Annotated in this window: 67 protein-coding genes (2 of these 67 running past the window's edge); 40 read left to right on the plus strand and 27 right to left on the minus strand. The window is 59.6% G+C overall.

What is annotated here, in order from left to right; genetic code table 11:
• Positions 1-423: the final stretch of a sensor histidine kinase gene (locus AC1RTP_RS14980; RefSeq protein ID WP_498608420.1), read on the plus strand. Its footprint begins 1419 nt before the window's first position; only the last 423 of its 1842 coding nucleotides appear in the window; the start codon falls outside the window, past its left edge; it ends in the stop codon at positions 421-423.
• Positions 420-1742 carry a sigma-54-dependent transcriptional regulator gene (locus AC1RTP_RS14985; RefSeq protein WP_498608421.1) on the plus strand — a complete coding sequence of 441 codons (1323 nt, stop codon included), beginning with the start codon at positions 420-422 and terminating at the stop codon, positions 1740-1742. The genes AC1RTP_RS14980 and AC1RTP_RS14985 overlap by 4 nt, the downstream gene beginning before the upstream one ends.
• A 1-nt stretch (position 1743) precedes the next feature.
• On the opposite strand, the gene AC1RTP_RS14990 is transcribed toward AC1RTP_RS14985, so the two are convergent.
• A complete protein-coding gene (locus AC1RTP_RS14990; protein WP_498608422.1) occupies positions 1744-2241 on the minus strand; it encodes an FKBP-type peptidyl-prolyl cis-trans isomerase in 498 nt (165 codons plus the stop codon).
• Between the two features lie 33 nt (positions 2242-2274).
• Here AC1RTP_RS14990 and thpR point away from each other — a divergent pair, with 33 nt between their 5' ends.
• Positions 2275-2784, plus strand: coding sequence for an RNA 2',3'-cyclic phosphodiesterase (gene thpR / locus AC1RTP_RS14995; RefSeq protein ID WP_498608423.1), 510 nt, complete (start codon positions 2275-2277; stop codon positions 2782-2784).
• A 54-nt stretch (positions 2785-2838) separates the two neighbouring features.
• Here thpR and tcdA read toward each other — a convergent pair whose 3' ends face one another.
• Positions 2839-3690: a tRNA cyclic N6-threonylcarbamoyladenosine(37) synthase TcdA gene (tcdA, locus tag AC1RTP_RS15000; protein ID WP_498608424.1), complete on the minus strand. Its 852-nt coding sequence runs from the start codon at positions 3688-3690 to the stop codon at positions 2839-2841.
• 63 nt (positions 3691-3753) lie between these two features.
• Between tcdA and pdxH the strand changes: the two genes are divergently transcribed.
• The 18 genes from pdxH to AC1RTP_RS15090 all read left to right on the plus strand — a co-directional run bounded on the left by pdxH (position 3754) and on the right by AC1RTP_RS15090 (position 15440).
• A complete protein-coding gene (pdxH, locus tag AC1RTP_RS15005; protein ID WP_498608425.1) occupies positions 3754-4941 on the plus strand; it encodes a pyridoxamine 5'-phosphate oxidase in 1188 nt (395 codons plus the stop codon).
• A gap of 29 nt (positions 4942-4970) precedes the next feature.
• On the plus strand, positions 4971-6179 hold the full coding sequence (locus tag AC1RTP_RS15010; protein ID WP_498608426.1) for a class I SAM-dependent methyltransferase: 1209 nt from the start codon (positions 4971-4973) through the stop codon (positions 6177-6179).
• Positions 6180-6222: 43 nt separating this feature from the next.
• Entirely contained in the window at positions 6223-6654 is a 432-nt protein-coding gene (locus tag AC1RTP_RS15015; RefSeq protein WP_498608427.1) for a hypothetical protein, read from the plus strand.
• Positions 6630-7148: a GNAT family N-acetyltransferase gene (locus AC1RTP_RS15020; RefSeq protein WP_498608428.1), complete on the plus strand. Its 519-nt coding sequence runs from the start codon at positions 6630-6632 to the stop codon at positions 7146-7148. The genes AC1RTP_RS15015 and AC1RTP_RS15020 overlap by 25 nt, the downstream gene beginning before the upstream one ends.
• A gap of 496 nt (positions 7149-7644) precedes the next feature.
• Complete coding sequence (locus tag AC1RTP_RS15025; protein WP_498608429.1) at positions 7645-7998, plus strand: CPCC family cysteine-rich protein; 354 nt, start codon at positions 7645-7647, stop codon at positions 7996-7998.
• A 75-nt stretch (positions 7999-8073) separates the two neighbouring features.
• The gene (locus tag AC1RTP_RS15030) at positions 8074-8631 is read left to right on the plus strand and encodes a hypothetical protein (RefSeq protein WP_498608430.1); all 558 of its coding nucleotides are present in this window, start codon (positions 8074-8076) and stop codon (positions 8629-8631) included.
• A gap of 160 nt (positions 8632-8791) precedes the next feature.
• Positions 8792-9103 (plus strand): DUF5076 domain-containing protein, encoded by a 312-nt coding sequence (locus AC1RTP_RS15035; protein ID WP_498608431.1) that lies wholly within the window; start codon positions 8792-8794, stop codon positions 9101-9103.
• Positions 9104-9389: 286 nt separating this feature from the next.
• Positions 9390-9821 (plus strand): hypothetical protein, encoded by a 432-nt coding sequence (locus AC1RTP_RS15040; RefSeq protein ID WP_498608432.1) that lies wholly within the window; start codon positions 9390-9392, stop codon positions 9819-9821.
• A complete protein-coding gene (locus AC1RTP_RS15045) occupies positions 9821-10510 on the plus strand; it encodes a hypothetical protein (protein ID WP_498608433.1) in 690 nt (229 codons plus the stop codon). The genes AC1RTP_RS15040 and AC1RTP_RS15045 overlap by 1 nt, the downstream gene beginning before the upstream one ends.
• 64 nt (positions 10511-10574) lie before the next feature.
• Entirely contained in the window at positions 10575-10844 is a 270-nt protein-coding gene (locus tag AC1RTP_RS15050) for a hypothetical protein (protein WP_498608434.1), read from the plus strand.
• A 41-nt stretch (positions 10845-10885) separates the two neighbouring features.
• The gene (locus AC1RTP_RS15055) at positions 10886-11554 is read left to right on the plus strand and encodes a hypothetical protein (protein ID WP_498608435.1); all 669 of its coding nucleotides are present in this window, start codon (positions 10886-10888) and stop codon (positions 11552-11554) included.
• 47 nt (positions 11555-11601) lie between these two features.
• Complete coding sequence (locus tag AC1RTP_RS15060; RefSeq protein WP_498608436.1) at positions 11602-12159, plus strand: hypothetical protein; 558 nt, start codon at positions 11602-11604, stop codon at positions 12157-12159.
• 117 nt (positions 12160-12276) lie between these two features.
• Positions 12277-12861, plus strand: a complete 585-nt coding sequence (locus tag AC1RTP_RS15065) for a YegJ family protein (protein ID WP_498608437.1) — start codon at positions 12277-12279, stop codon at positions 12859-12861.
• Entirely contained in the window at positions 12845-13384 is a 540-nt protein-coding gene (locus AC1RTP_RS15070) for a hypothetical protein (protein ID WP_498608438.1), read from the plus strand. The genes AC1RTP_RS15065 and AC1RTP_RS15070 overlap by 17 nt, the downstream gene beginning before the upstream one ends.
• Positions 13385-13400: 16 nt before the next feature.
• A complete protein-coding gene (locus tag AC1RTP_RS15075; RefSeq protein ID WP_498608439.1) occupies positions 13401-13970 on the plus strand; it encodes a hypothetical protein in 570 nt (189 codons plus the stop codon).
• Entirely contained in the window at positions 13967-14551 is a 585-nt protein-coding gene (locus tag AC1RTP_RS15080; RefSeq protein ID WP_498608440.1) for a M23 family metallopeptidase, read from the plus strand. The genes AC1RTP_RS15075 and AC1RTP_RS15080 overlap by 4 nt, the downstream gene beginning before the upstream one ends.
• Before the next feature lies 1 nt (position 14552).
• Positions 14553-15038, plus strand: a complete 486-nt coding sequence (locus AC1RTP_RS15085) for a hypothetical protein (RefSeq protein WP_498608441.1) — start codon at positions 14553-14555, stop codon at positions 15036-15038.
• 15 nt (positions 15039-15053) lie between these two features.
• Positions 15054-15440: a VOC family protein gene (locus tag AC1RTP_RS15090; protein ID WP_498608442.1), complete on the plus strand. Its 387-nt coding sequence runs from the start codon at positions 15054-15056 to the stop codon at positions 15438-15440.
• Positions 15441-15488: 48 nt separating this feature from the next.
• Here the strand turns inward: AC1RTP_RS15090 and AC1RTP_RS15095 are convergent, their stop codons facing one another.
• Positions 15489-18257, minus strand: coding sequence for a reprolysin-like metallopeptidase (locus AC1RTP_RS15095; RefSeq protein ID WP_498608443.1), 2769 nt, complete (start codon positions 18255-18257; stop codon positions 15489-15491).
• 233 nt (positions 18258-18490) lie between these two features.
• On the opposite strand from AC1RTP_RS15095, the gene AC1RTP_RS15100 reads away from it, so the two are divergent.
• The 7 genes from AC1RTP_RS15100 to AC1RTP_RS15130 all read left to right on the plus strand — a co-directional run bounded on the left by AC1RTP_RS15100 (position 18491) and on the right by AC1RTP_RS15130 (position 21300).
• Entirely contained in the window at positions 18491-18964 is a 474-nt protein-coding gene (locus AC1RTP_RS15100; RefSeq protein WP_498608444.1) for an SRPBCC family protein, read from the plus strand.
• Complete coding sequence (locus AC1RTP_RS15105; protein WP_498608445.1) at positions 18961-19401, plus strand: VOC family protein; 441 nt, start codon at positions 18961-18963, stop codon at positions 19399-19401. Before AC1RTP_RS15100 ends, AC1RTP_RS15105 begins: the two co-directional genes overlap by 4 nt.
• A 10-nt stretch (positions 19402-19411) precedes the next feature.
• Positions 19412-19705 carry a hypothetical protein gene (locus AC1RTP_RS15110; RefSeq protein WP_498608446.1) on the plus strand — a complete coding sequence of 98 codons (294 nt, stop codon included), beginning with the start codon at positions 19412-19414 and terminating at the stop codon, positions 19703-19705.
• Between the two features lie 74 nt (positions 19706-19779).
• Positions 19780-20169, plus strand: a complete 390-nt coding sequence (locus AC1RTP_RS15115) for a hypothetical protein (protein WP_498608447.1) — start codon at positions 19780-19782, stop codon at positions 20167-20169.
• 11 nt (positions 20170-20180) lie between these two features.
• A complete protein-coding gene (locus AC1RTP_RS15120) occupies positions 20181-20504 on the plus strand; it encodes a hypothetical protein (RefSeq protein WP_498608448.1) in 324 nt (107 codons plus the stop codon).
• Between the two features lie 14 nt (positions 20505-20518).
• Positions 20519-20890, plus strand: a complete 372-nt coding sequence (locus tag AC1RTP_RS15125) for a cupin domain-containing protein (RefSeq protein ID WP_498608449.1) — start codon at positions 20519-20521, stop codon at positions 20888-20890.
• Between the two features lie 14 nt (positions 20891-20904).
• Positions 20905-21300, plus strand: a complete 396-nt coding sequence (locus tag AC1RTP_RS15130) for a cupin domain-containing protein (protein WP_498608450.1) — start codon at positions 20905-20907, stop codon at positions 21298-21300.
• Here the strand turns inward: AC1RTP_RS15130 and msrA are convergent.
• On the minus strand, positions 21290-21817 hold the full coding sequence (gene msrA, locus AC1RTP_RS15135) for a peptide-methionine (S)-S-oxide reductase MsrA (RefSeq protein ID WP_498608451.1): 528 nt from the start codon (positions 21815-21817) through the stop codon (positions 21290-21292). The two genes, AC1RTP_RS15130 and msrA, sit on opposite strands and share 11 nt — an antisense overlap.
• Before the next feature lie 151 nt (positions 21818-21968).
• On the opposite strand from msrA, the gene AC1RTP_RS15140 reads away from it, so the two are divergent.
• From AC1RTP_RS15140 to AC1RTP_RS15150, 3 genes are all read left to right on the plus strand, one after another.
• Positions 21969-22475 (plus strand): flavin reductase family protein, encoded by a 507-nt coding sequence (locus tag AC1RTP_RS15140; RefSeq protein ID WP_498608452.1) that lies wholly within the window; start codon positions 21969-21971, stop codon positions 22473-22475.
• 47 nt (positions 22476-22522) lie between these two features.
• Positions 22523-23701 (plus strand): acyl-CoA dehydrogenase, encoded by a 1179-nt coding sequence (locus tag AC1RTP_RS15145; protein WP_498608453.1) that lies wholly within the window; start codon positions 22523-22525, stop codon positions 23699-23701.
• Positions 23702-23800: 99 nt separating this feature from the next.
• On the plus strand, positions 23801-24259 hold the full coding sequence (locus AC1RTP_RS15150) for a group II truncated hemoglobin (RefSeq protein ID WP_498608454.1): 459 nt from the start codon (positions 23801-23803) through the stop codon (positions 24257-24259).
• A 109-nt stretch (positions 24260-24368) separates the two neighbouring features.
• Here AC1RTP_RS15150 and AC1RTP_RS15155 read toward each other — a convergent pair whose 3' ends face one another.
• The 11 genes from AC1RTP_RS15155 to AC1RTP_RS15205 all read right to left on the minus strand — a co-directional run bounded on the left by AC1RTP_RS15155 (position 24369) and on the right by AC1RTP_RS15205 (position 36676).
• Positions 24369-25049: an OmpW/AlkL family protein gene (locus AC1RTP_RS15155; protein WP_498608455.1), complete on the minus strand. Its 681-nt coding sequence runs from the start codon at positions 25047-25049 to the stop codon at positions 24369-24371.
• Positions 25050-25071: 22 nt separating this feature from the next.
• Complete coding sequence (locus AC1RTP_RS15160) at positions 25072-26445, minus strand: SGNH/GDSL hydrolase family protein (protein ID WP_498608456.1); 1374 nt, start codon at positions 26443-26445, stop codon at positions 25072-25074.
• A 198-nt stretch (positions 26446-26643) separates the two neighbouring features.
• Complete coding sequence (locus AC1RTP_RS15165; protein ID WP_498608457.1) at positions 26644-28188, minus strand: alpha/beta hydrolase family protein; 1545 nt, start codon at positions 28186-28188, stop codon at positions 26644-26646.
• A gap of 44 nt (positions 28189-28232) precedes the next feature.
• Complete coding sequence (locus AC1RTP_RS15170) at positions 28233-29246, minus strand: L-threonylcarbamoyladenylate synthase (RefSeq protein WP_498608458.1); 1014 nt, start codon at positions 29244-29246, stop codon at positions 28233-28235.
• Positions 29243-30406 carry a 5-(carboxyamino)imidazole ribonucleotide synthase gene (locus tag AC1RTP_RS15175; protein WP_498608459.1) on the minus strand — a complete coding sequence of 388 codons (1164 nt, stop codon included), beginning with the start codon at positions 30404-30406 and terminating at the stop codon, positions 29243-29245. Before AC1RTP_RS15175 ends, AC1RTP_RS15170 begins: the two co-directional genes overlap by 4 nt.
• Before the next feature lie 5 nt (positions 30407-30411).
• Positions 30412-30900, minus strand: a complete 489-nt coding sequence (gene purE, locus AC1RTP_RS15180) for a 5-(carboxyamino)imidazole ribonucleotide mutase (RefSeq protein WP_090435523.1) — start codon at positions 30898-30900, stop codon at positions 30412-30414.
• 21 nt (positions 30901-30921) lie between these two features.
• Complete coding sequence (locus tag AC1RTP_RS15185) at positions 30922-31818, minus strand: phosphoribosylaminoimidazolesuccinocarboxamide synthase (RefSeq protein WP_498608460.1); 897 nt, start codon at positions 31816-31818, stop codon at positions 30922-30924.
• A gap of 130 nt (positions 31819-31948) precedes the next feature.
• Entirely contained in the window at positions 31949-33013 is a 1065-nt protein-coding gene (gene fba / locus AC1RTP_RS15190) for a class II fructose-bisphosphate aldolase (protein WP_498608461.1), read from the minus strand.
• A 38-nt stretch (positions 33014-33051) separates the two neighbouring features.
• The gene (pyk, locus tag AC1RTP_RS15195) at positions 33052-34521 is read right to left on the minus strand and encodes a pyruvate kinase (protein WP_498608462.1); all 1470 of its coding nucleotides are present in this window, start codon (positions 34519-34521) and stop codon (positions 33052-33054) included.
• A gap of 63 nt (positions 34522-34584) precedes the next feature.
• Positions 34585-35778, minus strand: a complete 1194-nt coding sequence (locus AC1RTP_RS15200; RefSeq protein ID WP_498608463.1) for a phosphoglycerate kinase — start codon at positions 35776-35778, stop codon at positions 34585-34587.
• 106 nt (positions 35779-35884) lie between these two features.
• Positions 35885-36676, minus strand: coding sequence for a helix-turn-helix domain-containing protein (locus AC1RTP_RS15205; RefSeq protein ID WP_498608464.1), 792 nt, complete (start codon positions 36674-36676; stop codon positions 35885-35887).
• A 199-nt stretch (positions 36677-36875) separates the two neighbouring features.
• Here AC1RTP_RS15205 and AC1RTP_RS15210 point away from each other — a divergent pair, with 199 nt between their 5' ends.
• On the plus strand, positions 36876-37838 hold the full coding sequence (locus AC1RTP_RS15210) for an alpha/beta fold hydrolase (RefSeq protein WP_498608465.1): 963 nt from the start codon (positions 36876-36878) through the stop codon (positions 37836-37838).
• Here the strand turns inward: AC1RTP_RS15210 and AC1RTP_RS15215 are convergent.
• On the minus strand, positions 37835-38203 hold the full coding sequence (locus AC1RTP_RS15215; protein WP_498608466.1) for a VOC family protein: 369 nt from the start codon (positions 38201-38203) through the stop codon (positions 37835-37837). The genes AC1RTP_RS15210 and AC1RTP_RS15215 overlap by 4 nt on opposite strands.
• Positions 38204-38508: 305 nt before the next feature.
• Here AC1RTP_RS15215 and AC1RTP_RS15220 point away from each other — a divergent pair, with 305 nt between their 5' ends.
• Positions 38509-38880 (plus strand): hypothetical protein, encoded by a 372-nt coding sequence (locus AC1RTP_RS15220; protein ID WP_498608467.1) that lies wholly within the window; start codon positions 38509-38511, stop codon positions 38878-38880.
• On the opposite strand, the gene AC1RTP_RS15225 is transcribed toward AC1RTP_RS15220, so the two are convergent.
• Together AC1RTP_RS15225 and AC1RTP_RS15230 are read right to left on the minus strand one after the other, a co-directional pair.
• Positions 38852-39181 (minus strand): AzlD domain-containing protein, encoded by a 330-nt coding sequence (locus tag AC1RTP_RS15225; RefSeq protein WP_498608468.1) that lies wholly within the window; start codon positions 39179-39181, stop codon positions 38852-38854. The genes AC1RTP_RS15220 and AC1RTP_RS15225 overlap by 29 nt on opposite strands.
• The gene (locus tag AC1RTP_RS15230) at positions 39174-39911 is read right to left on the minus strand and encodes an AzlC family ABC transporter permease (protein WP_498608469.1); all 738 of its coding nucleotides are present in this window, start codon (positions 39909-39911) and stop codon (positions 39174-39176) included. Before AC1RTP_RS15230 ends, AC1RTP_RS15225 begins: the two co-directional genes overlap by 8 nt.
• Before the next feature lie 122 nt (positions 39912-40033).
• Between AC1RTP_RS15230 and AC1RTP_RS15235 the strand changes: the two genes are divergently transcribed.
• Genes AC1RTP_RS15235 through AC1RTP_RS15250 form a run of 4 tightly spaced genes read left to right on the plus strand, consistent with a single transcriptional unit; the run spans position 40034 to position 42279 of the window.
• Complete coding sequence (locus AC1RTP_RS15235; RefSeq protein ID WP_055933912.1) at positions 40034-40222, plus strand: zinc-finger domain-containing protein; 189 nt, start codon at positions 40034-40036, stop codon at positions 40220-40222.
• Between the two features lie 21 nt (positions 40223-40243).
• Positions 40244-40666 (plus strand): YybH family protein, encoded by a 423-nt coding sequence (locus tag AC1RTP_RS15240; protein WP_498608470.1) that lies wholly within the window; start codon positions 40244-40246, stop codon positions 40664-40666.
• Between the two features lie 41 nt (positions 40667-40707).
• A complete protein-coding gene (locus AC1RTP_RS15245; protein WP_498608471.1) occupies positions 40708-41670 on the plus strand; it encodes a YheT family hydrolase in 963 nt (320 codons plus the stop codon).
• A 3-nt stretch (positions 41671-41673) separates the two neighbouring features.
• The gene (locus AC1RTP_RS15250) at positions 41674-42279 is read left to right on the plus strand and encodes a DUF2946 family protein (protein WP_498608472.1); all 606 of its coding nucleotides are present in this window, start codon (positions 41674-41676) and stop codon (positions 42277-42279) included.
• Here the strand turns inward: AC1RTP_RS15250 and AC1RTP_RS15255 are convergent.
• A complete protein-coding gene (locus tag AC1RTP_RS15255) occupies positions 42276-43853 on the minus strand; it encodes a beta-barrel assembly-enhancing protease (RefSeq protein ID WP_498608473.1) in 1578 nt (525 codons plus the stop codon). The two genes, AC1RTP_RS15250 and AC1RTP_RS15255, sit on opposite strands and share 4 nt — an antisense overlap.
• A 35-nt stretch (positions 43854-43888) precedes the next feature.
• Between AC1RTP_RS15255 and moaC the strand changes: the two genes are divergently transcribed.
• From moaC to AC1RTP_RS15270, 3 genes are read left to right on the plus strand one after another with little or no spacing between them, the layout of a single operon-like run.
• A complete protein-coding gene (gene moaC, locus AC1RTP_RS15260) occupies positions 43889-44365 on the plus strand; it encodes a cyclic pyranopterin monophosphate synthase MoaC (protein ID WP_498608474.1) in 477 nt (158 codons plus the stop codon).
• Complete coding sequence (locus AC1RTP_RS15265) at positions 44362-45591, plus strand: AGE family epimerase/isomerase (protein ID WP_498608475.1); 1230 nt, start codon at positions 44362-44364, stop codon at positions 45589-45591. The genes moaC and AC1RTP_RS15265 overlap by 4 nt, the downstream gene beginning before the upstream one ends.
• Positions 45592-45650: 59 nt before the next feature.
• Positions 45651-46346, plus strand: a complete 696-nt coding sequence (locus AC1RTP_RS15270) for a flagellar brake protein (RefSeq protein ID WP_498608476.1) — start codon at positions 45651-45653, stop codon at positions 46344-46346.
• A gap of 65 nt (positions 46347-46411) precedes the next feature.
• Here the strand turns inward: AC1RTP_RS15270 and AC1RTP_RS15275 are convergent, their stop codons facing one another.
• The 8 genes from AC1RTP_RS15275 to recA all read right to left on the minus strand — a co-directional run.
• Positions 46412-46900, minus strand: a complete 489-nt coding sequence (locus AC1RTP_RS15275) for a pilin (protein WP_498608477.1) — start codon at positions 46898-46900, stop codon at positions 46412-46414.
• Positions 46901-47159: 259 nt separating this feature from the next.
• Positions 47160-47648 carry a pilin gene (locus tag AC1RTP_RS15280; RefSeq protein WP_498608478.1) on the minus strand — a complete coding sequence of 163 codons (489 nt, stop codon included), beginning with the start codon at positions 47646-47648 and terminating at the stop codon, positions 47160-47162.
• Positions 47649-47838: 190 nt separating this feature from the next.
• Positions 47839-48540 (minus strand): FHA domain-containing protein, encoded by a 702-nt coding sequence (locus tag AC1RTP_RS15285; RefSeq protein ID WP_498608479.1) that lies wholly within the window; start codon positions 48538-48540, stop codon positions 47839-47841.
• A gap of 63 nt (positions 48541-48603) precedes the next feature.
• The gene (gene sucD, locus AC1RTP_RS15290) at positions 48604-49485 is read right to left on the minus strand and encodes a succinate--CoA ligase subunit alpha (RefSeq protein ID WP_498608480.1); all 882 of its coding nucleotides are present in this window, start codon (positions 49483-49485) and stop codon (positions 48604-48606) included.
• A 13-nt stretch (positions 49486-49498) separates the two neighbouring features.
• On the minus strand, positions 49499-50665 hold the full coding sequence (gene sucC / locus AC1RTP_RS15295) for an ADP-forming succinate--CoA ligase subunit beta (RefSeq protein WP_498608481.1): 1167 nt from the start codon (positions 50663-50665) through the stop codon (positions 49499-49501).
• 59 nt (positions 50666-50724) lie between these two features.
• Positions 50725-51291: a DUF2889 domain-containing protein gene (locus AC1RTP_RS15300; RefSeq protein WP_498608482.1), complete on the minus strand. Its 567-nt coding sequence runs from the start codon at positions 51289-51291 to the stop codon at positions 50725-50727.
• A gap of 128 nt (positions 51292-51419) precedes the next feature.
• On the minus strand, positions 51420-51878 hold the full coding sequence (gene recX, locus AC1RTP_RS15305; protein ID WP_498608483.1) for a recombination regulator RecX: 459 nt from the start codon (positions 51876-51878) through the stop codon (positions 51420-51422).
• Between the two features lie 120 nt (positions 51879-51998).
• On the minus strand, positions 51999-53034 hold the 3' portion of the coding sequence (recA, locus tag AC1RTP_RS15310; protein WP_498608484.1) for a recombinase RecA. The gene runs 38 nt beyond the window's last position; 1036 of the gene's 1074 nt are visible here — the last part of the coding sequence; its start codon lies off the right edge, out of view — the gene reads right to left on this strand; it ends in the stop codon at positions 51999-52001.

A 53034-nucleotide genomic window follows, 5' to 3' on the forward strand; every position in this document is an offset into this window, starting at 1 on the left:
CTGGTGCTGGTGGAGCGCCGCCTGCAGTTGGAGAAAATCACCTTCCAGCTGCGCATCGACCGGGCCGATATTTACGCCTTGTGCGACAGCAACCGCCTAGAGCAGGTGTTGCTTAACCTGATGACCAACTCCATCGACTCCATGGCCGGCTGCGAAGTGCGCGAGCTGCAACTGGCCGTGTGCAGCAAGGAAGGCCGCGTGCAGATTCGCGTTTCCGACAGCGGCCCCGGCCTGACTGACGAAGCGCGCGAACGCCTGTTCGAGCCCTTCTACACGTCCAAGCCGCAAGGCGAAGGCCTAGGGCTGGGCCTGGCCATTTCAGAACAAATCATCCGCGATTTCGGCGGAAGCTTAAAAGCGGAGCAAGCCAGCGCTGGCGCCTGCTTCGTCATCGAATTAAAAGCAGCGCAGGAGACAACATGAACGACATACAAGTGCTGCTGGTGGAAGACGACCCGACCGTGCGCGCCGGTAGCGCACAGGCCCTGGAACTGGCCGATTTCACGGTAAGCAGCTACGAGAGCGCCGAACCCGTCGCCGAGCTGCTGAAGCCGAACAGCGCAGCCGTGCTGGTGAGCGATGTGCGCCTGCCAGGCATGAGCGGCCTGGATTTGCTGCAAGCTGCGCGCACCATTGACCCCGAGCTGCCCGTGATCCTGGTCACCGGCCACGGCGATATTTCCATGGCGGTGCAGGCAATGCACGACGGCGCCTACGATTTCCTGGAAAAGCCCTACTCCTCCGAGCAACTGGCCGAGGTTGTGCGGCGTGCCGCCGACAAGCGCCGCCTGCAACTTGAAGTGCGCGCCCTGCGCCAGAAGCTGGAGCATAGCGAAGGCATCGACGCCTGCCTGCTGGGCAACACGCCCGCCATGCAAGCCTTGCGCCGCGTCATCCTCGACGTAGCCAGCCAGCCGGCCGACGTGCTGATCTACGGCGAAACCGGCACCGGCAAAGAACTGGTGGCACGCTGCCTTCACCAGTTCAGCAGTCGAAGCAAGCACAACTACGTGCCCTTGAATTGCGGCGCCATTCCCGAAACGATCTTCGAGAGCGAACTGTTTGGCCACGAGCAAGGCGCCTTTACGGGCGCGGCCAAACGCCAGGTTGGCAAGATCGAACACGCCGACCGCGGCACACTGTTCCTGGACGAGATTGAAAGCCTGCCGCTGGCCATGCAGGTCAAGCTGCTGCGCGTGCTGCAGGAACGCTCAATCCAGCGCCTGGGCTCGAATACCCCGGTGCCATTGGATGTGCGCGTAATCGCCGCATCAAAAGAAGACTTGAAGGAATTTTCGGACGAGGGCAAGTTCCGCCCCGACCTGTATTACCGCCTGAACCTGATCGTGCTGCACATTCCCCCGTTGCGCGAGCGCCGCGAAGATATCCCGCTGCTATTCGAACACTTCATGCTGGATGCGGCTGCGCGCTACAAGCGCCCTTGCCCGCTGGTGCCGCCGGCGCAAATGCAGCAGCTGATGGCGCAAGACTGGCCCGGCAACGTGCGCGAATTGCGCAACGCCGCCGACCGCTTCGTGCTGGGATTGTCCGCGAGCGCGGAGAGCGCGGCGCCAGCGACACTGGCGGACCAGGTCGGCGCCTTCGAGCGCATGCTGATCGAGCAGGCGCTGCGCGCTTCCGGCGGCAGTGTGGCCGCGGCCTGCACCGCACTGAGCCTGCCGAAGCAGACCCTGTACCACAAGATGCAGAAATACGGCCTTGCGGCCGAAGACTACCGCTGAATTACTTCACTTCCATCAGCTCGACGTCGAAGATCAGCGCCGAGTTGGCAGGGATGCCTGGCATGGCCTTCGCGCCATAAGCCATGTCCGACGGGATGATCAGGGTGCGCTTGCCGCCCACCTTCATGCCGACGATGCCCTGGTCCCAGCCTTTGATGACGCGGCCGGTACCGATCTGGAAGTCCAGCGGCTCACCACGCGGGATCGAGCTGTCGAACTGGCGGCCGTGCTGGTTCTTCGCCAGCGGGCGGTACAGCCAGCCGGTGTAGTGCATGTAGACGGTGCTACCGACACTGGCTTCAGTGCCCTTGCCAACCTTAGTGTCGATGACGATCAGCTTCTCAGCGGCCGGGCCCGGCTGGGCGGAGCCTGGGACGATCGGGCCTTGCTGCTCGGTCGATGCGGCTGGCTGCGCCTGGGCAGGGGCTTGGGTGTCTTGAGCTTGCGCCACGCCAGCGGCAGCGCACAGGAATGCGAACAGGATCGAAGTGCGGTTCATGTATATTCTTTACGTGGTGTTAAGGCGGCTGACATGATAGCAAAACAACCCGCACACAAACTGTTTTTTGCGCTTTGGCCGGACCCGGAGGCGCGGCAGGGTTTGGTGCGTTTGCAACAAGCAGTGCGGGGGAGGCTGATTCCACCGGATAAATTGCACCTGACGATGGCGTTTCTGGGGATGCAGGGGGCGGATGCGTTGCCGGCTTTGCTAGTGATTCTGGAAGAGATGCCGGCGGCGGATATGCGGCTGACGGTGGATTGTTATGGCTATTTCAAGCGGCCGCAGATTGCATGGGCTGGGCCAAGTGTGGCGCCGGCGGCCCTCATAACGTTACAGGCGAATCTTATGGCGCGCCTGGAGGCCGCGGGCTTTAGCGCGGCAACGCACGGGGAGTTCAAGCCGCATGTCACTCTCGCGCGGGAGGCGAAGGAAGCGCCTGGGGAGTTCTGCGTTGAGCCAGTCGTGTGGAATGTTTCCAGGCTCTCGTTAGTAGAATCGATGCCGGATGGGCGATACGTGCCGATCGCCCAAAACCGGTAAACCAGTGTCAGACACAAGTGTCTGACACTTGCCTGCGGCGGCCGCGTATCAGTGTCAGACACTCGTGTCTGACACTGGTTTACCGGTTTCAACTTGCTCAGCCAACTTCCTCAGCAAATGCCCCGCCGCCACCATCCCAAACGTCGCCGTCACCACCATCGCAGACCCGAAGCCAGCACAATTAATGCCGGTAACCCCAGCCTTCTTCTCATCCCCATCAACAGAACAAGTCTCCCCCGACTCCGGAAATTTCAACGGTTCCATAGAAAACACCGCATCCACCCCCAGCTTATTCTTTGAATTCGGCGGATAGTTAAACTGGCTGCGCAGCCTGCGCCGCACCTTCTTCAGCAACGGCTCCTGCTCCGTCTTCGACAAATCCCGCACCTCAATCCGCGTAGGATCCGTCTGCCCGCCAGCGCTACCGATCACAATCAAAGGAATCTGCTTAGTCCGGCAATAGTGGATCAACGCCGTCTTCGACTGCGCCGAATCAATCGCATCCACCACATAGTCAAACTGATGCGCCCCCACCATCTCATCCAGGTTATCGGGCGTGATGAAATCCTCCACCTGCACCACCTCGCAGAACGGATTGATCTGCTTGATCCGCTCCGCCAGCGCCGTAATCTTGGCCATGCCAATGGTCCCGGAAAGCGCCTGGATCTGCCGATTGATATTCGACTCAGCCACGTTATCCAGGTCAATCAAAGTCAGCTTGCCGATCGCCGATCGCGCCAGCGCCTCCACAATCCACGAGCCGACACCGCCCACGCCAATCACGCAGACATGTGCCCCACGGAAACGTGCCAAGGCTTTTTCGCCGTACAGGCGGGCAATGCCGCCGAAACGGCGGTCAAAATCGATATCTTCCAGAACTGGATCAACTATTTGCGGGGAATTCATCCCGCCATTTTACCGGAGCCGGGCTACAATGTTTTCTCTTGCCAAGTTCACCAGACCCGCACCATGAGCAATTCCTTGATCGATACCGCCCCAGGCTACGACCAGCCGATCGCCGTTTTGAAGCACTGCCACGACAAGATCCGCAAGCAACTGCAGACCTTGCAAAACCTGCTGAGCCACCTGCCCCAGCACGGCGCCGACTCGGCCGCCCAGCAAGCCGCCCAGGCCGTGCAAAAATACTTCAACAAGGCAGCCCACCTGCACCATGCGGACGAGGAAAACGACCTCTTCCCACTGCTGACCGCCGCGGCACAAGGCGAAGACGCCGCCCTGCTGGCACAGCTGGGCCCGCAGATCCTCGCTCAGCACAAGCAGATGGATCAGGACTGGGCTATACTCGATTCGCAACTTGATAAGATTGCCAACGGTTCCAGCGCAGCCCTGGATGCGGCCGAGGTAGAGCGCTTCGTGCAAGCCTATACCTCGCATATGGAAACCGAAGAGGCGCACATCGCGCCCATGGCCAAACGGATACTCAGTCCCGCCCAGATGACGATTCTGGGTGAGGCCATGCAGCAGCGCCGCGGCATCCTGCCGGCGGCCATCGCCGGCGGAATCGCCCTGGCGGACCTGCGCATGGATTACGGCCGAGCCAGCCTGTCGGAAGACGACACCCTGGCCGATCCGATTGCGCAGTTTGCCAAGTGGTTCGATGAAGCCATGAAGGCGCAGGTGAACGAGCCCAACGCGATGAGCGTGGCGACGGTAGGCAATAATGGCCGCCCAAGTTCGCGCATCGTGCTGATCAAACAGTACGACGAGCGCGGCTTCACCTGGTACACCAATTACCAGAGCCAAAAAGGCCAGCAACTTGCGGAAAACCCGCATGCGGCAATCCTCTTCTTCTGGCCAGAACTTGAACGCCAGGTGCGGATCGAAGGCCGTGTGGAAAAGACGTCGGCGGAAGACAGCGACAAATATTTCTATAGCCGGCCGGTGAAAAGCCAGCTCGCGGCTATCGCCTCACAGCAAAGCCGCCCGGTGGCCAGCCGCGAACAGATGGAACAGCAGTATGCCGCCGTGGAGGCGGCCAGCGGCGAGCAGCCGCAAAGGCCCGAGCACTGGGGCGGTTATCGCCTGGTGCCGGAGCGCGTGGAATTCTGGCAGGGGCGCGCCTCGCGTTTCCATGACAGAGTAGTCTATGAACTGCAGGCGGACTCTAGCTGGAAAAAGGAACGCATCCAGCCCTGATCCACCTGTTACAGGGAAGGGGCAGGCGCATGTTTGTACAGAACCGCATCAACAGCTGGATAAGCAGCATTGCCCCGCAAGTCGCCCTGCCCCTGAGGATAGAACTGTGGAACGGCCGCAGTTTCGACTTCTCCCCAGCAGAAGCGCCGCGCGTGACGATACGCGTCCCCAGCCCCGCCGCGGCGCGCTACCTGCTCAAGCCCTCCCTCTCCAGCCTTGGCACCGCTTATGTTGAAGGCGCCATTGAAGTCACCGGCCGCGCGGTCGACATGATCAAGGTAGTCAACGCCCTGGCGCGCAGCTCGCTGAAAGACAGCAGCAGCCTGGCCCGCATTGCACGCACCTTCCACCATAACCGCAAGGGCGATGCGGAAGCGATCCGCTACCACTACGACGTATCCAACGAGTTCTACCAGCAGTTCCTCGACCCGAATATGGTGTATTCCTGCGCCTATTTCGAAAACGGCGACGAGGACTTGGCCACCGCGCAGATCAAAAAGATCGACCACATCCTCGCCAAGATCCAGCTGAAGCAAGGACAGACCCTGCTCGATATCGGCTGCGGCTGGGGCGCGCTGGTGATACGCGCCGCGCAGAAATATGGCGTGCGCTGCGTAGGCATTACGCTAAGCGAGAACCAGCTGTCACTGGCGCAGGAGCGCGTGCGCGAAGCAGGCCTCGGCCACCTCATTGAAATCCGTCTGCAGGATTACCGCGACGTACGCGGCACTTTCGACCGCATCACCAGCGTCGGCATGTTTGAGCACGTGGGTGTGAAACACCTTGTGGAGTACTTCGGAATTATCAACAAGCTTCTGGCGGACGAGGGGCTGGTGATGAACCACGGGATCACATCCACCGATCCCGATAACGGCGAAACGCCATACGGCGGCGGCGAATTCATCGAGAAGTACGTCTTCCCGCACGGCGAGCTGGCCCACATCGGCCAAGTGCTGCACGCGATGCAGGAAGGGCAGCTGGAAGCCTATGACGTGGAAAACCTGCGCCGCCACTACGCCCGCACATGCACCATCTGGACCGAAAATTTCGAAGACCACGAAGAGAAGGTGCGCGAGCTGGCGGGCGACAAGCGCTTCCGCATCTGGCATGTGTACTTGGCCGGTTGCGCCTATGCCTTCGACCAGGACTGGATCAGCCTTTATCAGATTGTATGCGGCAAGGCAGGACGGCATCCTTCTTCGTTACCGTGGTCACGGCAGTACATGTACAAGAAGTAGATAATCCATTAGGATGTAAAAAACATCCTCTTGGCAGACATCGGTGAAAACCCTGCTACTAGCAATCACGTTGTCCTGCCTCGGTACAGCAAATGCGCAGGACTTCTGCCGCTACCAGAGCACAAACCAGCTGATGGCCGACCGGGAGTTCACCAATGAGTTGGCCCGGTTCATCGGCGACGCTCAGGAAAAATACTACTATCCCGGATCGGTACTGCACCAAGTCTACGAAGGCCTGGGCGGACCGCCGGATCCTATCAAGCCGCTCGACTACAATATCCGCTTCGCTTCCGCATGCCGCGTCCACAGCTGCGATGAAAAAGCTGCTGTCGCCATTGCATGCCCAAATCAGATAATCGCTGTCGGCATCATCCACTATCCGAAACGTGCCGCAGTGTTGACAATACTAGGAGACAAACGCCCCCTAGCCATCGACCGCGCATTCAAAGAATGGAAAAAGTCGTACAGCCGTTAAGCACCGAACATGCCGCGCAATACCGCGAACTGATGTTGCACGGCTACCAGCATGAACCAGATGCCTTCACCGCCGAACCAGCCGAACGCGCCAGCCTGCCGCTTTCCTGGTGGGAGCAGCGCATTGGCGGGCCCCGGGAAAACACCATCGCATTCGGCACCTTCGTCGACGGCGAACTGGTGGGAAGCGTCGCACTGGAGTTTTCGACCAGGCCCAAGACCAGCCACAAGGCGCACCTCATAGGCATGTATATGCTTGAAGCCTGGCGCGGCAAGGGACTCGGCAGCAAGCTATTAAAGCTGGCACTTCAATACGCCAGACAGCGACCTGGCATCGAAGTCGTCACCCTCACGGTCACCGAAGGCAATGCAGCGGCCATTGCGCTGTATGAGGCCGCTGGCTTTCGCAGCTTCGGAGTCGAACCAATGGCGATGCGCACTCAAGCAGGTTTCAAGGCCAAGATCCACATGTGGCGCAAATTGAACGAGGAATAGACGGTCTCCCGAGCTCGCTGATGTCGCCCGAAATTGACGCGAGTTTTCTTCGCACACATTAAGCAGTTTTATTACGGTGAGTCGCGAAAAGTCGTTATTACAGCGGCTTCTCTTTGGCATTAGACGTCGTGATAAAATTTGCAAAAACGTCAATTTGACGTCTACTTCTTGTTAGCGATCCAATGCCCACTCCGATTACTTGTCCGCGTTGCGATGGTCAGGGTCACGTGCAACACGTGACTATCCGCGCGCTTGCCTTGGACCTTTGGCTCTGTGATGAGTGCGATGCTACGTGGCGAACCCCAGTTGCGATTTCTAATTCGAACTTCGAGGACTACGAAACCCTCGCAAAGTCCCTGGGCGTATCTGGGCTTCGGGGTGACTTGGAGGTTCATCCGTGAGTCAACGTATTCGCGCTAACAATCAGCTCCAGCGGACGTGCTACAGCGGGCTTTGCCCACTTCCGCACGCCGCTGAGCAACCACGTTAGGAATCCATGTACACCTGCCCATGTTGCGGCTATTACGTCTTTGGTGATCGACCTGGTTCGTACGACATTTGCCCGATTTGTTTTTGGGAAGACGACGTCTTTCAACTTTATTTTCCGAACAAGGCGGGCGGCCCCAATCCGTATTCGCTGATCGAGTCGCAAGTGAATTTTGTGCAGTTCGGCGCCTGTAGTCGTGAGATGATGAAGAATGTCCGTGCCGCTAACGCTGACGATCTGAAGGATCCACTCTGGTTCCCTTTGTGGGAAAAGAAAGTTCAGATTCACGATTTCGAATCTGACACGACGCATCCACGACATGAGCAGAATTGGGCGGCCCTTTGCTATTGGCTAAAATCCTAACCTTTCAATCCACCGGACCCGCGCAAAGAGCCGCGCGGCCCGGTGATCTCGCACGTTCGCCGTCTTTATCCGCGCATGAAATTCCTATCAAAGCTGTTCGGGAGAAAGTCTCCCGTCTCTTCAGCTGTACGCCATGGTGGTGCCGACATGGTCAGCCTTGTGGCGCTACTCCCCGAATGGGGCGAACTACGTCTCGACGACGTACGCGAGGCGCTTGATGCTCTCTTTCCAGGTGAGTTTCTTCCACCTCGCGAGCAAGGCAACTTCGTCATTGACGGCCCGGTCCCCGGCGCCAGCTTTCTAATTCAGTGCAACGTTCCTGAGCACGCTGGCATGTTCCTCATGCACAACGTCCCCGGGCCGTATAGCGAGTGCTCGGATCTTCTCTCGCACCTGGCGAATTCGGAACTGAGGGAGTTGGCAGCCAAGCAACCGTGTTGGATGTCTGTCGACCTCATGCACCTCCATACGACCGATCAAGACGGTTACCGCTTTGTCAGCGCGGCGCTCGCAAAGCTTGCGCCGCCGGAGGCAGCCTTGCTTGTGCACCCGAGCCGCTATCTCGCAGTCCCCTTTACCCCCGAAGTGCGACGCACACTCGCCTCTGGTGGCTCTCTTTATCGCAACGCGTAGCGGCCTACTCACCGAGACGGCTAACCGCTAATCGCCGAATGGACATCTCCCACACAAGATCGAATGGGCTTACAAGGAGGGGGCAAGCGGTGGCCGCTGGCTCATTGAAGCATCCGACGTACAGTTTGATTTTTTAAAGCCAAGCCGCCCAAGGAACCCTATGAAACCATTGATAATACCTCCGGCCGCGCAGCGAGATGAAAACGCCATACAAATGCTCAGTGCATGGATTGCAGAACAAGGTCTCCACTGCACTCTGAACGTTGGGATGTGGGATAGTGCCGGCCATGACGAGCCTAAGGCGTGGGGCATTCTGCTGGCCGACATGGTTCGCCATATTTCGAATGCAATTGGTGAAAGCAAGGGAACGCCGTCGGAGCAAACACTCGTGGAAATTTTCGACAGCCTAAGAAATGAACTGGATGATCCAACGTCACCCGCGAAGGGAGAATTTCATGTTGGCCACTCATAACGCGGCGATACTGTGGAACGATATAAATATCTGAATGACTTCGGTCGCTTCGAACTGGGCTGGAAGTCTATTTTCGCGTTCTTTGCCGCCATTTTCGCAGGCGCCCTACTCGACCATATGCTGCGAGCGCCAAGCGGCAACGAGGCCATCTGGTGCTACTCCGCAGGTGGGATAGCTTTCCTGGGAGCTTTCATCTCTGCTTATATACTTCGCGACGGCGCTCGAATGGAAAGCGTTCGCAGTGGACTAGGGTTGCTTGGAGAAGACTTGTCCATTGGAGATCTTGATGACTAGGTCGAACCGATCACGTCAACGGATCGCAAAATTCATTGCTTTGACCTTGCTCACCACGGTGACCTTGTTCGCTGCCACCTCTGTTGGACCATTGAGTCATCTTCCTTCAGTCAACATAGCCAACGAAGCCTACTTTATTCAGGTGCGGAATCACGAAATCTTGTTAGGGCTTTCCGGTTTTGTTGTGGCACTTATCGCGGGCTCGCTTTTCCGAGTAGGGCTTATAAAGACGATCGTCACCGTGATCTTGGCAGGCGCGTTCTACTATGTCTGGTCGCAGGCGGGAGATGTTGACCAGGTATCGGAACTGCGTGATGGCCTGCTGGGCTTCCTAATCCACTATCTATTGGCAGGTGCTTGCGTTGTAATCGCTCTTCTCGGTGCGAAGAAGTCATTGGGCCTGATAAAGGCAAGGAATAAGTGATGAAAGTACTGGATCACGAGCCTCAAAGTTGGTTCCTATTGGAGGACGATGGCACGCTGTACCTTGATGCGAACTGCAACCACAGCTTCATCGGCTATGACTTTCTGATCCAGCTGGACGCACAGGAAGCCGCCAGATTCCGTAGTGAAGGACGGGCATACCTTTCGCGGCTGGCTCAGGACATCCACTATTCAGCACCTATCGTCGCAGCAAGCAATTCGCCATACAAAGGTCGCGATCGTTCAGCAGAATACTCAGAGCGCGTCATCACTGCAGTTAAAGAGTGGAGACAAACCGAAAATGCCAACCCAACTATCCAGGAGCCTCCCTTGACTGATCGTTACGCCCGTTATTCCCCGCGCCTTATCGCCTTAGTGAAAGAGGCGATCACATGTTCACCTGGGACTTGGGACGCAGGTTACTTGACCATCGACTGTGATGGCTCCTATATGAACTACTCGCTAAAAAATGGCGCAAGCGAAGACAAGGCCGAAATCAGTGGCGACCTTCGGCAACTTTGCGAAGACCTTTACGTCGAAATGCGTCAAGCAGGCGATTGGTGGATCAAGGCGGTGCTCCACTTCTTCCGCGATGACGGCTCGTGGTCGTACAAGGTTGACTTCACCTACGAGGACAAGCCCGCTGCTCAACAAGTTGCAGCTAAGCCTTGGTGGAAATTCTGGAATTAATCGATGGATGCAATCAAGCCAATTGTGGGGAATTGGCCAATGAATTCACGAATCGGCGCGTGAGATGAGCAAACACGAATCGCGCGCGGGAATCTTCACGGCGCCAATTTGCATCGCAATTGGCGCCTATTTTCTATATGGATCGTGGCACGCATTTTTTGATGCGAAATGGCCGATTTACATGCCACCGCAACTTGACGGAATTGCGTTCATAGCGGGACTGTTCTCACCCAGCGTTGGCGCTTACATTGCTGGAGCAATTGCAGGCTTAATCGGCGCATTCCTATGGCTCATCGCTTTTCTAGCTATGTTTAGCCACACCCGTACAGTATGACGTTGATGCATGGGTAAGCCTCTTTACCCTCAACAGAAATTATGACAATCACCATTCTTCCTGCCGGAACAGACGTCGCTGAGATGGCGCTGTTCGATGTTGATGCGCTGCCTCGCCAGCTTCCACGCCGCCTTGAGGACTTCACCCAACTCACCTCACAAGATCAACTCCTTAGATTTCCGACTGGAGCAGACGGCGGCTATTTACTGCATTTGTTCGTGAACGAGGCTATTCCAGTCGATACCATGCAGTACTGCCTGGACGACGACAAGCTAACCGGTGCCTTTTACACATCCGAAGGACGTGTCGCGTTTGGTGGCCTGGAATCCGCATATGCTGAATTCAAACCGAACCCCAACATACGAAGCGACGGCTTGATTGCGCCAGGGCGCTACACATACACAGCATACCAAACAGAATTCCCCGATGAACTTGTAATGCAAGCAGTCCGAGTAGAGCGCACAACTGGTGAGCGTTGGCTAGGGCGTGCTCCCGTGCTTACATCGACGACTATGATCGCGATGGTTATTGCACTCGCTGCGACTCACAGGTTCGCACTTGCAGTCATAGCACTTCTTGCTGGCCTGCTTGCCATCAGGTGGTTGCGGCGCTTGCCAGGCTATCGCGATCTAATCGCTCGTCGTGAACAAGCCCAACTGGCCTTCCCATGCATTGTCGTGGAATTGCGATCCTCGCCTAACGCAATCTAGCGCCGTGCTAATATTTGCGAAAACGATAACTCAACGAAGGTGCCATCTTGAGCAACTCCTACATCGTCGCGCAGCTGAATGCCAGGCTTCAGCCAATGGACCGCGGAGAGTACTTTGAGGATCCGCTGGATGAAGTGCTGCTGGCTGCAGGTCTCGGGGAAGTAAGCGGTGGCGGCACCATGCAAATGAACTCAGGCGAGATCGAATACTGCGATATCGAGATCCAGGTCACTGGTGATCCGTCGGTAGTTGAGCGGATTATCATCGAGAACCTAGTGAAAAGTGGCGCTCCTAAAGGCTCTAAGTTGATCATCGAAGACCAGGGCCGTGAAGTGCCCTTTGGCGACGCTGAGGGATTGGGCGTCCACCTGAATGGCACAGAACTCCCTAAGAATGTCTACGCGGAGTGCGATTCGAACTTTGTCTACTCCGAGTTCAATCGCCTTCTTGAAGGCGTTGGAAGTGTTCTGAGTTTCTGGCAAGGCCCAACAGAGACCGCACTTTATATCTATGGCACTTCATTCCAGGAGATGCAAGCTCGCCTCGCCCCTTTCCTTGAAAGCTATCCGCTGTGTGCCAAGGCGCGCGTCGAGCGCATCGCCTGATGGCGTCGGCATGATTCGGATTCTGATCGCAGCCATTGCGCTACTCGTCGGCACATTGCTCGGCTGGTTCCTGCTCGGTGGATTCTGTAGCATCCCAGGGCTCAAGTACAGCAATGCGTGCGGCCACAACGCCTACATCTGGATTCCAATTTTTATTCCGCTCAGCGTTTATATGTGCTGGCGTACACTCAACTTCCTAATTCATCGGTTCAAAAAGTGACGAAGAAAATACTAAATGGCCTAGCGCTGCTCATGGCCTTTTCAAGCATCGAAGCTTCTGCTGAAAAGATCGACGACAAGGTACAGATGGTGCGCGATCAGGACAAGAACATGAACGCGGCAATCGCAGAGGCCAGGAAAACGCTCGATGACTTCCTAGCCTTGTCTAAGCAACCGCCTACCGGCGCAAGCAACTTCAAGTTGAAGGTCAAGCTGTCGGACGAACACGGTGTTGAGCACATGTGGTTTGTGCCCTTCAAGGAAATCAAAGGTGGCTTCGCGGGTGTCCTCGCCAACGAGCCTTACGTCGTCAAATCCGTCACCGTCGGTAAGGTCTATGCCTTCAAGCGCGAACAAATCAGCGACTGGGGCTACCAGCAGGACGGCAAGCAAATAGGCAGCTTTACAGTTTGCGCGCTGTTCAAGACCATGCCGGCGGACGACGTCGCCCGCTATAAGAAGGATCATGGGTTCGTTTGCTGATCGCGGCAAAATGATCGACCAGAAAAAGGCTTCGAAGCTCGCGAAAGAAGGTTTTGACCTTTGGCAGGCCGGTGATCGTGAACGATCCAGGCGTTTGTATGAAGAGGCCATTCCTTTGGCAGACCCTATGCACTATGGGCTCTCCTCATACTACGGTGAATACGCTTGCGTGCTTAACGAGCTTGGGGAACATGAGCAAGCGACGACGCAACTGGAAAAGGCGCTCGCTGTCGATCTGACGCAAGGCAATGCAGAAGGCTCTTCAGCCCTAATCATTGCTCGCTACTTCCTGGCAAATCAACTGCTGCTTCACGGCTCCGCCGAACAGGCACTTGCAGTGCTGGGTCCATCCATCGTAAATGCGCCAGCCAATTGGCTCACGCGAGTGATGGAAGCGCACGTGCTTTTCGCACTTGACCGAAAGAGTGAAGCCAAAGCCGCAGCAGAATTGGCACAAGCGAATGCACCTTCTCCCGAGAAAGCGGAGGAACTCAAACAAAATCTCGGGATTATCCTCGCATAAGCCTATCAGGTGTGAAATGCCGCAATTCGTCTTTCTACTATTCTTGCTTCTTGCTCGCCCCAGCCTGGCCGATGAATTTGTCGATCGCTTTGTTAGCGGATGGAATGCATCCTGCCAACAGGCGTCTGGCCGGCTTCACGTGGAGTTCAAATCTTCCAGCGGCGATCCGACAAACGATGATATGCGTGTCTATGTGCGCGTTGGCGAGAAACCTGAATTGCAGGTTCCCATCTCACCCGCGTTATTCGTCCAAGGGAAGCTAAAGTCAAACTTCGAAAGCACTTGCGCCGAAGTCACCGGGGTCGAACTGCACAGGGGTCATCTGCTCTTATTGATCCGGAAGGATAATCGCCCTTCGGAAGATCGAATCATCGGCGTATTGATCGACTCCACATCGGGCAAGACGCTCGATGTCGTCTCCGATCTTGGCGCCCTTCGTCATGATAGTGAACTTACACGTGAAGGCAATTCGCTGAGAATTGGCCTTATTCGCTCCAATACCAGCACGCTCTGGATCGCCGAGGTCAACGAGAGAATTGATGTATATTTATCAACTCCTCAACCAGTGAGCTCGAATTCAAGATGAGAACTGTCCTCATACTCTTCGCGGCGATGCATTTTTCGGCCGCTTCCGCTGCAACCGGCGAAATTCCTACCGTCCTGGCGCATCCGATTTTCGGGCAGCCGTTTTCCTGCATCGAGCATTGGCAAGGGAACGTGAAGGAACTTGGCGACGCGCTGGGGACTGACTGCGTGATTCAGCAGTTGGTTAGCGACCATGGCCGCACCTGGATGCGTTCATATAAGCGGGACGGAAGCCGCAATGAGGACTGGTACGTTTGGGACAAACCGGTGCTTTCTCCGTGCTCCTGCGAAGTTGAAAAGGTTGGTGATAATCGAGACATCAATCGACCCGGTGTTCTGGGCAAGCCGCCTGCTGCTTTTGTGCAGCTGAAAAGGGAGGACGGTGTGGTCTTCGTCCTGGCGCACGTTACAAAGCTTTCCGTTAAACCGGGAGAAAAAGTCGAAAGCGGTCAGGTTATCGCTCACGTAGGGAATAACGGCTTCTCACGCCATCCGCACATTCACATGGGTGCGTACAAGGGCGAAGAGCCGATGCAGATACGCTTCGATCAGGCTGCCATGGGCAAACTGTTCGAGAACTGAGATGGCATTTCTCAAATTGCTTGCCGCGCTTCCTTTGGTCCTGGCATCGGCCAATGGCATTTGTCAGGAGGCGTTGGTGCCAAAGGATAGGCTCGCCGAATGCGCGGCATCTGCCGTCGAATTTGCGATGCGGGCGAGTCAAGTGAAGCTGGACTTCTCGCCGCGCAGCCTTGCGTATGTCGACGGCATGATGAACGATTTCCATACTCGGCATTTCCCGCCCGATAAGGTTAAAGGCCACGTCCGCGTCATGGGGTGCTATGCCGCTGAAGTTTTCATTCGTAATCTGGGCGGCAAATGGATTTATCCCGAGCCGGACGTTATTCCAAAGCTGGGGCCTGGTCCCTTCGTTGAACTGCCGGGTGGTGTGGTAATCAATCCACTGGTAAAAGTTCAGAGCATTTATGAGGATGGCCTCGAACATAGTGTCGTAAGATTCTATGCTTTTGTCGAAGCCAGTATGCGCGGCGAAAAGAACAAACCATAACTATCAGGAGATCACATGAAACGAGTTACCGGCATCGGCGGTATTTTCTTCAAGGCCAAGGACGCCCAGGCACTGCGCGCTTGGTACAAGCAGCACTTGGGTGTTGATGTTCAAACTTGGGGTGGCGCTGCGTTTGACTGGACCGACGATGAAGGGAAGCCGGTCGGCGGCACCACCGCATGGTGCATCAACTCGAGCGAAAGCGACCACTTTGCTCCAAGCTCCTCCTCGTTCATGGTGAACTACCGCGTGGCGGACCTCCACGGCTTGGTCAAGGCTCTGCGTGAAGAAGGCTGCAATGTGCTCGAGAAAATTGAAGAATCCGAGTGGGGAAAGTTCGCCTGGGTCATGGATCCGGAGGGGAATAAAGTCGAACTGTGGGAACCACCGGCAGGTCAGTAAGAATAAGCGGGCCTTGGCCAATGGCTCAAGGCCCGCATCCATCGTCAATCAGTTGATGATGAAGTTGGCGTTTGAGACGTCAAAGAACACATTCCCTACCGCCTCCACCTTGATGCGCGCAGTGGTCGTCGTTTCGGCGGGCAGTGTTACGAGCTTGCTGCCGTTGTTCGGCGTGCTGGCTGCGAGCACATAAGGGAAGGTTTGGCCGCCGTCGGTCGATAGGCTGATCTTGACGTTGGCTGTGCTCACCGGTGCGGCCGAGGTGTTGGCGACGTTCCAGGTCACGTTCATCTGCGATCCGTGCGCCACCGTTACCGCCGAATTGGGCGCCGTAACCAGGAACGGGCCTGCGCCTGTTGCCAGCACCAGCGCCGTGGCTGCGCTGCCCACGCCGCCGTGGCCATCGCGTGCGGTGAGGCGGAAGTTCAGCGTGGCGGGACGTGCGTTCACCTTGCTGTAACCGGTGTAGCTGGCCGTCGGCAGGTACTCCGAGAAGCAGGCGATGTTGTCCACCGTTGGCGGCGATGCTGCAGCTGGGCAGGAACCGGTTTCCGCATTGGTGTTGTTGGCCAGGATTTGCGCCATGTCGGGGAAGATGCGCGTTGGGTTGGTGTTCACGGCGTTTTCGCCTGGCGAGCCGTATTGCAAGGCGTCGCTGTCGCTGACCATCGCTTGCTGGCCAAACTGTCGGAACAGCGGGCCATTGGCCTTGCTGTTGCTGATAAGCCCTGTTCCGCCAGTGCCTGCGCGGTCGTTCTGCTCCCACATGTAAGTCATGGCCTCCCCTTCCGCATTGCTTGCGCTGCCTGTCAGCGCGAACGGGGTGCGGATCGGGATGGTGTAGCTCGGCACTACACTGACTACGGGTACGCTGTTGCCGGTCTGCGCGACAGCGCCGCGTTTCTTGGTCGGGCCGCCCGCTACGATCTCGCCGACGCTGCCGCTGCAGCCGCCCGTGCAATTTGCGAGTTGCAGTGTTCCGGCCACTACGCTGCCCAGCGAGCCGCCGAAGGTCACGGTGAAGCCGGCGTCACTGACCGCGCTGACGGAAACGCTGGCGCCGGATGGCCATCCAGGGATCGCTTCGATTGCGCCTTTGATGCCATTGGTTGTGAAGTTGGAGCCGCGCACAATCGGCGCCGATGAACCGCCGTTGTAGGACAGCGTGAATTGTTGGCCGTTTGTGGTGAAGCCACGCAGTACGCCCATCTGCACGGATGTGAGGTTGGATTCGGCGCCGGAAGTATAGGCGGTGATTTCGTCGAAGCTGCGCTGCGACCAATAGGCATCGCTATGCCGCTGCAAATCGTCGGTGCCGCAAATGCCCGCGTAGGCCATGATGGACGATCCGCTTCCCGGCTCCACCGACGTGCCGGCATTGCGGTTGCCGCCGGAGCAGCTGCCGGTAACGCCGTTGAAGGTGTGGTTGCCGGCGAACTGGTGCCCCATTTCGTGAGCCACGTAATCGACTGCGTAGAAATCGCCCACCGGCGTTGGAATGCCGGTGCAGCCTTGCGCCTTGTAATTTCCGCCCACCACGCCCAGGCTGGCGATGCCGCCGCCGTTCAGGCCAAGCGCGATATGGCCCACATCGAAATTGCCAGCGCCAGCCAGCAGGCCAATCACGGTGCGGTTGCGGGTCAGCGTGGCGCCGCTGCACCCGGATGCCTGGTCTGCCGTGTAGCAGGCGGTGGCGCCGCATGGGCCGTTGGCGCCGGTCATTTGCGCGTCGGTGTCCAGGTTCAGCGCATCGGTGTTGTTGATCAGGATCAGGCGGATCGAGGTTTCGTCCTCGTAGACCTGGGTGACGCGGTTGATCAGGCTTACCTTGGCTGCCGTCACGTTGGCGCTGCCGCCGAAGTAGGTAGCGTAGGAAGGATCGGTCAGCAAGGCCAGTCGATAGGTGCGCAATTGCGTGCCCGCTGATGCTGCAGCGCTCACCGTGTCTTTCACTACGTGGTAGGAGCTGGTGGTGCTGTTCGTACCGTCAGAGGCGGTAACGGAATAAGCGCCTTCGCCGCGCGATGGGTCGGCGGCGAAGGTCGTGGATAGCACGCCTTCCTTGTCGGCCGAGACCACCATGCTGTGCACTGGGCCGAAGTCGTTGCCCTCACTGCGTACCGTAACGGTGATCGTGGCGCCGGGAGCAAAGCCTGCTCCGCGCACTTCCACTTCATCACCTGCGTGGACGAAGCTGCGCGTCAGGATTACTTGCGGCGTCTTTATCTCCCCCTCCTTGAAAACGCCGTGGCGGTTCGATAGGTCGCGCGCGTGGTAGCTGGTGTAGACGCTGTCGTCGAGGTGGTTTGCCGGGTCCACATACCAGGCGCCGTTCGGCGAGCGCACGGATGCTTTCAGGCCGAGCGGCGTGATATCCATGCGCAGCGTGGCGGATGGATCGTCGATGCCGCGGCCGGCGTACGTGCGGATCTCAGGGTGCTTGGCTGCCAGTTCAGGTTCCATCACCGGCGAGTCGACGACGCGGAAGCGTTGGTAGCCGCCTTCCGGGTGCGGCAGCGCGATGATCATGTCGCTATGCTTGGCCGACTGCGATTTTTCATTCGGAGCGTGTGCGAGCAGTTGCGCCATGCCGGCGCGGTCCAGCGTCGCTGCGTGATAGCGGCGTGGCAGCGCGGGAGCAGATGCGCTCTTGCCATGCACGCGCTGCACGTCTGCCTGACCGGCATCTCGCCAGTAGGCGCCGCTTGCCTGCACCGGGATGTTTCGTTTGCTGTTATTTTCTGCTGCCAGGGTGTTTACTGCGCTTAGGATCAGCGCACTCGCGAGCGCGAGCTTCAGGGGGGTATGCGTAGTCATTCCGTGCCTATTTATTTGAAAGGTTGTTGGAGGTCGAAACTGTGCAACTACTGCAAGGGTCGAGTATTTCGGAATTGATGGGTTAGCTCAAGCAGAGTTCGCTTGCGGCGTCGCCAGAAGTAGACAGCATGGAAGCTGTGTGCCGGAATCGCTGCGCCACACGCAGAGCCGTGCACAGCCGGAATCGACCGTGCTACCATTTGCAAAATTATTAACTTGCAGCAACATGGAATATGGCAAGCGTTGAGAGTCACGTCACGATCAAGGCGCCGGTCGACTTTGTCTACCGCGTCTCGCAAGACTATGCGGTGCGTTACGATTGGGATCCGTTCCCCGAGAATATCTCTGTCGTAGCGGGCGATCCAAACGCGCTGGCTGTCGGCAATCAGGTTCTGGTGAAGTCCAAGCTGGGCATGGATATGCTGGTTGAATTTGTCCAGGTGATGCCGCCGACACGGGCGGCAGTGAAAATGATCAAGGGGCCGTGGTTCCTGGAGAAGTTTGCCGGGTCGTGGATTTTCCAGGAAGGCCAATCGAAATCGCTGACCGAGGCGCGCTTCCGCTACACGATCACTGCAAAGCCTAAGGCCTTGCGATTGCTGGTGGAGCCGTTGGCTGCGCTGTATTTCTCCCGCGTCGTATCCAAGCGCCTCGCGGGTCTGAAGGCTTATTGCGAATCACGGCAGGACGCCAGGGAGGCATCATGACTGTTAAGCGGATGGACAACGTCGGCATCGTGGTGGAAGACCTGGATGCGGCGATCGAGTTCTTTACCGAGCTTGGCCTCAATCTCGAAGGACGCGCTCCGGTTGAAGGCGATTGGGCCGACGGTGTCACGGGCTTGCACGACATGCGCGTGGAGATTGCCATGATGCGCACGCCGGATGGCCACAGCCGGCTCGAGTTGTCCCGCTTCCTCGCGCCAGCCGTGGTGGCAGATCACCGTGTAGCGCCGGTGAACTCTCTCGGCTACTTGCGCGTCATGTTCGCAGTGGAGGATATCGACGATACCCTCGCCCGGCTCGGCAAACTCGGCGCGCAGTTGGTCGGTGAAGTGGCGCAGTATCAGAACATATATCGGCTTTGCTATATCCGAGGTCCCGAAGGAATTCTCATCGGACTCGCTCAAGAGCTCTCACATTGAAAATCACAAGATGGATGACGCAACGAGAAAAGAAATCCTGTCACTGGGCCGAACTGCCCACGATTTGACCGAAACTTCGTATCAACAAAACCTCGCCATGCGTGGGGATGCGGGTTGGGCGGAGAAGCAGCGCATGCTCCTCGCCGACATGGCGCTTCACCTGCTGCAGACGGCGATCAAAGATGGCGAGCTGTCGGAGGAAGGCTTGAAAAGAAACCTGTTCTCAATCCTGACGATCTCGGACCAGTTTATTCAAGGGCATGATCTCAAGGCCGTCGCAGACAAACTCTATTCGCCATGCTGAGGAAAGCAATTCTTGTTGCGGCACTGCCCCTTGCGGCTTTCGCAGCCGAGCCGCCATCCCCGCAAGTCGCGGCTGTGATCAAGCTTTACCAGGCCTTTGCCTACGAAGCAGTAGTGGACTACCCCTTGGAACCTGGCTTTATAGACCAGCCCAAGGAAGTCCTGCTGCGGCACATCACGCCAAACCTGTATGAGCTCATTCATCGCGACCGCGTCTGCACAATAACGAAGCATGAGATTTGCCGGCTAGATTTTGTGCCTCTGTGGGGCAACCAGGATCCCTCCGGCTCCACGGTGAATTTCGAAGCAGGATCGACAAGCAACGCAGTTGTTGCGCACCTGCGCACGGGTTCCTACGCGAGCAAGCTAACGTACTCGCTGGTGCAAACCAAAGCCGGGTGGCGCGTCGACAATATCGCTTACGATGATGGCCGGCCCACATTGAAAGAACTCTTAACAAAATAGAGGAGATGAAGATGATTCGGAGATTCGTCGCTTTCGCAACGCTTGGCCTTATGCTGGGCGGGTGCAATATGGTCGACGCGGTCAAGGAAGGAATGGCGCAATCCGAAGCAGTAGCGACGACGATCGAGAAGCAGGTCGGTGTGAAACCGCAGGTTGGCTTCAGCTACCACAACGGCTCGTTCACCGCGGCGACGGTTCAATTCTCTTCCCTTCCGTCTGCGAATTTGTCCGACGTTGAAAAGATTTCCCGCAAGGCGGTGGTAACTTCCTTCAAGAGTGAACCGGAAAGCCTTGTGGTCTCGTTTGTGTTCAAGAAGAACGGCGCCGCGAACTAAAGAAGGGATTTACGATGAACGAAGCAGTTTCTCCGAGCAAAGTAGCGGCCAGCCTTAGTGAACACTGGTCCCCGCGCGTTGTGGCGGACGTCGACGACTCCTACGTCAAGGTCGCCAAGGTCCTTGGTTCGCTCGCCTGGCATAGCCATGAACATGAGGACGAACTTTTCTACATTCTCAAAGGCTCCCTGACGATCGAGATGGAAGACCGGTCCGTTGTCCTCAATGAAGGCGAGGCCTTTGTCGTCCCGAAAGGCGTCAGACATAATCCCATCGCCGAGAACGAGTGCCACATCATGCTGATCGAGCGCAAATCAACGCTGCATACCGGCACCGAGGTCACTGAAAAAACGCGTAGCCTTGCCGAACAGTTACGTCCAGTTTGAAAGGAGTGTGCAGCATGGCTTCATCCATTGGGCTTTTCCAGGCCACCGAGACTTATCTCCACCTCGGGCCCGAAGGGTCAGCGGTCCCGCTCGAAGTCGATGAATCGTTCTGGGAAAAACTGACAACCGGTGGCTTTGAGCATCTTGGGCCGGGACGGCTGGTGTCGACTTACGATTTCTCCAACGATTGGGCAAGCTGGGAACAGCATCCCGCTGGCGAAGAAGTCGTCGTCCTGATCTCGGGCGAAATCGAGTTCGTGCTCGAGCCTGAGCGCAAAATCACACTATCGAAGCCGGGCCAGTTCCTGCTGGTGCCGCGCGGCGCCTGGCACACTGCCAACGTCGCACAGCAAGCCAAAGTGCTGTTCATTACGCCAGGCGAAGGGACCGCGCACCGCCCTAGGTCTTGAGCTTGTCGGCGTAAGTCTTGCGGAACTTGGCTACTTTGGGCGCTACCACGAAAGCGCAATAGCCTTGCAGCGGATGCTGGGCGAAGTAGTTCTGGTGGTAGTCCTCGGCCTTGAAGAACGGCGCGGCGGTCGCCAGCTCGGTGACAATCGGGGCATCCCACACATGGGCCATTTCCCCGATCACTTGACGGGCAGTGGCTTCCTGTTCCGGTGTTTCGTAAAAGATAACGGAACGGTACTGGGTGCCGACATCGTTGCCTTGCCGGTTCAGGGTAGTCGGATCGTGAATGGTGAAGAAGATCACCAGCAGGTCGCGGTAGCTGATTTGGACCGGGTCGTACTCTAGCCGCACCACTTCCGCGTGGCCGGTTTCGCCTGTACAGACCTGTTCATACGTTGGATTGGGCTGCGCGCCCCCCGTGTAACCGGATTCCACCTTGGTTACACCTTTGACTTCCAGGTACACCGCCTCCGTGCACCAGAAGCATCCACCGCCCAGGATTGCCACCTCAGCCATATCGCCCTCCTCACGTACCGGAAGTATTACTGTAGCGCAAATCCGCCCGCACCGCACAAAAAGTGCCGCCTTAGCTAAAATCACTGTCGCTTTCGCCAAAGGTTAGACTATCGTTCTTTGGCATAATCTCTTTGAAACAAACAGGTACCGCATGAATACCAGCTCCCCACGCGCCACTGAGCGCGAATTCGATAGTGCCCATTTTCGCCAGGCACTCTCGCAATTTGCCACCGGTGTCACCGTGATCACTACGCGGCTTGCTGATGGCAGTTTCCGCGGCTTGACGGCCAGTTCCTTCAATTCCGTCTCGCTGAACCCGCCATTGGTGCTGTGGAGCCTGGGCACGGGCGCTAATAGCCTGCCCATTTTCAGCGGCAACTCGCACTATGTGATTAATGTGCTGAGCGCAGACCAGGCCCATTTGGCCAAGCTGTTTTCGACCCGTTCGGAAGACCCGTTCGGCACCGTCGAATTTGAGCTGTCGCGCACCGGCCAGCCGATCCTGAAGGGTTGCACGGCGTGGTTTGAATGCCACAACCGTAGCCGCTACCCGGAGGGCGACCACGTGATTTTCGTGGGCGAGGTTGAGCAATGCGAGTTTGCGGGGAATGCACCGCTGGTTTTCCACGGCGGCCAGTTCCGCGACCTGTTGAAATGATTGGTTTTTTATAATTGTTGTACAAACAGAGAGAGACAGGAAGCAACATGAGCAAAGCCGCATTCCACTGGGACGATCCCCTGCTGCTGAACGACCAGCTGACCGACGAAGAGCGCATGGTGCGCGACGCCGCCGCGGCTTACTGCCAGGACAAGCTGCAGCCACGCATCCTGGAAGCTTTCCGCCATGAGCAGATGGACACCTCCATCTTCCGCGAAATGGGCGAACTGGGCCTGCTGGGTCCAACCATCCCGGAACAATACGGTGGTCCTGGCCTGAACTACGTGGCTTACGGCCTGATCGCACGCGAAGTGGAACGTGTCGATTCCGGCTACCGCTCGATGATGTCGGTGCAGTCCTCCCTGGTGATGGTGCCGATCTATGAATTCGGTACCGAAGCCCAGAAACAGAAATACCTGCCAAAGCTGGCGACCGGCGAGTGGATCGGCTGCTTCGGCCTGACCGAGCCTAACCACGGTTCCGACCCAGGTTCGATGATCACCCGCGCCAAGAAGGTGCCAGGTGGCTACTCCCTGACCGGCTCCAAGATGTGGATCACCAACTCCCCAGTGGCCGACGTATTCGTGGTCTGGGCCAAGGATGATGAAGGCGCGATCCGCGGCTTCGTGCTGGAAAAAGGCATGAAAGGCCTGTCCGCACCTGCAATCCACGGCAAGTTCGGCCTGCGCGCTTCGATCACCGGCGAAATCGTGATGGACGAAGTGTTCTGCCCGGAAGAAAACGCCTTCCCGGACGTGCGCGGCCTGAAAGGCCCGTTCACCTGCCTGAACTCGGCACGCTACGGTATCGCCTGGGGTGCGCTGGGCGCGGCGGAAGACTGCTGGCACACCGCCCGCCAGTACACCCTGGACCGCAACCAATTCGGCCGCCCACTGGCGGCGAACCAGCTGGTGCAGAAGAAGCTGGCCGACATGCAGACCGAAATCACCCTCGGCCTGCAAGGTTGCCTGCGCCTGGGCCGCATGAAGGACGAAGGCACTGCCGCCGTCGAAATCACCTCGATCATGAAGCGCAACTCCTGCGGCAAGTCGCTGGACATCGCCCGCGTGGCGCGCGACATGCTGGGCGGCAACGGCATCTCCGACGAATTCGGCATCATCCGCCACATGGTGAACCTGGAAGTGGTCAACACCTACGAAGGCACGCACGACATCCACGCCCTGATCCTGGGCCGCGCGATGACCGGCATCCAAGCCTTCCAGTAAAAAAGGGGACGTCCCCCTTTTTCAGGAGCCCCGCCGCGAGCGGGGCTTTTTTATGCGTGCTAGCATGCTTGCCGATCCCTCACGTCAAGGAGCGGCAACATGGTCCCAACTTTGTACGATTGGCTTGGCGGCAGCGATGCGCTGAACAAGCTCACCACCCGTTTCTACCAGCATGTGAAAGCCGACTCGCTGCTCGGCGCAGTCTTTGCCCACATGGGCGACCATCATCCGGCGCATGTTGCGGCATTTCTTGGAGAAGTAATGGGCGGGCCGACCGCCTATTCGGAAGTGCATGGCGGCCATGCGCACATGATTCGCCAGCACCTGAGCCGTCACCTGTCGCAGGAGCAGCGCCGCCGCTGGGTGACGCTGCTGCTCGATACGGCCGATGAATTAGGGATGCCGGACGACCCCGAATTCCGCTCGGCCCTGGTGGGCTACCTGGAATGGGGTTCGCGCCTGGCGGTGATCAACTCCCAGCCCGGCGCTATCGTCGAAGAAGAACAACCTATGCCCAAGTGGGGCTGGGGTGAGGTCAAGGGGCCGTATATTCCTTAGCCGGATGGCGCGAAATGTCCACCTTGGGGTCAGGAACGAAAGTGGACATTTTCTGGAAAATGTCCACCTCTGTTCCTGACCCCAAGGTGGACATTTCGCGGGGGCTACGTCAGAAGCGGTAGCCTACGGAGAGGCTGACTGCCAGTGGGTCGAGCTTGATGTCCAGCGTCTGGCCGGTGGAGAAGTGGGCGCGGGTCTTGAGCTTGGTCTTGACCACATTCACGTCGGCATAAAAGCGCTCGGACAGCTTGGCGGTGGCGCCCAGCACGCCGCTGATGGCGGACTTGGAATCCAGCGAGTACGTCACCGGGGAGCCGCCCGTGTTCAGGATCGCGGTCAGCTGCGCGGAGCCGGTCTCTTTCTGGAAGTAGGCATAGGTGTAGCCCAGGCCTACGTAGGGACGCACGGTGGCGTTCGGCTCGAAGAAGCGGTATTGGCCGAAGATCGTCGGCGGCAGCGCTTCGGCGGTGCCCAGCTTGCCGGTGCCCTGGATGGTGCCGGCGCCGTACAGGGTGTGCTTGTACGGTGCGCCCAGCATCAGCTCAGCGCTGATGTGGTCGGTGAACATATAGCCTACGCTGAAGATCGGCTTGGTGTCCGAGCCCACTTCGGCTTTCACGCCCGGCTTGGATGGTGCGGTGACATCGCCGGAAGTGACGTCCGGCGAAATGCGGTTGACGCCAACCTTGGCCAGCCATTCACCTTGCGATTGCGCGGAAGCGCCCGATGCGGCGCCCAGCGCGGCGGCGATGGCCAGCAGCTTGATGGCGCTGTTGAGTCGTTTAGTCATTGCTTGTCCTTTTATTCTGTAATTACATCCAGCCTTTGGCGATCAGGCGTTCCGAGATATAGCGGGCGGCCTGCAGGCCCAGGTATGGCGTCGGATGCACGGAGTCGGCGAATGCATAGTGGCTGACGTCGCCAGCTTTCAGGTTATTGGCGTTGCAGCCCAGCGAGTTGCCCAACGGGTTCTTGGCCGGGGTGAAGTCGCAAGCGGGATCGGAGCTGTTGGTCAGGCCGTAGATGCCAGGGTTGGTTGCCTGGTCATGGGTCAGCGTGTAGGCGTCGATCAGCAGCACTTTGCTTTCGCCGGACAGGCCTGCGGTCAGCGTGTCGTTGAAGGCCTTGACCGCTGCATTGATCACGCTGCGGCCAGCATCGGTGGTAGCGCGGCCGGCTGGCGTGGTAGCAACGTCCGGCATGCCAACCACGGTGACGAAATTGGCGCCATTGCCAATCATCTGGGTCTTGACGGTTGCGACGATCTGGCTTGCTGCGGTGGCGACAGCTTGCACGACGCCTGGTGCATTGGCGGCGAAGTAGTCGGTGCCGGCCTTGGTGCCGGCGACGGATGCATCCGCCTGGGCCTTGGCAACCATCGGGCCATACACGGCCGGCGAGGCAGCTGCGGTATTGCCGGCCAATACGGCGGCGGTAACGGCTGCGCTCACGATGCTGGCATCGGTGCTGCCAGGACGCGCGGCTTCGGTCGCCAGGGCTAGGCCGATCGATTGGGCGGCGGTAGCAGGATTCGTGGCGCCGGCTGCCAGCTGGGCAACCAGGCTGTTGCCGAAGGCGGTCTTGCCCGCTGCGGTACCGGCAGCAGTCGCTGCGTCACCGAGTTGTTGCATGCCGACGAGCAGGTCGTTATTACCGGTCAGTACGAAGACGATCTCATCGCCTTTGAATTTGCCGCCGACTGCTGCCAGGTGGTTCGCCACCTGGGTGGTGAATGGATAGGTTAATGCGCCGAGCGGGCTGCCGGTGAGCTTATGGCCGATGCCGACTGGATTGCTGACGCGCGAACCGCCCTGGCCATAGCCGTAGCAGCCGGTGTGGGCTTGCGCCGGCACGCTGAAGCCCTTGCTGGCATCGCCATCGAGGCCGGTGACGGCCGCGCATGGCTTCGGCAGGCCGAGCTGGGCTGCAATCAGTTCAGGCCAGACTTTGCCGGTCAGGGCAGGATTCACCGCGGTATTGTCGCCGTTGATGGTGAAGAGGCCGCCGCCAATGGCCGCCACGGCGCCGACCTTGTAGGTGCCGACGTCCACCAGGCTGTCGCCAAAGATCACCTCGGCGGAATATTTGGTTTTCGGGGTTTGGTCGCCAGGGCGCGGATCGCTGCCGCCGCAACCGGCAATCACGGCCGCTGCCATGACCGTCAAGGCAAGTTTGAAATGACGCATTGTGTCTCCAGGGGGTGGTATTTTTGTAGGCTTTACGAACGCGCGTGCTATTCGTAGCCAAACTAATATGCCAGTTCAGGCAAGTTTGATACAAGGAGAAATTTGTAAAAACAACACCCTTGCACCATTGCGGCGCGTGACTGTCGCAGCGGCGCATCAGCGAGGCAAGGGAGGCGTGGTCCGGCAACCGCGCGGGAGTCAGTGCGCGGCCAGAACGTCTTGCCGCATCAGGGCGTTGAAGTAGGTGCGGGCGGCCAGCAGGCAGGGGGCGCCTGCCAGGCGGGCGTGGTAGCTTTCCATCAGCAGTTCGTCGGCGCTGCGACCGCTTTTTTCCGCTTCTTCCCTCGCCTTTTTCATGCTCTCATCCCGGATCAGGACAAAGCTGCGACGGGCGTTCGTAAACGCGTCTTGATCATCCTGCTGCTCCAGGTCCACCACGATTGGCGTCACGCCGTGCCGCGTGAAATATGCGGCGGCGGCGGTGGCGTTGAAGAAAGGGACCGACGGATCTTTGCTGCCGCCGCATAGCAGCAGCGGGCTTTGGGGGATGTAATTGCGCAAGTCGTTTTTCAGCATCCATTTGCGCAGGTTGTTGGCGGGCGTGCAGTCTTCGCCATCGCCGCAGGGATGCTGGGCCACGTCCTGCAGGTAGGCGTTGCGGAAGCTGGTGCGCACCAGGTGCGGGTTGCTGAAATAGGCTGCGCTGCCGCTGCCCTGCGGCAGGGAGTCGAGAGCAAAGACGGCGGCCTTGGGCAGCTTGCCTTGCTTGACCAGTTCCTTGCGCGTCATGGTCGTTGGGAACAGTGTCTCAATGCCGCTCGCATATTGCACTTCGTAGAATTCTTCCGGCTTGGCGTAGATGGCGGCGCCTGCGTGCTGGGCCGAGGTGGCGATCAGCGGCAGGTAGATCGTGATACCGGCATTCGGTTGGCCGCCAAACACCGTGTCGGAGAAGCGCGCCATGGCGTACGGGCCGGATAGTCCGGCGGCCGCGGTCACTTTGAATTCATCGCCCTGCTGCATGGCGCGTTGCGTCGCCAGCGTGACGTGGCCGCCTTGCGAGTAGCCGGCCAGGAAAAGGTTCGGGCCGGGCTGGGCGTGCAGGCGCGCCATCGCGACGCGGGCGGCGCGCAGAGCGTCGATCATGTCGGCCGATTGCTGTTCGGCGTTCAGGTAGGGATGGTAGGGCAGCGAGGAACCGTCGTAGCCGGCGTAGTTGGGCGCCACCACGATATAGCCCTGCGCAGTGAACAGCGCTGCCACCAGCTTGGCTTCGCCGCGCAGGCGGGCCATATTGTGGTCCTTGGCGGTCGATGTGCCGTGGGCGTACAGCAGCACGGGTCGCGGGCCCTGGCATTGCGGGTCGTCGCCGGAGGGCAGGATCAGCGCGGTGCTGGCGTCGGTCGCTTCGCCTCCGCCGCCGATGGTGCTGTAACGCAGGCTGTAGGTGGTGATGGTGCAGCGCGGCTTGCCGGCGGCTTCCGCCAGCGCGCTGCCGGCTTTCTGCAGCACTTCGGCCAGCATGGCGGGTTCAATGCGTTTGGAACTGCTGAATGGTCCGGTGTCGATGCGCGACAGGGTGGGGCCGGCGAGCAGCGTGCCGCGTTCAGCGGAGGAGAGACGGGTGCGGGCAACGGCTCCCGCTTCGGCGCCGTCGTTGGCAAGTGCGCCTTGCGACAGCAGCGCGGTGGCAACAGCAAGCCATCCCACGCTGCGTGCGATGTGTGCCGTGATGCGGGACATGGCGGCCTCCTCGCTTGCGCAGGAGGCGGGCTGCCCCGCTGCGGTTACGACTTCAGGAAACGCTCAATAATGCCGGTCGAGCCGAAGGCAGCGCGGCGCAGTCGGTCATTGACGCCAAGCCAGGCATCATCGGCCGGCGGCGCTTCGACGAGGATCAATTCAACCTGTTCCTGATCCATCGCGCGCAACGCGGCATACACACCATAAGCATACCCCTTTGGCTCGGCAGGGAGCGCCACATTTGCTTGCGTCAGCGCAAACGGCGTGTAATGGATCAGCGCTGCACTACGCCCTCGCAGCTTGAGCTCCGCAAGGGTTTTTTCGATGTCGCCAGTCGGCAACAGTGCCACCGGCGCCTTCGGTGCGTAGTGCGATTCCAGCGTGCCGGATGCGCGCGGCGCGGCCTGGTCTGGCTGGCGCGGCATGGCGCCGATCACGTCGGCGATTTCCTGCGCGGTGATGTGGCCGGGGCGCAGCAGCACCGGGCCGTGCGTGGCCAGGCGCGACATGTCGAGGATGGTGGATTCAATGCCGACCTGGCTCGAACCGCCATCGAGGATGGCGGCCAGGCGCGGGTCGTCGCCGAATTCATCGCGCACGTGCTGCGCGGTGGTCGGGCTGACGTTGCCGAACTTGTTGGCAGAAGGTGCAGCCACGCCGCCCTTGCCGCCTTTGAAAGCTTGCAGCAGCTGCATCGCCACAGGGTGCGATGGGCAGCGGATGCCGACCGTGTCCTGGCCGCCGGAAACGGCGTCCGGGATGTGGGCGTTGCGCTTGAGGATCAGGGTCAGCGGGCCAGGCCAGAAAGCTTTCACCAGCTGGCGCGCTTGCTCGGGTACATCGGTGGTCCAGTAATCGATGTCGGCGCCGGGGGCGACGTGCACGATCACCGGATGGTCCTGCGGGCGGCCTTTGGCAGCATAAATCTTTGCGACGGCGGCCGGGTTCTCCGCATCCGCACCTAGGCCGTACACGGTCTCGGTGGGGAATGCGACCAGGTCGCCATTCGCCAGCGCAGCTGCGGCGCCGGCGATGTCGCGGGATGCTGCGTCGGTCATGGCGCGATCCCGAGGATGGCGCAAGCGGCGTTGAGGTGCTGCTGCGCTTCCACCAGCGTCGGAGCGACGAAGGTCAGGTGTCCCATCTTGCGCGCACGGCGCGGTTCTTCCTTGCCGTACAGGTGCAGGTTGGCGCCTGGCAGGGCCAGTACCTTGTCCCACGCCGGCTCGCGTACATCGTCGCCCACGCCTTCGTACCAGATGTCGCCGAGGATGTTCAGCATGACGGCCGGCGAATGCTGGCGCACATCGCCCAGCGGCAGGCCGGCCATGGCGCGCACCTGCTGTGCGAACTGGCTGGTGACGCAGGCGTCGATGGTGTAGTGGCCGCTGTTATGCGGACGCGGAGCCATCTCGTTGACGACCAGTGAGCCGTCGGCCAGCACGAAGAACTCGATGCACAGCACGCCGACGTAGCCCAGTTCCGCCACGATGGCTTTCGCCGCTGCTTGCGCTTTGACGGCGCAGTCGGCGGTGATATTCGGGCCTGGCACGGTGGTGGTGAACAGGATGCCGTCGCGGTGCACGTTTTCGGCGATCGGGTAGACCACGGACGCGCCGTCCGCAGCACGTGCGGTGAGCACGGACACTTCATATGCCAGCGGCAGCATCTTCTCCAGCAGGCAGGTGACCTTGCCCATGCCTTCGAAGGCGGCGCGCACGTCGTCGCGCGACTTCACGCGGACCTGGCCCTTGCCGTCATAGCCCATACGGACAGTCTTCAGGATACCTGGCAGCAGGTCGTCGCTGATGGCGTCGATATCGGCGTCGGTGGCGATGACTTTATGCGGCGCAGGCATCACGCCCGACTTGGCGGCGCTGGCGACGAAGAAGCTCTTCTCCGCAATGCGGTCCTGCGCCACGGACACACCGTGCGCATTCGGCGCCACGAAGACCGATTGCGCGAGGCGCGACAGGCTGTCGGCAGGGACGTTCTCGAACTCGGTGGTGACAGCCACGCATTGCGCGGCCAGTGCATCCAGGCCGGCGGCATCGCTGTAGCCGGCGTTGATCAGGCGATTGGCCGCCTGCCCCGCAGGGCAGTCAGCGGCCGGCTCCAGCACGGCGACGTTGTAGCCCATGCTCTGCGCGGCGTGCGCGAACATGCGGCCAAGCTGGCCGCCGCCCATCACGCCCAGCCACGCTGGAGGGTTCTTCACATTACTCATACAGGCAATACCATTGCTTTAGCGGCTGCGGTTTGCGACACGCGGAATTCTTCCAGCTTGGCAGCCAGCGCGTCGTCCGTGGTGGCGATGATCGCCACAGCGGTCAGGCCCGCGTTGGCAGCGCCAGCCTCGCCGATGGCGAAGGTCGACACCGGCACACCCTTCGGCATCTGCACGATGGACAACAGCGAGTCTTCGCCGCGCAGGTACTTGGACGGCACAGGCACGCCCAGCACCGGCACGATGGTCATTGCCGCCACCATGCCTGGCAGGTGGGCCGCGCCGCCGGCGCCGGCGATGATGGCGCGCAGGCCGCGAGCGCGGGCGCTCTTGGCGTAGGCGTACATCTCGTCCGGCATGCGGTGGGCGGAGATCACTTGCGCTTCATACGGCACGCCGAACTGCTTCAGCATGTCGACGGCGTTCTTCATCACGTCCCAGTCCGAGGACGAGCCCATGATGATGCCGACCAGTGGTTTGCTCATTGGCTGATTATCGGACATGGCTTATACCTTCAGCTTTTCGCCGGTCAGGCGCTCGATAGCTTCGAAGTATTTGGCCTGGGTCTTTTCGATCACTTCCGCTGGCAGGGCTGGCGCCGGCGGGGTCTTTTGCCAGTCGGTCAGGGTTTCCAGGTAGTCGCGCACGAACTGCTTGTCGTAGGACGGTGGCGAGATGCCTGGACGGTAGGAGTCGGCTGGCCAGAAGCGCGAGGAATCGGCGGTCAGCACTTCGTCCATCAGGTGCAGGACGCCGTTGTCGTCCAGGCCGAATTCGAACTTGGTGTCGGCGATGATGATGCCCTTGGTCGCTGCGTAGTCGGCAGCGGTGGTGTACAGCTTGATCGCAACTTCGCGGATCTTGGCGGCCAGTTCGGCGCCGATTTTCTTTTCCATCTCTTCGAAGGAGATGTTTTCATCGTGTTCGCCCAGGTCGGCTTTGGCGGCCGGGGTGAAGATTGGTTCTGGCAGCTTGTCGGCTTGCTGCAGGCCTTCCGGCAGCTTGATGCCGCAGATGGAGCCGGTGGCCTGGTAGTCTTTCCAGCCGGAGCCGATGATGTAGCCGCGTACCACCGCTTCCACCAGGATTGGCTTCAGGCGCTTCGCCACAACGCTGCGGCCTTTGACCTGTTCGACTTCGTCTTGCGCCACGATCGATTCCGGGGTGACGCCGGTCAGGTGGTTAGGGACGATGTGACCCAGTTTTTCGAACCAGAAGTCGGACATCTGGTTCAGGACCATGCCTTTGCCAGGGATCGGTTCGTTCATCACGACGTCGAACGCGGACAGGCGGTCGGTGGTGACGATCAGGATCTTGTCGGTGCCGACGGCGTAGTTGTCGCGCACTTTACCGTGGCCCAGCAGGGGGAGGGATTTGATGGAGGATTTGTACAGGCTGTTCATGGCGGGGACTATCTGAGATTTTTAAACCGGTAAACCGGTGTCTGACCCACGGGGTCAGACACCAGGCAAGTTCACGCGGCGGCGATGTACCAGTGTCTGACCCTGCGGGTCAGACACTGCACTGCCGGTTTTACTTGACGATCTGGGCCAGCTCACCGGCCTTGTAACGCTCAGCCATCTTCTCCAGCGAGATTGGCTTGATCAGCGACGCGCGGCCTTCGCAGCCGAACGACAGGAAGCGCGCCTTCACAACTTCTTCAGCAGCAGCGCGGGCTGGCTTCAGGAAGTCGCGTGGGTCGAACTTCGATGGATTCTCGAACATGAACTTACGCACGGCAGCGGTCATGGCCAGGCGGATGTCGGTGTCGATGTTGATCTTGCGCACGCCGTGACGGATACCTTCCTGGATTTCTTCCACAGGCACGCCGTAGGTTTCCTTCATGTCACCGCCGAATTCGCGGATGATGGCCAGCAGTTCCTGCGGCACGGAGGAGGAACCGTGCATCACCAGGTGGGTGTTAGGTATGCGGGCGTGGATTTCCTTGATGCGGTCGATCGCCAGGATGTCGCCGGTTGGCTTGCGGGTGAACTTGTAAGCGCCGTGGGAAGTGCCGATAGCGATTGCCAGCGCGTCGCACTGGGTCTTCTGCACGAAGTCGGCAGCTTGCGCCACGTCGGTCAGCAGCTGTTCGCGGGTCATGGTGCCTTCCGCGCCGTGGCCATCTTCCTTGTCGCCCTTCATGGTTTCCAGGGAGCCCAGCACGCCCAGTTCCGCTTCCACGGTCACGCCGATGGAGTGGGAGAACTTCACCACTTCTTTCGACACTTCGACGTTGTATTCGTAGGAAGCGACAGACTTGCCGTCAGCCATCAGGGAACCGTCCATCATCACGGAGGAGAAGCCGGATTTGATCGCAGCCATGCAGACTGCCGGCGACTGGCCGTGGTCCTGGTGCATCACGACTGGAATGTGCGGGTAGGCTTCGATCGCTGCGTCGATCAGGTGGCGCAGGAAGGCTTCGCCAGCGTACTTACGTGCGCCTGCGGAAGCTTGCATGATCACCGGTGCGTTGACGGCATCGGCGGCAGCCATGATGGCCTGCACTTGTTCCAGGTTGTTGACGTTGAAAGCTGGGATGCCGTAGCCGTGTTCAGCGGCGTGGTCCAGCAGTTGGCGCATGGATACGAGGGACATGGTATTACTCCAAACAATAAAGAAATCGTTAGCGTTCGTTATCGAGCCGAATCTGCGCGGTGGGTGAACTCACCCACTTTCACGATACGCAGTGCGTTCGTGCCGCCCACTTTGCCCATCGGCGCACCCCAGGTAACCACAATCATATCGCCCTTCTGGGCAATACCCTGTTTTACGAGGAGGTCTTCGGCGCCGCGCAGCACAACGTCGGTCGGGCCGTCCTGCTTCAGCATGTGGGTGAAAACGTTACGGTACAAGGCCAGCTTGCGCTGGGTGCCAGTGCTCGGCGTGAGCGCAATAATCGGGGTGTCGATGTTGTGGCGGCTCATCCACAGCGCGGTGGAGCCGGATTCGGTCAGGGCCACAATCGCTTTCACGCGCAGGTGGTGCGCGGTAAACAGGGCGCCATAGGCGATCGACTGGTCGATGCGGGTGAAGCGGGCGTTCAGGAAGTCCGCATCGAGTTTGTTGTATTCGGATTGCTCGGCTTCGGTACAGATGGCCGCCATCATTTCCACAGTTTCCACTGGGTACTTACCGGAGGCGGTTTCGGCCGAAGTCATGACGGCATCGGTACCGTCCAGCACCGCGTTGGCCACGTCGGACACTTCGGCGCGGGTCGGCACGGCGTTGAAGATCATCGACTCCATCATCTGGGTCGCGGTGATCGCGATCTTGTTCGATTCGCGCGCCATGCGGATCATGCGCTTTTGCAGCGCAGGCACGGCGGCATTGCCTACCTCGACAGCCAGGTCGCCGCGGGCAACCATGATGCCGTCGGAGGCGTTCAGGATTTCCTGCAGGGCAGGAATCGCTTCGGCGCGCTCGATCTTGGCGATCATCATCGGTTTGAAGTTGAACGGCTCACCGGCGATATTGGCCAGCTGGCGCGCCATTTCCATATCGGTGGCGTTTTTCGGGAAAGAGATTGCCAGGTAGTCCGCCTGGAAGGACATCGCGGTCTTGATGTCTTCCATGTCCTTGGCGGTCAGCGCCGGTGCGGTCAGGCCGCCGCCTTGGCGGTTGATGCCCTTGTTATTGGACAGCTCGCCGCCGATCTTGGTGGTGGTGTAGATTTCGCTGCCGGAAATCTTGTCCACGGTCAGCACGATCAGGCCATCGTTCAGCAGCAGCACGTCGCCCGGTTTGACGTCGGTCGGCAGGCTCTTGTAGTCCAGGCCCACGCGCTCCTGGTTGCCCAGTTCACCGTTCTCGCCCCATTTGGCGTCCAGGATGAACTTGTCGCCCTTGGCCAGTTCGATCTTGTTGTTCTCGAACTTGCCGATACGGATCTTGGGACCTTGCATGTCGGCCATGATTGCCACTTCCTTGCCGCATTCCGCTGCGGCCTTCCGCACCAGGGCTGCGCGGTCGATATGGTCTTGCGCCTTGCCGTGGGAGAAGTTCAGGCGGACCACGTCGACGCCCGCCTTGATCATCTGGATCAGGATGCTGAGGTCGGTCGATGCTGGGCCGATAGTTGCGACAATCTTGGTACCACGTGCCATGAAGATTCCTTCGTGTGAGCTTTAAAAAGTTCAAAAGGCGCCTTGCGGGCGCCTTTTACCGTGTTACTGGGCGCGTTGCGCCAGGATCTCCACTGCCGGCAGGGTCTTACCTTCCAGGAATTCCAGGAAGGCGCCGCCGCCGGTAGAGATGTACCCGATTTTGTCGGTGATCTGGTATTTCGCAATCGCGGCCAGGGTGTCGCCACCGCCCGCAATCGAAAAACCTTTGGAGTTGGCGATAGCCATGGCCAGGGTCTTGGTGCCCTCGCCGAATTGGTCGAATTCGAATACGCCGACCGGGCCGTTCCAGACGATGGTGCCGGCTTCGGCGATCTGGGCAGCCAGCTTGGCCGAAGTCTTAGGGCCGATGTCCAGGATCATGTCATCGTCGGCCACGTCAGCCACGGCCTTCACGGTAGCGACGGCGGTTGGCGAAAATTCTTTCGCGCACACCACGTCTTCCGGAATCGGCACGGTGGCGCCGCGGGCGGACATCATTTCGATGATGGCCTTGGCGTCGGCCACCAGGTCGGCTTCCGCCAGCGACTTGCCGATCTTCAGGCCGGCAGCCAGCATGAAGGTGTTGGCGATGCCGCCGCCGACGATCAGGTTGTCCACCTTGTCGGCCAGCGATTTCAGGATCGACAGCTTGGTCGATACTTTGGAGCCGGCAACGATGGCCAGCAGCGGACGGGCTGGGGCGCCCAAGGCTTTGCCCAGCGCATCCAGCTCAGCGGCCAGCAGCGGGCCGGCGCAAGCGATCGGTGCGAACTTGGCGATGCCGTGGGTGGTGGCTTCGGCGCGGTGTGCGGTGCCGAAAGCGTCGTTCACGTACACGTCGCACAGCTTTGCCATTTTTTCGGCCAGCTCGTCGGAATTCTTCTTTTCGCCCTTGTTGACGCGGCAGTTTTCCAGCAGAACGACCTGGCCGGCGGCCACTTCCACGCCGTCCACCCAGTTCTGTTTCAGTTCAACCGGCTGGCCCAGCAGCTCGGACATGCGCTTGGCGATCGGCGCCAGGCTGTCTTCAGCTTTGAATTCGCCTTCGGTTGGACGGCCCAGGTGGGAGGTAACCATGACTTTGGCGCCCGCTTGCAGGGCCATTTTGATCGCTGGAATCGAAGCACGAATGCGGGTATCTTCGGTGATATTGCCCGCATCATCCTGCGGCACGTTCAGATCTGCACGGATAAATACGCGCTTACCTTGCAGAGCATTTTGCGCTACGAGGTCTTCCAGGCGGTTGAATTTCAGCATGGTTACTCAGGGGTCACAGTTGGAAAGAGCGCTATTTTACCTTAAGCCGAGGCCCCTTAGCCGCTTGTTAAGCCGCGGCAGGACTGATATTTAATTGCCTAAATGGCTATGTTTCTGCTGCCGTGCCGCCTGCACGGAGCTGCGCCGGCGTCGCGCCCAGGAATTGACGCAGGCAGCGAGCCATATGGCTGGGGTGGGCGAAGCCGGCTTCCAGGGCGACCTCGGTGTTGGTGAGTTTGCCTTCCAGTAGCAGTTGGCGGGCGCGTTCGACGCGGCGGGCCAGGACGAAGCGATGGACGGGCATGCCGGCCGCCTGGCGGAACAGCTCCTTGAAGTGGGAGACACTGTAACCTGCGACGGCGGCCAGCTCCGCCAGCGTCAGGTCCTGGTCGAGGTTGGCCTCGATGTAGTCCTGCACGGCGCGCAACTGCCAGGCAGGCAGGGCGCGGACGGGCGCTGTGGCCGGCCTTCGTGCGGTCAATGTTTGCAGCGCCAGCAAACGCGCTGCGAGTGCGCTGGCCAGGCTGTCGGCGAAGATGCGGCCGCCTGGGTGGCCGTCATGCTCCTCTGCTTGCATCATCCAGCCGATGCGCTCGATTTGCGGGTCGCGGATGTGGATGGCTGGCGCCAGCTCGGCCTGGAGCCGCATGTGTTCGGCAGTGTCCTGCATCAGGACCGGGTTCAGGCGCAGCAGCAAGGAGGTGGCGGGCGCCGTCAGGGTCCAGCGCGTGCTGGAGCCGCCGGGGACGACGCAGAACTGGCCATGCATGCGCGTACCTTGCCGTTCGAAGCGACCGGCGCGGTAGCTAACCGGCACCGGTGCGCCAAGGTGCAAGCACAGCACATGGCGGCCATCGACCGGCGAGTCGAAGCGCCCTTCCGGTACGGGCGAGGTCAATACATCCAGTTGCGGTACCGCGTCCCGCAACGGGTAACACGAAGGTCTGGTTGTCATGGCAGGAAGGGTGCGCCAATTTATGCTCCGGCGCAATCAAAAAAATCAGCCGATTGTGCTCGCCACCGGCTGTCTGTGCGCGCGTCCCTGTACTGGCGCCGATAGCATCGGTCTCACCAAATGCCACCAAATGGAGATCGCATTGAAACGCCGAAACTTCCTCACCTTGACGGGCGCAGCATTCGCCGCCAGCGCCGCACCTACCCTGCTTGCAGCCACGCCTGCCTCCAACGCAGCCGCGACCACCGAAGTGGCCGCCTTCCGCGCGGCACGCCGTTTCGCCAACCTGCCTTTTGGCCGGATCGCCTACGTCGAGCGCGGCAACGGCCCGAAGGCAGCGCTCTTTCTGCACGGTGCGCCCCTGAACAGCTTCCAGTGGCGCGGCGCAATCGAGCGCCTGTCGCCCTACCGCCGCTGCATCGCGCCCGACTTCATGGGCCTGGGATATTCGGAAGTCCCGGCCGGCCAATCGCTTTCGGCCAGCGCGCAAGCCGTGATGTTGGCCGCCCTGCTCGACAAGCTTGGCGCCGGCGCGGTCGACATCATCGCCAGCGATAGTGGCGGCGCAGTCGCCCAGCTCTTCCTGCTGCGCTACCCGCAACGCGTGCGCAGCATGATGCTGACCAACTGCGACATCGAGCCGCACAGCCCGCCCGCCGAAATCGCACCTGTCCTGGAGATGGCCCGCAAAGGCACACTGGCCGACGACACAGCCAAATGGCTGACAGACAAAGCCATGGCCCGCGCCACGTTTGGCGCCGCAGTCTTCCATAACCCTGCGCAGCTGACGGACGACATCATCGAATACTATGCCGCGCCGCTGGTCAGCTCGCCGCTGCGGCGCACGCAGTACCATGAATTCCATAACGCGCTATCGCCTAATCCGCTGGCAGGGATCGAAGCGCAACTGCGGCGCAGCACGGTGCCGGTACGCATGGTCTGGGGTGCCAGCGACACCATCTTCACCATCGCCGACGCGCGCTACCTCGACCAGCTATTCCCACGCTCGCAAGGCATCCGCGAAATCCCCGAGGGCAAACTGTTCTTCCAGGAAGAATTCCCCGACATCATTGCCGAGGAAGCCCGCAAGTTGTGGGAGGTCTAGTAGCGTATTTCGAGGTTATGCCCGTCCGGGTCCTCGAAATAACAAGCCAGCGCGAGCCCGCGTGCGCCGTATTGGGGCTGGGCCTGGCCGCTGCTGCGGTCCATATGGTTGCCGCCGAAAGGAATGCGACGTTCGCGCAGCTGCACCATCACGCGCTCGAAATGCTGCGGGTCGACACGGAAGGCCAGGTGCAGCTGCTCGCGCGGCGGCTCCGCCAGCAAATCGAGCGTAAAGCCCTCATTCACCCGCACCACCTCAAACGGCCCCACCCGGCCCTCGTGCTTAAGGCCCAGCACTTCCTCATAAAACCGAATCGACTTCACCGGGTCGCTTACCCGCAAAATCATATGGTCAAGTTCTGCCATCGCAATCCCCACTCTGCCGGGCCAAATGTTTGTGACCGCTCAATGTACCGCGAATCGCGAGGACGTACATTTCACAGATGGGAAATCTCACGCAAAGAGCCGACTGCCGACTACATGGTCTTCCTCATCAATTCCGCCGGCGCCTGGTTGACCTATCCGCTCGCCGATCAGGCCAAATTTTCATCATCGGAGTAGACTCAAAACGAATTACCGGATTTCGGAATCTTCCGCGCAAATATGATCTTGCCAAGTCGAGGATAAAAATAGCACTCTTCGATGAGGTAACTCGAATTTTAAGAACGGAAATGAAGACAGCAAAACGCAAAGAAGTTGAGTTGCGATTTGCCGGCTACGTGGTGGCCGACATGCTGCAACGTTCAGGCACAAAATTCGACTTTTCTCCGAACGAAAGTCATGTCGGAGCCGTCGATTTTGTCGTTATCAACGGCACAAACACGCCCCATTCATTAAAGGTCAAATATAGCGACGATGCTAGCCAGGCCAATACTTTGTGGAAGAACTGGATAGGCGCCTGGAGGCCCGCTTCTGATTATTTGATCGTTGTCACAGGAAACGGAGACCAGGTCTACACCGACCCGTCAGTGCAGAATCTCATTACAGCCGATCGGCGAACCAAGCTGTCGATCTTCAGGAAAGAAGTAAGCGCAACGCAGTAAAACATGCCATGCCGAACACAATGGTCTCCAGCATGCTACGGCGTGCGAGGTAATAGGCAATCGATGCGGCGCCGGCGATCAGCTTGTAGTTGTGGAAGCTGAATTCGACGCTGCCCTGCGGGTTCATCAACAGGTCCGGACCGATGATGGCGGCGAGTGCACACACTGGCGCGTAGCGCAGCATGCCCTGCACGCGGGTCGGGATCGTAATATGCCCGCCGATCACCCAGAACGAGGAACGCGTGAGCGCGGTGGCGCAAGCCATGGCCAGGATGGTCAGCCAGATTTCGAGATCAGACATTGGCGGCCTTTCGTCGTTCGATTTGTCCTTCCACCACCATGGCGGTGACCATGCCGACAACGACGCCCGCCAGCAGGCCAAGCTTGTACGGCAAGGCATGCGCCAGAACGGCAGTCACGGCGGCCACCAGCGCGCCGACCAGGGCGGGGCGGGTCGCGACCATCGGCACGGCGAGGCAGACAATCGCCAGCGTGCCGGCAAAGCCAAGTCCCCATTCGGCCGGCACCGCGCTGCCAAGGAAAATCCCGGCGACCGAGCCGGCTTGCCAGGCGATCCAGTTCGGGTACAGCAGGCCGCGCAAGTAGGACAGCTTGCCCGCCTCCGGCTTCTCGTTCGGATAGCGCTGCAGGTAAAGGGCAGTGGTCAGGTCGCCGGTGCCATAGCCATACAGGAAGCGGCGCAGCAACGGCAGCTTGGCAAAGTGCGGCGCCAGCAAGGCGGCAAATATCACGAAGCGCAGGTTGACCACGACGGAGGTCACGAAGATTACCCAGATCGGCGCGGCAGCCGCGATCAGGGGCAGCGCGGCGAGTTGGGCCGAGCCGGCAAACACCACCAGCGTCATGCCCAGCGCCTGCATCACGCTCAGGCCGGACTTGACCATCGCCACGCCAACCACCATGCCCCATGCGGCGATGCCAAACAGCGGCGGCATGCCGTCTTTGAGGCCGGCGCGCCAGGAGGGTTCGTGGTGGGCCGCGACGTCGGGTTCGCTAACGGTATGACTCATGTGGTGTGCTTGCCACGGCAGCAATGGCCGCGGCATGGGAAAGCCGACATTCTACCGGCGAATGCTTATCGTTGCCGGTATGGATTAGAATCTTGGTTTTTGATCTTGCGGAGTGTTATAAAATGAGCAACGCCACCCAGCCAGTAGAACTCGATGGTAAAGACCTGCCGGCCTACTGCCCGAATCCAGCCATGCCGCTGTGGTCTTCGCACCCACGCGTGTTCCTGGACTTCAAGCATGGCGAAGCGAAGTGCCCATACTGCGGTACCCAGTACCAGCTGAAGCCTGGTACCGAAGTCGGCCACCATTAATCACATCACCCCGGAGCCCGGATGGCAGCGCGTAAACACCAGAATGGCAGTGCGGCAGAAGTCGAAACGGCCTTTTACGATGCCTTGAACCGGGCCGACCTGGAAGCCCTGATGGCGCTGTGGGCGGACGACGAGGAAATCGTCTGCGTCCACCCCGGTGGCCCTCGCCTGATCGGCCATCGCGCCATCCGCGACTCCTGGAGTGCACTTTTGGAACACGGCGGGTTGCAAATTCGCCCTTCTCAGCTGCATGAGACACACAACCTGATGAGTTCGGTGCATACTGTCATTGAGGGCGTCACAGCGGCAAGCGGCGAGCCGGCGCACCTGATTGCGACCAATGTGTACGTTAAGACACCGAAGGGTTGGCGCATTGTGTTGCATCATGTGTCTGTAGCGCCGGGACATGTTCCCGTCGATCCGCGCGCTCAAATACTGCACTAAAAAAGGGGGATCTGGCCCGCTGGGTCGATCCCAGCCGCGCCATGAACTACATCGCACCATTCTGGCTGCCTAGCGGCCATTTGCAGACCATCTATCCGGCTACCTGCATAGCCAAGCCCGACGTCCGTTTCCGCCGAGAGCGCTGGCAGACGCCGGATGCCGATTTCATCGACGTCGATTTCGTTGATGGCATGCCGGGCAAGCCCTTTGTCGTGATGTTCCACGGGCTGGAAGGCTCGTCCGACAGCCATTACGCACGCGCCTTGATGGCGGAAATCACGCGCCGCGGCTGGTCCGGTGCGGTGCCGCACTTCCGTGGCTGCTCCGGCGAGCCTAACCTGGCTCCGCGCTTCTACCACTCCGGCGACTCCGGTGAACTGGACTGGATCATTCGCCGCCTGCACCCGCATGCGAGCGGCAAGTTCTACGCTTGCGGCGTATCCCTGGGCGGCAATGTCTTACTGCGCTGGCTCGGTGAATCGCAGCACCAGGCCGAGTTTGTCGATGCAGCATGCGCGGTGTCCGCGCCGCTCGACCTGGCGCAAGGCGGCAACGCCCTGTCGCGCGGCCTGAGCCGCCTGTACACGCGCATGTTCCTGCAAACGCTGAAACCGAAATGCCTGGCCAAGCTGCAGCAGTTCCCCGGCCTGTTCGACCTCGACGCGCTGATGGCGGCGCAGGATTTGCACGCCTTCGACAATGTGGTGACGGCGCCGCTGCATGGCTACCGCGATGCGGACGATTACTGGGACCGCGCCAGCGCCAAACATGTGCTGTGCGATATCACGGTGCCGACCCTGGTGTTGAATGCGCAGAACGATCCCTTCATGCCCGGTGCATACCTGCCGCGCAAAGCCTCGCGCCAGGTGATGCTGGATTATCCGGAGGAAGGCGGCCACGTGGGCTTCGCCACCGGCCGCATGCCGGGTAGCCTGGACTGGCTGCCGCTGCGCATGCTGAATTTCCTCACCGCGAAAGAAATGACTGAGATGGCCGAGGCTTGAACGATGGATGAAATAGTCAAACAGGCCATGGCCAAATGGCCCAACGTCCCGCATTGCTACGGCTGGCTGGCGCTCGACGCGCGCGGCAACTGGCGCATGCGGGACGAGCGCGCGCAGCATTTCAATGAGGCGGGCGACAAGCTGACCAATCCGGCGCTGGTGGGTTTCATCACGCGCAATTACCAAAGCGATGAGCGGGGCTGCTGGTATTTCCAGAACGGTCCACAGCGCGTCTACCTGAATCTGGAGACGACGCCTTTCGTTGCACGCACCGATCCTGCGCTGGGCTTTGTGCTGCATACCGGCGCGCCTCTTGGCGAAGTGGATGCAGCCTGGTTAACTGAGGCGGGAGAGCTGCTGCTGCGCAGTGGCGATGTTCTGGCGCAGCTCGATGATCGTGATTTTGCGCAGGTGCTGCCGCAGCTGGAATTGAATGGGCGACCGGTGGGCGACAACGCGCTGCTGGCGTGGCTCGATGCGGCGTCCAACGACCCCGCGGGGCTGTCGCCGCTTACCCTGCGCGTCGGCGGGCGCGCAGTACCGCTGGCGGCTATGGCGCGCGACAGCGTACCGGATGCTTTCCGCTTCCAGCGCTTGCCGCAGCCTTAGTCTTTCTTCTTCTCGCCCATCTGCTCGCGACGCTTGGCTTGCAGCTCGCGCTCGCGGGCATCGATCACCGACTGGTCGTAGTAAGTCGCATCGGGCGCTTTGCGCGCCAGCGCCAGCTGGTCCAGCGCTGCCAGGGTTCCGCCCAGGAGCACATACGATTCGGCCAGCGAGATATGCTGCAAGGCGATCTTGCCCTGCTTGGCGTAAGCCTGCGCCATGTAATCGTGCAGCTCCGGCTCGCGACGGTACATCTGCAGCTGGTCGCGCAGGAAGCGCGCGGCCTCCTCGTACTTCCCGCCCTTGATCAATGCATCCGCATACTGCCACACCAGGCCGCGCGAAAGCGGGTAGCGGCCCTGGGCCTGCTTTGCTTCCTCGATGGCCGCGGCGATCACCTCCGGCTTGTTCTCCTGCGCCAGCTTGATCTCCAGCGACATGTATGCCAACGCGGAATCGGTCGTGCCGCGCGGGATCGGCGTGCTGAAAGCGCCTGCAGGCGCAGGCTTGTCGATGGTGGCGCGCGCCTTATCCAGCCACTCTTGCGCGGCAGCGTAGTCCGAGCGTTTGAGCGACACCATGGCCATGCCGTACTGGCCCGCAGCCACGTTCTGCCGACCGGGTTGCTGGATCTGATTCTTGAACACCGCTTCCGTTTCGGCCAGGCCCTGGCTGCTCTCATCCTGCAGCACGCGGGCACGGGCGCGGATCAGATGGAAGTCCATATTGTCCACGCGCTGCGTGTATTTCTGTTCGCGGATGCGGGCCTGGATGTCTGCAATACGTTCCGTCGTCAGCGGGTGCGACATCAGCCATGGCGGCACCACGTCGCTGTACAGGCGGTAGCTGTTCTGCATGCGCTGAAAGAAGGCCACCATGCCGCTTGCGTCATAGCCGGCGGCGTTCATGATCTGGAAGCCAATGCGGTCTGCCTCGCGCTCCGCATCGCGGCCAAAATTCAGCTGGCGCTGGATCGCCAGGCCCTGCCCGCCCATGAACACACCGATCGCCGCGTCCGGGCTGGATTTCGCCGCCAAAGCCGCCAACAGCATTGCCGCCAACGGAATCAGTGCATCGTTCTTTTGCGCCCCCAACTGGCGCGCAATATGGCGCTGCGCCACGTGTCCAACTTCGTGCGACAGCACGGAGGCCAGTTCCGACTCGGTCTGCGCCGCCAACAGCAGCGCGGAGTGCACGCCGATATAGCCGCCCGGTAAGGCAAACGCGTTCAGGTTCTTGTCACGGATAGCGAAGAAGTAATACTCAAGGTTCGCGTCGCCGCGCGCGCCGGGACGCGCATCCACCAGCTTGTTGCCGAAATTGTTCAGGTATTCGATGATGGGCGGATCATCCAGGTAGTCGCGCTCAAAGCGCAGGCTTTGCATGATCTCGTCGCCCAGGCGCTTTTCCATGATCGGGGACATGTCCTCGCGCGAGGCGTCACCCAGCGTGGGCAGCTCGGATGGTTGCGGCTGTTGCGCCTGGCCTGCCGGTCCTGCCGGCGCCGCCGGCGCGGCGATCAACAGGCCCGATACCAGTGCCGCCAGCAAGGGGCGGCGAAAATGTAGTGCATTCACAGTGCTATCATACCTGTTCAACAAGAGACTACGCGATGACCGATCACCTTACACATTTCGACGCTGCCGGACAGGCACACATGGTCGACGTCGGCGCCAAGGCCGAAACCCACCGCATTGCCGTCGCCACTGGCAGTATCCGCATGAAGCCGGAAACGCTGGCGCTCATTCTATCGGGAACCGCCAAGAAAGGGGACGTTCTCGGCATCGCGCGCATTGCCGCCATCATGGCGTCCAAGCGCACCGCCGACCTGATCCCGCTGTGCCATCCCCTGGCCCTGACACGCGTCGCCGTGGACTTTACCACTGATGAAGCCAGCAGCACCGTCCATTGCCGCGCCCAGGTGGAAACCTATGGCAAAACCGGCGTGGAAATGGAAGCGCTGACCGCGGTGCAGGTCGGCCTGCTCACCGTGTTCGACATGTGCAAGGCTGTGGACCGCGGCATGGTGATGACCGATATCCGCGTCACCGAAAAAGCGGGCGGCAAGTCGGGCGACTGGAAGGCATGATGCGGCGCCGCGCGGCCGCTGCCTTGTGCCTAGCCTTCCTGCTTGCGGGCTGCGACCGAGATGGCGGCAGCGAAGGCGGCGCCGTAGCGGCCGTAGCGAATACTGACTGGCACCGCAAGGACCTCGATGCTCATGTGTCGCACTGGCTGAAGATATCCCCCACTTCCTCCGGCCTGATGGTAGGAGTATTCGACCGCAACTGGCGGCCGGCGAACCAGGGCTACGGCGACCTTACCCTGCATAGCCGCGTGGTGTACACCATGCTGGTGGGCTATGAGGCGACGGGCGATGCGCGCTACCTCGATGCGGCGAAACGCGGAACGAACTTCCTGCTCGAATTTTTCCACGACCCGCTGAATGGCGGATTTTTCCAGGTCGTCGACAAGGCAGGCAAGATGGTCAGCGCCAACAAGAACTCTTACGGCCACGCCTTCGCCCTGCTCGCGCTCTCGCACGCGGCGCGCGTAACGGGCGACCAGAAATACAAGGCCGCTGCGCTGCAAGCCTGGCAGGATATCCGGCGCGGACTGCGAGAAACGGGTGGCGGCTTGCGCGGTTCGGCGCCGCGCGATTTTGCGCCATCCACCACGCCCGGCATGCATTCGCAAAATCCGGTGATGCACATGTTCGAAGCCCTTCTGGCCCTGTACGACGCTACCGGCGATCGGGAGGTGCTGGCCGATGCGCGCGACATGGGCGACTTTGTATTGAACCAGTTGATGGTCGGCCTGCCCGATGGCGGCGCCTATATCCCGGAGTGGTACGACGAACAATGGAAGCCGCTGAAAACTGATGATGGCTACACCGACCTGGGGCACCAGTTCGAATGGAGCCACTTGCTGCGCAGCGCGGAAAAGCGCGGCTTGCCGCCCGTGTATTCCGGCGTGGCGGACCGCTTGCTGAAATTCGCCGTGGCCACTGGCTACGATGAGCAGGATGGCGGCGTACTCAATCGCATGTCGGTCGACGGCAAAGTAGACCGCAACAAATACTGGTGGCAGCAGGCGGAAGGCATGAAGGCCTTCCTGGCCGTGGCGCAGCGGCCGGAAATGGCGCGCCGCTATCGGGACACGCTGGAACTGGTGGACAAGGAATTCCTCGATCGCGAAAACGGCGGCTGGCTATCTGGCGCCAAAGAGACTTGCGCTCACGGCGGCTGCACCGGCCAGCAGCCCGATCCCTACCACCTGGTCGGCCTGGACTGGCTGGCATTGTCGGCAAAGTGATTCCTGGTGCCCGAATTATGTACAATGAGCAATTGCTCATAAATAGACAATAACGAAAAATGGCGGGCGAAAGCAAATTGCAGGAATATGCGTTTGAACAGATGAACCTGCAGGTGGGCGGGCGTATCCAGCTGATCACCCATCGCACCTTGCGCCCCATGCAGCATTTTTCGACCGTGATCGGTTGGGTGAAAGACGAGTATATGATCGTCAAGATCCCGATGGAGAACAACGGCCCGATCGCCATCACCGAAGGCGACAAACTGACAGTCCGCGTATTCTCGGGCGTGAACGTCTGCTCGTTCTCGACTGTCGTACAGCGCGTTTTCCTGCGTCCGCTGATGTATGCCCACGTCGGCTTCCCCACCGAGATCCAGGGCACGAGCCTGCGCGCGGCAATGCGGGTGAAGGTCGAGATTCCGGCCAAGATGGTGCGCGACGATGGTCATCATGCCTCTGTCTTCATCGTGAACCTGAGCGTATCGGGCGCACTGATCGAATCCGAACAGCCCCTGGGACGAGAAGGTGAAACGGTACAGCTGGACTTCACGCTGCTGGCTCCGCCGGACAACCGGCAAGTGCGCATCCATACGCCGGTGCTGGTACGGAATGCCAGCATGGCGCAGTCGCAGACGGAAGGGAAAGATGTGTTCAGCTATGGTGTGCAGTTCACCGGTCTTGACCCGGCCCACTTCACCCTGCTGCAAAACCTGACTTACGAGGCCATGCTGGCCGACCGGCAAAAAATCGTCTAAATCGTTTGCACCAATAAAAAACCGGGCCGAAGCCCGGTTTTTGCTTTGGTACTACTGCCAGGGTATTAAGTAGCTGGGTTGTTCTTCTCAACAGCGGTGATGAACACTGGGTTGGTCGCGGTGGTTGCGTTCTTCCAGGTTACGTTAGCTTTGGAACCATCCAGGCCGGTTGGGGTCATGGTGATGTTGGAACCTGCAGTTACGTTCTTGCCCAGGTCGGTCAGGGTCAGGGTCAGGACACCGCTGGTCTTGTCGAAGGTAATACCCGAAACTTCTTTGGTTGGGGTGAATGGCTTGACTGGGCTGCCACCAGCGGTATCACCAATGTCGCACTTGTTGTAGTCGCCGCCGGATTCCTGAACGCAAACACCGATTGCGGTTTTGATGGAATCAGCTGCGGAAATCGCTGCAGCAGCTTTGGCTTTCAGGGTGTACTCCGAATAGGCAGGGATAGCAACTGCTGCCAGAATACCGATAATTGCCACAACGATCATCAGTTCGATCAGGGTGAAGCCGGCTTGTGCTTGCTGCTTGATCTGTTTCATCGATTTCATTTTGCTACTCCTTCAGGTAGGGGACTAAGAATTTGGTGCCACACCTGGATATGAGCAACGGCCGTGCCATCTTTTTTTGACAACAAAAACGGCCCAAAATTGTCGCAAATTGTCACTTTTGGCCGGTTGAGATGACGATTTTAGTCAAGCCCTCTACATTTTTGTCAGTTTACACGTGCGTCGTCTGCCTTTTTTCGTCACTAGCAAAAAAAAACCGGACCAACGGCCCGGTTTTTTTCCTTCAGATACTCTAATTAGATTAGGTAGCTGGGTTGTTCTTCTCAACAGCGGTGATGAACACTGGGTTGGTCGCGGTGGTTGCGTTCTTCCAGGTTACGTTCGCTTTGGAACCATCCAGGCCGGTAGGCTCCATGGTGATAGTGGAGCCAGCACCAACGTTCTTGCCCAGGTCGGTCAGGGTCAGGGTCAGGACGCCGGAGGTCTTGTTGAAGGTGATCGACGACACTTCTTTGGTCTTGGCGAATGGCTTCACTGGGGAGCCGCCAGCGGTGTCGCCGATGTCGCACTTATTGTAGTCGCCACCCGATTCCTGAACGCAAACTCCGATGGCGGTTTTCAGGGAGTCAGCAGCAGAGATCGCTGCGGCAGCTTTGGCCTTCAGGGTGTACTCGGAGTAGGCTGGGATTGCTACAGCAGCCAGAACACCGATGATCGCCACAACGATCATCAGTTCGATCAGGGTAAAGCCAGCTTGCGCTTGTTGCTTGATTTGCTTCATCGATTTCATTTTGTAGTTTCCAAAACAAGGGTTGTTAAAGTCTCGCAGATTCCATTGAGCAATTGGCATGCCAGCTTAATAATTAAGCAAAAAGCATCATTTTGCCTAATTTATAAGCAAAATTCTGATTTTGACTGACAATTTCTGCTCGGCAAGTGACGAAAATTATCAGTTGCGAAGGTGGGGCTGACAATAAGTGTCAGGCTGGGAGGCGGAAAGCCATCAAAATTCCGCTGAGATCAAGGATGTCGCCGGTCTTCAGGCGCTGTGGCTGGCGCGGCATTGGGTCGCCGTTCAGCAGTGGAGACTTGTCGCCTTCCACATGGGCGGCGGAATAGCCATCGGCGGCGCGAGCGATCACCACCACCTGCACACCAGGGCGGCCGAGGCTGGTGACGGCCTTGGTCAGGCTGAGGGTTTTGCCGGCATTGGTGCCGTTGAGGACTTCAATATGGCCAAGCGGCAACTCCACCGCCGGTGCGATTGCGGCGAACTGGGTGGCCGGTGCGGCTTGGGCAGGCTGGGCTGCTTGTACAGACTGCGGTGGCCGAGGGCGCTGCGGCGGCACCGGCATGGCCGGGACAGTTGCGGCGGCTGCGGCCAAAGGGCGGATGCCGTCCGTGACGAATTCGAGGTGGTACTTGGCCATCTTGATCACATCCTTATTCTGCAGGAAGTGCTTACCGATGCGGTGGCCGTTAACAAAGGTACCGTTGGTGCTTTGGAGGTCTTCCAGGAAGGAGTCGTCCAGGATGGTGGTGACAATGGCGTGCTCGCCGCTCACTGCGGCGTGATTCAGCACAATATCGTTATGCTTATGGCGGCCAACGGTCATGCGCTCCTTGGTGAGCTGCACCGTTTGCTCGATGACGCCTTCACGCATGACGAGTAGTTTTGCCAAATCGTTATCTCCAGTTGAAACAAAAACGGGGAGCCGAGGCTCCCCGTTAGCTTACGGCTAATATTACAGCATTGCCTTCAGCAGGCGAGCCATTTCGGATGGGTTCTTGGTAACCTTGATACCGCAGGCTTCCATGATTTCCAGCTTGGCTTGTGCAGTATCAGCACCGCCAGAGATCAGCGCGCCGGCGTGGCCCATGCGCTTGCCTGGAGGAGCGGTGACACCAGCGATGAAGCCAACCACTGGCTTCTTCATATTGTCCTTGATCCAACGGGCTGCGTTGGCTTCGTCTGGACCGCCGATTTCGCCGATCATGATCACAGCGTCGGTGTCAGGATCGTCGTTGAACATGCGCATCACGTCGATGTGCTTCAGGCCGTTGATCGGGTCGCCGCCGATACCAACTGCCGAAGACTGGCCCAGGCCCAGAGCGGTCAGCTGGCCGACTGCTTCATAGGTCAGGGTGCCGGAGCGGGAAACCACGCCGATACGACCCTTCTTGTGGATGTGGCCAGGCATGATGCCGATCTTGATTTCGTCTGGGGTGATCAGGCCTGGGCAGTTAGGGCCCAGCAGCAGGGTCTTGGAACCAGCTTTAGCCATGCGGTCTTTGATTTCCATCATGTCGCGCACTGGGATGCCTTCGGTAATGCAGATGGCCAGGTCCAGTTCAGCTTCTACGGCTTCCCAGATTGCAGCGGCTGCGCCTGCTGGTGGAACGTAGATCACGGAAACGGTCGCGCCGGTTTCCGACGCTGCTTCCTTGACGGATGCGTAGATTGGGATGCCTTCGAAATCTTCGCCGGCTTTCTTAGGGTTCACGCCAGCAACGAATGCTTCGCGGCCGTTCGCGTAGTCGCGGCACATGCGGGTGTGGAACTGGCCGGTTTTGCCGGTGATGCCCTGGGTGATGACTTTGGTGTCTTTATTGATCAGGATAGACATATTGATTCCTTAATTATTTACCGGCAGCGGCAGCGACAACGCTCTTGGCTGCATCTTCCATGGTGTCAGCGGCGATGATTGGCAGGCCGGATTCGGCCAGCATCTTCTTGCCCAGGTCTTCGTTGGTGCCCTTCATGCGGACGACCAGCGGAACTTGCAGGGACACGGCTTTGGATGCGGTGATCACGCCTTCGGCGATCACGTCGCAGCGCATGATGCCGCCGAAGATGTTCACCAGGATGGCTTTCAGGCCTGGGTTCTTCAGCATGATCTTGAACGCTTCGGTTACTTTTTCTGCAGTTGCGCCGCCGCCCACGTCCAGGAAGTTGGCTGGCTCGCCGCCGAACAGCTTGATGGTGTCCATGGTTGCCATGGCCAGGCCGGCGCCGTTCACCAGGCAGCCGATGTTGCCGTCGAGGGAGATGTAGGCCAGGTCGAATTTCGAAGCTTCGACTTCAGCTGGATCTTCTTCGTCCAGGTCGCGGTAAGCAACGATCTCTGGGTGACGGAACAGGGCGTTGGCGTCGAAGTTGAACTTGGCGTCCAGTGCGATGACCTTGCCGGAGCCGGTCAGGATCAGTGGGTTGATTTCAGCCAGCGATGCGTCGGTATCCCAGTAAGCCTGGTACAGGCCTTTCAGGTTGGTGACCGCGTCGGCGATCGAGCCTTCAGGCACGCCGATCTTGGCGGCGATGCCGGCGGCTTCCGCGTCGGTCAGGCCAACGGCTGGATCGATAGCGATCGAGTGGATTTTTTCCGGGTGCGATTCAGCGACTTCTTCGATGTCCATGCCGCCTTCGGAGGAAGCCATCAGGACGACTTTCTGGGTCACGCGGTCGGTCACCAGGGAAACGTACAGTTCCTTCTTGATGTCGGCGCCTTCTTCGATCAGCAGGCGGCGAACTTTCTGGCCTTCAGGGCTGGTCTGGTGGGTCACCAGCTGCATACCCATGATCTGGTCGGCGTATTCTTTAACCTGTTCCATCGACTTGGCTACTTTCACGCCGCCGCCTTTACCACGGCCACCAGCATGGATCTGTGCCTTAACGACCCACACTGGGCCGCCCAGGGTTTCAGCAGCTTTCACTGCCTCTTCCACGGTCATGCACGGAATGCCGCGCGGTACGGTCACTCCGAATTTTCGGAGGATTTCTTTGCCTTGATACTCATGGATTTTCATGCTGGCTTTCCCTTCTTTCGAATACCTGTTTGTTGGTTTAGATGTATTTTGTACAGCACCTATGCTGCGTCCGTCTTGTTGACGTACCAGCGTGGATAGAACTCGGCAACTGCCCCGCCATCGGTCCTGAGGGCGTGGCACTTGTCAAGTTGGAACGGTTTTTCTGTCGCAGTGCTGGATCGCTCGTTCACTGGCCAGACATCGTTGGCAAAGGCTTGCACGGCTGCCGTCGGCAGCACCAGGGCCAATTCTGTCAGGTGGGTACAGCCTTGTACACCGGCCAGCCTTTCCTTGACTGCGTGGCGAAAACCCTTCATCAGGTTCAGGCCGATCAAGGCTTTGTAGGCTGGACCAATCGTGTTGCAATGGCCAGGATAAGGAACGGCGTCCGAACTTGCTTCGGCATCGACGATGGTCAGCTGCTTATCGACAGTCACGCGCAGCCATAGGTCGTGCAGGGCTTCATTGCCCTTGCGCGGGCCAGATGCCAGCATGGTGTCGAATGTTTTGATGTCCGTGATATGGGCGTCAAGATCCCACAGTCCATCCTCGCGCGAATACGCCTGGATGTCTATGGCGCGCGTGTGCCGCAGCGCTCGTCGGGAGACAGGATTTGACAGGGACATAAGACCGATGCCACTCAAAAGTGGCCAAAATTATAAGCAGCTAATCAGTACGCCGCAGCTTCTACGGACAACCACCGCACCCGCGGTGCTGCATAAAACTATCGAAGTGTAGCATACCTGCCCCGGCATCAGAATTCCTCGTCGGGCATGGTGCCTTTCATGGCGGTGCGGATGGCTTTTTGCGAGAAGCCGCGCGACATGAGGAAGCGCAGCTGTTTCTGGCGGCCTTCGGGGTCTGCAGCCACTTCGCCGAATTTGCGGCGCCAGACTTCGCAGCAGCGTTCGACCTCGTCTTCTTTCAGGCTCTCTTTGACTTCGGCCAGCATCTCGCCGCCGATGCCGTGGTGCTGCAGCTCGGCTACGATGCGGCTGTTGCCGTAACGCGCGGCGCGGCGGTGGACCAGGTTTTCGGAGAAGCGCTCTTCAGAGAGCCATTTGTTTTGCTCGAGAAAGTTGAGCAGGGCTTCGACGTCGTCGCCCTCTTCCGCGTGGCGTTGCAGCTTGCGGGCGAGTTCGAGGCGGCTGTGCTCGCGCTGGCTGAGCAGGCGGAGGGCGCGGGCTTTTAGGGTGGGTTTGGGGAGGGGCATCTTTTAAACCGGCAAACCGGTGTCTGACCCGCAGGGTCCGACACCTGACACGCGGCGGCCGCAGGCCGGTGCCTGACCCTGCGGGTCAGGCGGGACGGCCATCCGGCCGCTTCACCGGTTTTATTCGACCGCCCGCAGCTTCGGCGCTTCTTCGCCATCAGCGCTCACCGCTGGCAGCTCACGCACGCCCAGCGCTGCACGCACCTTGTTCTCGATTTCGCGCGCCAGTGCCGGGCGTTCTTTGAGGTAGGTACGGGCATTGTCCTTGCCCTGGCCGATACGGTCGCCGCCGTAGCTGTACCAGGAACCCGACTTCTCAACAATCTTGGCGTCCACGCCCAGGTCGATGATTTCGCCTTCGCGGGAAGTGCCTTCGCCATACAGGATGTCGAAGTGGGCTTCCTTGAATGGCGGCGCAATCTTGTTCTTCACAACCTTGACCTTGGTCTCGTTACCGATCACCTCGTCGCCCGACTTGATCGAGCCGGTGCGGCGGATGTCCAGGCGCACGGAGGCGTAGAACTTCAGCGCGTTACCGCCGGTGGTGGTTTCTGGCGAGCCGAACATCACGCCGATCTTCATACGGATCTGGTTAATGAAGATCACCAGGGTGTTGGTGCGGTTGATAGTGCCGGTCAGCTTGCGCAGCGCCTGGGACATCAGGCGGGCCTGCAAGCCTGGCAGGGAGTCGCCCATATCGCCTTCGATTTCAGCTTTTGGGGTCAGCGCGGCAACCGAGTCGACCACGATCAGGTCCACGGAACCGGAGCGCACCAGCGCGTCGCAGATTTCCAGGGCTTGTTCGCCGGTATCCGGCTGGGAGATCAGCAGCTCGTGCAGGTTGACGCCCAGCTTCTGGGCATAGGTCACGTCCAGCGCGTGTTCAGCGTCGATGAAGGCGCAAGTGCCGCCCAGCTTCTGCATTTCAGCGATCGATTGCAGGGTCAGGGTGGTTTTACCGGAGGATTCAGGACCGTAGATTTCCACAACGCGGCCGCGTGGCAGGCCGCCTACGCCCAGCGCGATATCCAGGCCGAGGGAACCGGTGGAGACAGTCTGCACTTCCTCGATCGGGGCCGATGCGTCCATGCGCATCACGGAGCCTTTACCAAACTGCTTTTCAATCTGGGCCAGTGCGGCCGCCAGGGCCTTGGCT

Source organism: Pseudoduganella sp. GW821-FHT11H04, assembly GCF_058807935.1.

Bases quoted from the DNA above. Each gene is read 5' to 3' on its own strand.
- AC1RTP_RS14985 (WP_498608421.1), top strand. From the start codon at position 420: ATGAACGACATACAAGTGCTGCTGGTGGAAGACGACCCGACCGTGCGC.
- AC1RTP_RS14990 (WP_498608422.1), bottom strand. From the start codon at position 2,241: ATGAACCGCACTTCGATCCTGTTCGCATTCCTGTGCGCTGCCGCTGGC.
- thpR (WP_498608423.1), top strand. From the start codon at position 2,275: ATGATAGCAAAACAACCCGCACACAAACTGTTTTTTGCGCTTTGGCCG.
- tcdA (WP_498608424.1), bottom strand. From the start codon at position 3,690: ATGAATTCCCCGCAAATAGTTGATCCAGTTCTGGAAGATATCGATTTT.
- pdxH (WP_498608425.1), top strand. From the start codon at position 3,754: ATGAGCAATTCCTTGATCGATACCGCCCCAGGCTACGACCAGCCGATC.
- AC1RTP_RS15010 (WP_498608426.1), top strand. From the start codon at position 4,971: ATGTTTGTACAGAACCGCATCAACAGCTGGATAAGCAGCATTGCCCCG.
- AC1RTP_RS15020 (WP_498608428.1), top strand. From the start codon at position 6,630: ATGGAAAAAGTCGTACAGCCGTTAAGCACCGAACATGCCGCGCAATAC.
- AC1RTP_RS15025 (WP_498608429.1), top strand. From the start codon at position 7,645: ATGTACACCTGCCCATGTTGCGGCTATTACGTCTTTGGTGATCGACCT.
- AC1RTP_RS15030 (WP_498608430.1), top strand. From the start codon at position 8,074: ATGAAATTCCTATCAAAGCTGTTCGGGAGAAAGTCTCCCGTCTCTTCA.
- AC1RTP_RS15035 (WP_498608431.1), top strand. From the start codon at position 8,792: ATGAAACCATTGATAATACCTCCGGCCGCGCAGCGAGATGAAAACGCC.
- AC1RTP_RS15040 (WP_498608432.1), top strand. From the start codon at position 9,390: ATGACTAGGTCGAACCGATCACGTCAACGGATCGCAAAATTCATTGCT.
- AC1RTP_RS15045 (WP_498608433.1), top strand. From the start codon at position 9,821: ATGAAAGTACTGGATCACGAGCCTCAAAGTTGGTTCCTATTGGAGGAC.
- AC1RTP_RS15050 (WP_498608434.1), top strand. From the start codon at position 10,575: ATGAGCAAACACGAATCGCGCGCGGGAATCTTCACGGCGCCAATTTGC.
- AC1RTP_RS15055 (WP_498608435.1), top strand. From the start codon at position 10,886: ATGACAATCACCATTCTTCCTGCCGGAACAGACGTCGCTGAGATGGCG.
- AC1RTP_RS15070 (WP_498608438.1), top strand. From the start codon at position 12,845: ATGGGTTCGTTTGCTGATCGCGGCAAAATGATCGACCAGAAAAAGGCT.
- AC1RTP_RS15075 (WP_498608439.1), top strand. From the start codon at position 13,401: ATGCCGCAATTCGTCTTTCTACTATTCTTGCTTCTTGCTCGCCCCAGC.
- AC1RTP_RS15080 (WP_498608440.1), top strand. From the start codon at position 13,967: ATGAGAACTGTCCTCATACTCTTCGCGGCGATGCATTTTTCGGCCGCT.
- AC1RTP_RS15085 (WP_498608441.1), top strand. From the start codon at position 14,553: ATGGCATTTCTCAAATTGCTTGCCGCGCTTCCTTTGGTCCTGGCATCG.
- AC1RTP_RS15090 (WP_498608442.1), top strand. From the start codon at position 15,054: ATGAAACGAGTTACCGGCATCGGCGGTATTTTCTTCAAGGCCAAGGAC.
- AC1RTP_RS15095 (WP_498608443.1), bottom strand. From the start codon at position 18,257: ATGACTACGCATACCCCCCTGAAGCTCGCGCTCGCGAGTGCGCTGATC.
- AC1RTP_RS15100 (WP_498608444.1), top strand. From the start codon at position 18,491: ATGGCAAGCGTTGAGAGTCACGTCACGATCAAGGCGCCGGTCGACTTT.
- AC1RTP_RS15105 (WP_498608445.1), top strand. From the start codon at position 18,961: ATGACTGTTAAGCGGATGGACAACGTCGGCATCGTGGTGGAAGACCTG.
- AC1RTP_RS15110 (WP_498608446.1), top strand. From the start codon at position 19,412: ATGGATGACGCAACGAGAAAAGAAATCCTGTCACTGGGCCGAACTGCC.
- AC1RTP_RS15120 (WP_498608448.1), top strand. From the start codon at position 20,181: ATGATTCGGAGATTCGTCGCTTTCGCAACGCTTGGCCTTATGCTGGGC.
- AC1RTP_RS15125 (WP_498608449.1), top strand. From the start codon at position 20,519: ATGAACGAAGCAGTTTCTCCGAGCAAAGTAGCGGCCAGCCTTAGTGAA.
- AC1RTP_RS15130 (WP_498608450.1), top strand. From the start codon at position 20,905: ATGGCTTCATCCATTGGGCTTTTCCAGGCCACCGAGACTTATCTCCAC.
- msrA (WP_498608451.1), bottom strand. From the start codon at position 21,817: ATGGCTGAGGTGGCAATCCTGGGCGGTGGATGCTTCTGGTGCACGGAG.
- AC1RTP_RS15140 (WP_498608452.1), top strand. From the start codon at position 21,969: ATGAATACCAGCTCCCCACGCGCCACTGAGCGCGAATTCGATAGTGCC.
- AC1RTP_RS15145 (WP_498608453.1), top strand. From the start codon at position 22,523: ATGAGCAAAGCCGCATTCCACTGGGACGATCCCCTGCTGCTGAACGAC.
- AC1RTP_RS15150 (WP_498608454.1), top strand. From the start codon at position 23,801: ATGGTCCCAACTTTGTACGATTGGCTTGGCGGCAGCGATGCGCTGAAC.
- AC1RTP_RS15155 (WP_498608455.1), bottom strand. From the start codon at position 25,049: ATGACTAAACGACTCAACAGCGCCATCAAGCTGCTGGCCATCGCCGCC.
- AC1RTP_RS15160 (WP_498608456.1), bottom strand. From the start codon at position 26,445: ATGCGTCATTTCAAACTTGCCTTGACGGTCATGGCAGCGGCCGTGATT.
- AC1RTP_RS15165 (WP_498608457.1), bottom strand. From the start codon at position 28,188: ATGTCCCGCATCACGGCACACATCGCACGCAGCGTGGGATGGCTTGCT.
- AC1RTP_RS15170 (WP_498608458.1), bottom strand. From the start codon at position 29,246: ATGACCGACGCAGCATCCCGCGACATCGCCGGCGCCGCAGCTGCGCTG.
- purE (WP_090435523.1), bottom strand. From the start codon at position 30,900: ATGAGCAAACCACTGGTCGGCATCATCATGGGCTCGTCCTCGGACTGG.
- AC1RTP_RS15185 (WP_498608460.1), bottom strand. From the start codon at position 31,818: ATGAACAGCCTGTACAAATCCTCCATCAAATCCCTCCCCCTGCTGGGC.
- fba (WP_498608461.1), bottom strand. From the start codon at position 33,013: ATGTCCCTCGTATCCATGCGCCAACTGCTGGACCACGCCGCTGAACAC.
- pyk (WP_498608462.1), bottom strand. From the start codon at position 34,521: ATGGCACGTGGTACCAAGATTGTCGCAACTATCGGCCCAGCATCGACC.
- AC1RTP_RS15200 (WP_498608463.1), bottom strand. From the start codon at position 35,778: ATGCTGAAATTCAACCGCCTGGAAGACCTCGTAGCGCAAAATGCTCTG.
- AC1RTP_RS15215 (WP_498608466.1), bottom strand. From the start codon at position 38,203: ATGGCAGAACTTGACCATATGATTTTGCGGGTAAGCGACCCGGTGAAG.
- AC1RTP_RS15220 (WP_498608467.1), top strand. From the start codon at position 38,509: ATGAAGACAGCAAAACGCAAAGAAGTTGAGTTGCGATTTGCCGGCTAC.
- AC1RTP_RS15225 (WP_498608468.1), bottom strand. From the start codon at position 39,181: ATGTCTGATCTCGAAATCTGGCTGACCATCCTGGCCATGGCTTGCGCC.
- AC1RTP_RS15230 (WP_498608469.1), bottom strand. From the start codon at position 39,911: ATGAGTCATACCGTTAGCGAACCCGACGTCGCGGCCCACCACGAACCC.
- AC1RTP_RS15235 (WP_055933912.1), top strand. From the start codon at position 40,034: ATGAGCAACGCCACCCAGCCAGTAGAACTCGATGGTAAAGACCTGCCG.
- AC1RTP_RS15240 (WP_498608470.1), top strand. From the start codon at position 40,244: ATGGCAGCGCGTAAACACCAGAATGGCAGTGCGGCAGAAGTCGAAACG.
- AC1RTP_RS15245 (WP_498608471.1), top strand. From the start codon at position 40,708: ATGAACTACATCGCACCATTCTGGCTGCCTAGCGGCCATTTGCAGACC.
- AC1RTP_RS15250 (WP_498608472.1), top strand. From the start codon at position 41,674: ATGGATGAAATAGTCAAACAGGCCATGGCCAAATGGCCCAACGTCCCG.
- moaC (WP_498608474.1), top strand. From the start codon at position 43,889: ATGACCGATCACCTTACACATTTCGACGCTGCCGGACAGGCACACATG.
- AC1RTP_RS15265 (WP_498608475.1), top strand. From the start codon at position 44,362: ATGATGCGGCGCCGCGCGGCCGCTGCCTTGTGCCTAGCCTTCCTGCTT.
- AC1RTP_RS15270 (WP_498608476.1), top strand. From the start codon at position 45,651: ATGGCGGGCGAAAGCAAATTGCAGGAATATGCGTTTGAACAGATGAAC.
- AC1RTP_RS15275 (WP_498608477.1), bottom strand. From the start codon at position 46,900: ATGAAATCGATGAAACAGATCAAGCAGCAAGCACAAGCCGGCTTCACC.
- AC1RTP_RS15280 (WP_498608478.1), bottom strand. From the start codon at position 47,648: ATGAAATCGATGAAGCAAATCAAGCAACAAGCGCAAGCTGGCTTTACC.
- sucD (WP_498608480.1), bottom strand. From the start codon at position 49,485: ATGTCTATCCTGATCAATAAAGACACCAAAGTCATCACCCAGGGCATC.
- sucC (WP_498608481.1), bottom strand. From the start codon at position 50,665: ATGAAAATCCATGAGTATCAAGGCAAAGAAATCCTCCGAAAATTCGGA.
- AC1RTP_RS15300 (WP_498608482.1), bottom strand. From the start codon at position 51,291: ATGTCCCTGTCAAATCCTGTCTCCCGACGAGCGCTGCGGCACACGCGC.
- recX (WP_498608483.1), bottom strand. From the start codon at position 51,878: ATGCCCCTCCCCAAACCCACCCTAAAAGCCCGCGCCCTCCGCCTGCTC.